At 42.3% G+C, this 57,671-nt stretch carries 53 protein-coding genes and 1 pseudogene (1 of these 54 cut by a window edge); 21 read left to right on the top strand and 33 right to left on the bottom strand.

Annotated features, from left to right (window positions below; translation table 11 throughout):
• Positions 1-71: 71 nt before the first annotated feature.
• The 6 genes from HUN01_RS19765 to HUN01_RS36175 all read right to left on the bottom strand — a co-directional run bounded on the left by HUN01_RS19765 (position 72) and on the right by HUN01_RS36175 (position 6,618).
• Positions 72-929, bottom strand: a complete 858-nt coding sequence (locus tag HUN01_RS19765) for a nitrate ABC transporter ATP-binding protein (RefSeq protein ID WP_181927627.1) — start codon at positions 927-929, stop codon at positions 72-74.
• A 211-nt stretch (positions 930-1,140) separates the two neighbouring features.
• On the bottom strand, positions 1,141-1,386 hold the full coding sequence (locus tag HUN01_RS19760) for a hypothetical protein (protein WP_181927626.1): 246 nt from the start codon (positions 1,384-1,386) through the stop codon (positions 1,141-1,143).
• 84 nt (positions 1,387-1,470) lie between these two features.
• Positions 1,471-3,477, bottom strand: a complete 2,007-nt coding sequence (locus HUN01_RS19755) for an ABC transporter ATP-binding/substrate-binding protein (RefSeq protein ID WP_181932745.1) — start codon at positions 3,475-3,477, stop codon at positions 1,471-1,473.
• A 217-nt stretch (positions 3,478-3,694) separates the two neighbouring features.
• Positions 3,695-4,534 carry a nitrate ABC transporter permease gene (gene ntrB, locus HUN01_RS19750; RefSeq protein ID WP_181927625.1) on the bottom strand — a complete coding sequence of 280 codons (840 nt, stop codon included), beginning with the start codon at positions 4,532-4,534 and terminating at the stop codon, positions 3,695-3,697.
• Positions 4,535-4,623: 89 nt separating this feature from the next.
• Positions 4,624-6,006, bottom strand: a complete 1,383-nt coding sequence (locus HUN01_RS19745; RefSeq protein WP_181927624.1) for a CmpA/NrtA family ABC transporter substrate-binding protein — start codon at positions 6,004-6,006, stop codon at positions 4,624-4,626.
• A 477-nt stretch (positions 6,007-6,483) separates the two neighbouring features.
• Positions 6,484-6,618: a hypothetical protein gene (locus HUN01_RS36175; RefSeq protein WP_257797985.1), complete on the bottom strand. Its 135-nt coding sequence runs from the start codon at positions 6,616-6,618 to the stop codon at positions 6,484-6,486.
• A 209-nt stretch (positions 6,619-6,827) separates the two neighbouring features.
• On the opposite strand from HUN01_RS36175, the gene HUN01_RS19740 reads away from it, so the two are divergent.
• Positions 6,828-7,622 (top strand): methyltransferase domain-containing protein, encoded by a 795-nt coding sequence (locus HUN01_RS19740; protein WP_181927623.1) that lies wholly within the window; start codon positions 6,828-6,830, stop codon positions 7,620-7,622.
• Positions 7,623-7,954: 332 nt separating this feature from the next.
• Here HUN01_RS19740 and argJ read toward each other — a convergent pair whose 3' ends face one another.
• Together argJ and gatB are read right to left on the bottom strand one after the other, a co-directional pair.
• On the bottom strand, positions 7,955-9,196 hold the full coding sequence (gene argJ / locus HUN01_RS19735; protein WP_181927622.1) for a bifunctional ornithine acetyltransferase/N-acetylglutamate synthase: 1,242 nt from the start codon (positions 9,194-9,196) through the stop codon (positions 7,955-7,957).
• 1,046 nt (positions 9,197-10,242) lie between these two features.
• Entirely contained in the window at positions 10,243-11,718 is a 1,476-nt protein-coding gene (gene gatB / locus HUN01_RS19730) for an Asp-tRNA(Asn)/Glu-tRNA(Gln) amidotransferase subunit GatB (RefSeq protein WP_181927621.1), read from the bottom strand.
• Between the two features lie 129 nt (positions 11,719-11,847).
• Here gatB and HUN01_RS19725 point away from each other — a divergent pair, with 129 nt between their 5' ends.
• The 3 genes from HUN01_RS19725 to HUN01_RS19715 all read left to right on the top strand — a co-directional run bounded on the left by HUN01_RS19725 (position 11,848) and on the right by HUN01_RS19715 (position 12,788).
• Positions 11,848-12,069: a P-loop NTPase family protein gene (locus HUN01_RS19725; RefSeq protein ID WP_181927620.1), complete on the top strand. Its 222-nt coding sequence runs from the start codon at positions 11,848-11,850 to the stop codon at positions 12,067-12,069.
• A 99-nt stretch (positions 12,070-12,168) separates the two neighbouring features.
• On the top strand, positions 12,169-12,441 hold the full coding sequence (locus tag HUN01_RS19720) for a hypothetical protein (protein WP_181927619.1): 273 nt from the start codon (positions 12,169-12,171) through the stop codon (positions 12,439-12,441).
• Positions 12,438-12,788: a PIN domain-containing protein gene (locus HUN01_RS19715; RefSeq protein WP_238845486.1), complete on the top strand. Its 351-nt coding sequence runs from the start codon at positions 12,438-12,440 to the stop codon at positions 12,786-12,788. Before HUN01_RS19720 ends, HUN01_RS19715 begins: the two co-directional genes overlap by 4 nt.
• A gap of 675 nt (positions 12,789-13,463) precedes the next feature.
• Here HUN01_RS19715 and purH read toward each other — a convergent pair.
• From purH to HUN01_RS19700, 3 genes are all read right to left on the bottom strand, one after another.
• The gene (gene purH, locus HUN01_RS19710; protein WP_181927618.1) at positions 13,464-14,984 is read right to left on the bottom strand and encodes a bifunctional phosphoribosylaminoimidazolecarboxamide formyltransferase/IMP cyclohydrolase; all 1,521 of its coding nucleotides are present in this window, start codon (positions 14,982-14,984) and stop codon (positions 13,464-13,466) included.
• Positions 14,985-15,252: 268 nt separating this feature from the next.
• On the bottom strand, positions 15,253-16,092 hold the full coding sequence (locus HUN01_RS19705) for a cyanophycinase (protein ID WP_181927617.1): 840 nt from the start codon (positions 16,090-16,092) through the stop codon (positions 15,253-15,255).
• A gap of 294 nt (positions 16,093-16,386) precedes the next feature.
• Positions 16,387-16,590, bottom strand: coding sequence for a hypothetical protein (locus HUN01_RS19700; RefSeq protein ID WP_069074004.1), 204 nt, complete (start codon positions 16,588-16,590; stop codon positions 16,387-16,389).
• A gap of 467 nt (positions 16,591-17,057) precedes the next feature.
• Here HUN01_RS19700 and HUN01_RS19695 point away from each other — a divergent pair, with 467 nt between their 5' ends.
• From HUN01_RS19695 to HUN01_RS19685, 3 genes are all read left to right on the top strand, one after another.
• Positions 17,058-18,968, top strand: coding sequence for an ATP-binding protein (locus HUN01_RS19695; protein WP_181927616.1), 1,911 nt, complete (start codon positions 17,058-17,060; stop codon positions 18,966-18,968).
• Positions 18,969-19,302: 334 nt separating this feature from the next.
• Positions 19,303-19,770, top strand: coding sequence for a VOC family protein (locus HUN01_RS19690; RefSeq protein ID WP_181927615.1), 468 nt, complete (start codon positions 19,303-19,305; stop codon positions 19,768-19,770).
• A gap of 28 nt (positions 19,771-19,798) precedes the next feature.
• Positions 19,799-20,095: a hypothetical protein gene (locus tag HUN01_RS19685; RefSeq protein WP_181932744.1), complete on the top strand. Its 297-nt coding sequence runs from the start codon at positions 19,799-19,801 to the stop codon at positions 20,093-20,095.
• A 48-nt stretch (positions 20,096-20,143) separates the two neighbouring features.
• Here the strand turns inward: HUN01_RS19685 and HUN01_RS19680 are convergent, their stop codons facing one another.
• The 8 genes from HUN01_RS19680 to HUN01_RS19645 form a co-directional block, all read right to left on the bottom strand.
• Positions 20,144-20,833 (bottom strand): Uma2 family endonuclease, encoded by a 690-nt coding sequence (locus HUN01_RS19680; RefSeq protein WP_181927614.1) that lies wholly within the window; start codon positions 20,831-20,833, stop codon positions 20,144-20,146.
• Positions 20,834-20,891: 58 nt separating this feature from the next.
• Positions 20,892-21,656, bottom strand: a complete 765-nt coding sequence (locus HUN01_RS19675; RefSeq protein WP_181927613.1) for a class I SAM-dependent methyltransferase — start codon at positions 21,654-21,656, stop codon at positions 20,892-20,894.
• A gap of 133 nt (positions 21,657-21,789) precedes the next feature.
• Positions 21,790-23,202 (bottom strand): TolC family protein, encoded by a 1,413-nt coding sequence (locus HUN01_RS19670; RefSeq protein WP_181927612.1) that lies wholly within the window; start codon positions 23,200-23,202, stop codon positions 21,790-21,792.
• Between the two features lie 116 nt (positions 23,203-23,318).
• A complete protein-coding gene (locus tag HUN01_RS19665; protein ID WP_275944576.1) occupies positions 23,319-23,990 on the bottom strand; it encodes an ABC transporter ATP-binding protein in 672 nt (223 codons plus the stop codon).
• A gap of 165 nt (positions 23,991-24,155) precedes the next feature.
• A complete protein-coding gene (locus HUN01_RS19660; protein ID WP_181927611.1) occupies positions 24,156-24,563 on the bottom strand; it encodes a four helix bundle protein in 408 nt (135 codons plus the stop codon).
• 106 nt (positions 24,564-24,669) lie between these two features.
• Positions 24,670-25,950, bottom strand: a complete 1,281-nt coding sequence (locus HUN01_RS19655; protein ID WP_181927610.1) for an ABC transporter permease — start codon at positions 25,948-25,950, stop codon at positions 24,670-24,672.
• Between the two features lie 22 nt (positions 25,951-25,972).
• A complete protein-coding gene (locus HUN01_RS19650; protein ID WP_181927609.1) occupies positions 25,973-27,562 on the bottom strand; it encodes an efflux RND transporter periplasmic adaptor subunit in 1,590 nt (529 codons plus the stop codon).
• Between the two features lie 101 nt (positions 27,563-27,663).
• Complete coding sequence (locus HUN01_RS19645) at positions 27,664-28,215, bottom strand: hypothetical protein (RefSeq protein WP_181927608.1); 552 nt, start codon at positions 28,213-28,215, stop codon at positions 27,664-27,666.
• Positions 28,216-28,646: 431 nt separating this feature from the next.
• Here HUN01_RS19645 and HUN01_RS19640 point away from each other — a divergent pair, with 431 nt between their 5' ends.
• On the top strand, positions 28,647-29,534 hold the full coding sequence (locus HUN01_RS19640; protein WP_181927607.1) for a tetratricopeptide repeat protein: 888 nt from the start codon (positions 28,647-28,649) through the stop codon (positions 29,532-29,534).
• Between the two features lie 207 nt (positions 29,535-29,741).
• Here HUN01_RS19640 and HUN01_RS19635 read toward each other — a convergent pair whose 3' ends face one another.
• Positions 29,742-30,140, bottom strand: coding sequence for a response regulator (locus HUN01_RS19635; RefSeq protein ID WP_069073372.1), 399 nt, complete (start codon positions 30,138-30,140; stop codon positions 29,742-29,744).
• A gap of 491 nt (positions 30,141-30,631) precedes the next feature.
• Here HUN01_RS19635 and gyrA point away from each other — a divergent pair, with 491 nt between their 5' ends.
• The 3 genes from gyrA to HUN01_RS19620 all read left to right on the top strand — a co-directional run bounded on the left by gyrA (position 30,632) and on the right by HUN01_RS19620 (position 34,052).
• The gene (gene gyrA, locus HUN01_RS19630) at positions 30,632-33,118 is read left to right on the top strand and encodes a DNA gyrase subunit A (protein ID WP_181927606.1); all 2,487 of its coding nucleotides are present in this window, start codon (positions 30,632-30,634) and stop codon (positions 33,116-33,118) included.
• Positions 33,119-33,367: 249 nt separating this feature from the next.
• A complete protein-coding gene (locus tag HUN01_RS36620; RefSeq protein ID WP_420832814.1) occupies positions 33,368-33,445 on the top strand; it encodes a GNAT family N-acetyltransferase in 78 nt (25 codons plus the stop codon).
• Between the two features lie 421 nt (positions 33,446-33,866).
• The gene (locus tag HUN01_RS19620) at positions 33,867-34,052 is read left to right on the top strand and encodes a chlorophyll a/b-binding protein (protein WP_181927604.1); all 186 of its coding nucleotides are present in this window, start codon (positions 33,867-33,869) and stop codon (positions 34,050-34,052) included.
• Positions 34,053-34,198: 146 nt separating this feature from the next.
• On the opposite strand, the gene rpoD is transcribed toward HUN01_RS19620, so the two are convergent.
• The 3 genes from rpoD to gyrB all read right to left on the bottom strand — a co-directional run bounded on the left by rpoD (position 34,199) and on the right by gyrB (position 39,788).
• Complete coding sequence (rpoD, locus tag HUN01_RS19615) at positions 34,199-35,368, bottom strand: RNA polymerase sigma factor RpoD (protein ID WP_069073375.1); 1,170 nt, start codon at positions 35,366-35,368, stop codon at positions 34,199-34,201.
• 1,538 nt (positions 35,369-36,906) lie between these two features.
• Positions 36,907-37,554, bottom strand: a complete 648-nt coding sequence (locus HUN01_RS19610) for a fasciclin domain-containing protein (RefSeq protein ID WP_181927603.1) — start codon at positions 37,552-37,554, stop codon at positions 36,907-36,909.
• A 296-nt stretch (positions 37,555-37,850) separates the two neighbouring features.
• Positions 37,851-39,788 (bottom strand): DNA topoisomerase (ATP-hydrolyzing) subunit B, encoded by a 1,938-nt coding sequence (gene gyrB / locus HUN01_RS19605; protein ID WP_181927602.1) that lies wholly within the window; start codon positions 39,786-39,788, stop codon positions 37,851-37,853.
• Between the two features lie 243 nt (positions 39,789-40,031).
• Between gyrB and miaA the strand changes: the two genes are divergently transcribed.
• A complete protein-coding gene (gene miaA, locus HUN01_RS19600) occupies positions 40,032-40,937 on the top strand; it encodes a tRNA (adenosine(37)-N6)-dimethylallyltransferase MiaA (protein ID WP_181927601.1) in 906 nt (301 codons plus the stop codon).
• Between the two features lie 220 nt (positions 40,938-41,157).
• Here miaA and HUN01_RS34930 read toward each other — a convergent pair whose 3' ends face one another.
• Both HUN01_RS34930 and HUN01_RS34925 read right to left on the bottom strand, forming a co-directional pair.
• Positions 41,158-41,703, bottom strand: a complete 546-nt coding sequence (locus HUN01_RS34930; RefSeq protein ID WP_203219489.1) for an IS630 family transposase — start codon at positions 41,701-41,703, stop codon at positions 41,158-41,160.
• 20 nt (positions 41,704-41,723) lie between these two features.
• Positions 41,724-42,230, bottom strand: coding sequence for a helix-turn-helix domain-containing protein (locus HUN01_RS34925; RefSeq protein WP_203219488.1), 507 nt, complete (start codon positions 42,228-42,230; stop codon positions 41,724-41,726).
• Positions 42,231-42,545: 315 nt separating this feature from the next.
• Between HUN01_RS34925 and HUN01_RS19590 the strand changes: the two genes are divergently transcribed.
• From HUN01_RS19590 to HUN01_RS19575, 4 genes are all read left to right on the top strand, one after another.
• Positions 42,546-43,850 carry a Tudor-knot domain-containing protein gene (locus tag HUN01_RS19590; RefSeq protein ID WP_181927600.1) on the top strand — a complete coding sequence of 435 codons (1,305 nt, stop codon included), beginning with the start codon at positions 42,546-42,548 and terminating at the stop codon, positions 43,848-43,850.
• Between the two features lie 270 nt (positions 43,851-44,120).
• On the top strand, positions 44,121-45,239 hold the full coding sequence (locus HUN01_RS19585; RefSeq protein WP_181927599.1) for a phosphotransferase enzyme family protein: 1,119 nt from the start codon (positions 44,121-44,123) through the stop codon (positions 45,237-45,239).
• Positions 45,236-45,808: a DOMON-like domain-containing protein gene (locus HUN01_RS19580; protein WP_181927598.1), complete on the top strand. Its 573-nt coding sequence runs from the start codon at positions 45,236-45,238 to the stop codon at positions 45,806-45,808. The genes HUN01_RS19585 and HUN01_RS19580 overlap by 4 nt, the downstream gene beginning before the upstream one ends.
• 66 nt (positions 45,809-45,874) lie before the next feature.
• On the top strand, positions 45,875-46,639 hold the full coding sequence (locus HUN01_RS19575; RefSeq protein ID WP_275944575.1) for an ABC transporter ATP-binding protein: 765 nt from the start codon (positions 45,875-45,877) through the stop codon (positions 46,637-46,639).
• A 167-nt stretch (positions 46,640-46,806) separates the two neighbouring features.
• Here HUN01_RS19575 and HUN01_RS19570 read toward each other — a convergent pair whose 3' ends face one another.
• Positions 46,807-47,337 carry an orange carotenoid protein N-terminal domain-containing protein gene (locus HUN01_RS19570; RefSeq protein ID WP_181927597.1) on the bottom strand — a complete coding sequence of 177 codons (531 nt, stop codon included), beginning with the start codon at positions 47,335-47,337 and terminating at the stop codon, positions 46,807-46,809.
• A gap of 224 nt (positions 47,338-47,561) precedes the next feature.
• Between HUN01_RS19570 and HUN01_RS19565 the strand changes: the two genes are divergently transcribed.
• Positions 47,562-47,936, top strand: coding sequence for a hypothetical protein (locus HUN01_RS19565; protein WP_181927596.1), 375 nt, complete (start codon positions 47,562-47,564; stop codon positions 47,934-47,936).
• A gap of 155 nt (positions 47,937-48,091) precedes the next feature.
• Here HUN01_RS19565 and HUN01_RS35500 read toward each other — a convergent pair whose 3' ends face one another.
• A complete protein-coding gene (locus HUN01_RS35500; protein ID WP_238846399.1) occupies positions 48,092-48,727 on the bottom strand; it encodes an HAD-IA family hydrolase in 636 nt (211 codons plus the stop codon).
• Positions 48,702-49,675, bottom strand: a pseudogene (gene queG, locus HUN01_RS35495) (tRNA epoxyqueuosine(34) reductase QueG). Before queG ends, HUN01_RS35500 begins: the two are co-directional and overlap by 26 nt.
• 238 nt (positions 49,676-49,913) lie before the next feature.
• On the opposite strand from queG, the gene HUN01_RS19555 reads away from it, so the two are divergent.
• A complete protein-coding gene (locus tag HUN01_RS19555) occupies positions 49,914-50,345 on the top strand; it encodes a ketosteroid isomerase family protein (protein ID WP_181927594.1) in 432 nt (143 codons plus the stop codon).
• Between the two features lie 44 nt (positions 50,346-50,389).
• Here the strand turns inward: HUN01_RS19555 and HUN01_RS19550 are convergent, their stop codons facing one another.
• The 3 genes from HUN01_RS19550 to HUN01_RS19540 all read right to left on the bottom strand — a co-directional run bounded on the left by HUN01_RS19550 (position 50,390) and on the right by HUN01_RS19540 (position 53,375).
• Positions 50,390-50,815 carry an ATP-binding protein gene (locus HUN01_RS19550; RefSeq protein ID WP_181927593.1) on the bottom strand — a complete coding sequence of 142 codons (426 nt, stop codon included), beginning with the start codon at positions 50,813-50,815 and terminating at the stop codon, positions 50,390-50,392.
• A 3-nt stretch (positions 50,816-50,818) separates the two neighbouring features.
• The gene (locus HUN01_RS19545; RefSeq protein ID WP_181927592.1) at positions 50,819-52,492 is read right to left on the bottom strand and encodes a SpoIIE family protein phosphatase; all 1,674 of its coding nucleotides are present in this window, start codon (positions 52,490-52,492) and stop codon (positions 50,819-50,821) included.
• 163 nt (positions 52,493-52,655) lie between these two features.
• The gene (locus tag HUN01_RS19540; protein ID WP_181927591.1) at positions 52,656-53,375 is read right to left on the bottom strand and encodes a response regulator transcription factor; all 720 of its coding nucleotides are present in this window, start codon (positions 53,373-53,375) and stop codon (positions 52,656-52,658) included.
• Positions 53,376-53,702: 327 nt separating this feature from the next.
• On the opposite strand from HUN01_RS19540, the gene HUN01_RS19535 reads away from it, so the two are divergent.
• Both HUN01_RS19535 and ftsE read left to right on the top strand, forming a co-directional pair.
• Positions 53,703-54,458: a WecB/TagA/CpsF family glycosyltransferase gene (locus HUN01_RS19535; protein ID WP_181927590.1), complete on the top strand. Its 756-nt coding sequence runs from the start codon at positions 53,703-53,705 to the stop codon at positions 54,456-54,458.
• A gap of 203 nt (positions 54,459-54,661) precedes the next feature.
• Entirely contained in the window at positions 54,662-55,408 is a 747-nt protein-coding gene (gene ftsE / locus HUN01_RS19530) for a cell division ATP-binding protein FtsE (protein WP_181927589.1), read from the top strand.
• Between the two features lie 96 nt (positions 55,409-55,504).
• On the opposite strand, the gene HUN01_RS19525 is transcribed toward ftsE, so the two are convergent.
• Together HUN01_RS19525 and HUN01_RS19520 are read right to left on the bottom strand one after the other, a co-directional pair.
• Positions 55,505-56,278, bottom strand: a complete 774-nt coding sequence (locus tag HUN01_RS19525) for an armadillo-type fold-containing protein (RefSeq protein ID WP_181927588.1) — start codon at positions 56,276-56,278, stop codon at positions 55,505-55,507.
• Positions 56,279-56,465: 187 nt separating this feature from the next.
• Entirely contained in the window at positions 56,466-57,050 is a 585-nt protein-coding gene (locus HUN01_RS19520) for a hypothetical protein (RefSeq protein WP_181927587.1), read from the bottom strand.
• 530 nt (positions 57,051-57,580) lie between these two features.
• Between HUN01_RS19520 and HUN01_RS19515 the strand changes: the two genes are divergently transcribed.
• On the top strand, positions 57,581-57,671 hold the 5' portion of the coding sequence (locus tag HUN01_RS19515; protein WP_181927586.1) for an alpha/beta fold hydrolase. Its footprint extends 806 nt past the window's final position; only the first 91 of its 897 coding nucleotides appear in the window; its start codon is at positions 57,581-57,583; its stop codon lies off the right edge, out of view.

Here is a 57,671-nt window from a genome sequence, read left to right as displayed (position 1 = left end):
CTGATTGCTCCCGCCACCATCTGGTATGGTGGCGGGAGGAACAAAGAATTATTCTGGAAAAATGAAGGTGATTACCCTACGTCATCATGGGCAAAGCGGTTAAAGAGGAAGTCTAAGGCATAGTTACGCAGTTGGTAGTATTGTGGATCTTCCATGATGCGGCTGCGATCGCGCGGACGAGAAAAAGGAATTTCCATAACTTCACCAATTTTCGCATGAGGGCCATTGGTCATCATTACCAATTTGTCCGCTAAAAATAGTGCCTCGTCGATGTCGTGGGTAATCATCAGCACTGTACAACGGTTATCGCCCCAAATTTTCAGCAATTCTTCCTGTAATTCTTCTTTGGTAATGGCATCCAGCGCCCCAAAAGGTTCATCTAGAATTAAAACTTTGGGACGAATCGCCAAAGCACGGGCGATAGAAACCCGTTGTCTCATCCCGCCGGACATTTGCATTGGTTTCTTTTCCATTGCGTCAGCCAGTCCCACCATTGCCAAATGATCGCGGACGATCGCTCTTTTTTCAGCTTGTGGTTTGTTGGGATAAACGGCGTTGACAGCTAAGTAGATGTTTTCAAAAGCAGTTCGCCAAGGTAGCAAGGCGTAGTTTTGGAAGACAACCATCCTGTCTGGGCCTGGTTTGGTGATTGGTTCTCCTTCGAGTAACACTTGTCCGGAGGTGGGAAAGTTAAAACCGGATACCATATTTAATAGTGTTGATTTGCCACAGCCGGAGTGGCCGATGACGCAAATAAACTCGCCTTGTTCAACGTTGAGGTTAACGCCGTCAAGTACAGTGAAGGGGCCTTTCTTTGTCGGGTAGACTTTGGTAACGTCTTTAATTTCTAGGAAAGGTCTGCGGCTGGTGCTTGCAGGGGCTAGTGGTTTTCCTAGTATGTTTGTAGCTGTTGAGTTGCGGTTTTGCATGGTATTTGGTATTTGGGGATTAAAAAGCTAAATGTACGCGATGAAAAAATGAATATTCTGACCTCTCTCCAAACCTCTCCCCTAGAAGGGGAGAGGCTTTGAATTTTCCAGGGTCTACACACAAGTTATCGAATCACTATCAGTCCTCGAATTACCCCACCCTAACCCTCCCCTTATAAAGGGGAGGGAACTAGATTTCTTTTTCCCCCCTTTACAAGGGGGGATTAAGGGGGGTAATTCGATTTGTGTGTAAAAGGGAGACGTTGACGGAGATAAAAGGTGGATTCATCCGGTTCAAATACTCGTTAACGGAGATAAAAGGTGGATTCATCCGGTTCAAATACTCGTTGACGGAGATAAAAGGTGGATTCATCCGGTTCAAATACTCGTTGACGGAGATAAAAGGTGGATTCATCCGGTTCAAATACTCGTTGACGGAGATAAAAGGTGGATTCATCCAGTTCAGATACTCGTTAACGGAGATAAAAGGTTCGCGTGTGATGTGCTACTTCTCCCACTCCCTCTTTCTCTCACAACTTTTTTATGATGCAAGTCTTCTTCTCGGTGCATCAAGAACAACTTCCGCGACTGAAAAATCACGTTTAATTTTTAAGTTGTTGAGATAAGCGATCGGATCATCGGCATTAAAGGGAGTACCGTCGAACAGTTGAATCGGTTGGCGAATATAGCTAATATCCAAACCTAATTCTCGTGCGGCGGTGCTGAAAACACGCACGCGACACACCCGTTCAACAACTTCTACCCAATTTCTGGGGAAGGGAGTGTCACCCCAACGCGCCAATTGACTCATAATCCAAATTTGTTCGGTGCGACTGGGACGGTTGATCGCAGAATCGGAATAAAATTGGAGATGGGCATAGTCTCGCAATGGATGGTCTAAGTCACAGGTGAGACTATCTGGATCTTCGAGTTGAATGTATTCTAAATCAGTGCTGACATAATCTCGCCCTGCTAAAATTTGCCGAATCTCTTGGGTATTTTCGGGATTTGCACAATATACGCAAGCTTCTAACAAAGCTTTGGTTAAGGCAATATGCGTATTTGGATAATTTTCTGCCCAATCTTCCCGCACACCAAGAACTTTACCGGGATGTCCCAACCAAACTTCTAAGTCGGTAGCGATGGTAAAGCCGACATTTTCCACAGCCGCGCGGTAGTTCCAAGGTTCGCCTACGCAGTAACCATCAATGCTTCCAGCTTTGAGGTCGGCTACCATCTGCGCTGGGGGAATGGTTTTCATATCCACATCGCTATCGGGGTCAATTCCACCAGCCGCTAGCCAGTAACGCAGCAGTAAGTTGTGCATCGATGCGGCATGTACTACTCCCATTGTGTGCCGTTGTTCGCGGGTGCGAAGCAGGTATCTTTTGAAATCTGATAAGGTTTGTACACCTTGTTCATAAAAGTGTTTTGCCAAGGTGATGGCGTTACCGTTGCGAGTCATCGTGAGGGCGGTGACAACGGGTAGGGGTTGGTTATTATGTCCTCCCAAAGTTAGCCACATCGGCATCCCTGAAGGCATTTGCGCCGCATCTAAATAACCGCCACTGATGCCATCTTCTATACCCCGCCAGCTACTTTCGCGCACAAGGTTAACTTCATCTAAACCATGCTTGACAAAAAAGCCTTTTTCTTTAGCAACTGCTAAGGGGGCGCAAGCGGTAAGAGGTAAAAAGCCAATTTCTAGGTTAACTTTTTCTAATCCATGACGGTTAATATCGGCAGTTTTCCGCGCCCGAATTTTCTTAATCCGTTTTTGCTGATTGAGGAAGTAAATCATCTCACTCCGCAAGCTGTAGTAGCTGGGATGTTCTACTACTTCCATCCGCTTGCGGGGTCTGGGAATATCTACTTCTAGAATGTCACCAATTTTAGATTCGGGGCCGTTGGTTAGCATCACGATTCTGTCAGATAACAGCACCGCTTCATCGACATCATGTGTCACCATCACGGCGGTAACTTGATTTTCTTCGCAGATTTGCATGAGTTGTTCTTGCAAATTGCCGCGTGTGAGTGCATCCAACGCACCAAAGGGTTCATCTAGCAGCAGTAATTTGGGACGAATCGCTAAGGCGCGGGCGATCGCAACTCGCTGCTTTTGTCCACCTGATAACATTCCCGGCTGTTTGTCAGCATGGGGACGCAAACCTACCATATCAATATGTTTTTCGATAATGGCGTTGCGATCGCTTGCGGGTAAACCCTTCATTACCGAGTCCACCGCGAGGGCAATATTTTCTCTTACTGTCCGCCAGGGTAATAACGAATAATTTTGGAACACCACCATTCTGTCTGGGCCGGGTTTGGTGATTTTTTGTCCTTCGAGAGTGACAATACCCTCAGTTGGCAAATCCAAACCCGCAATCATATTTAATAGAGTGGATTTACCGCAACCGGAGTGACCAATAAGAGAGACAAATTCTCCTTTTCTAATTTGAAGATCGATTCCTTTGAGGGCAATATATTTGCCACCACCAGTTAATTCAAAAACTTTTTCAATTTGATCAACAGCTACAAACATACTTATTTGTCCTTTGTTATTTGTCCTTGGTAAGTGGTCATTAGGTTGTGTTTTCAAACCTTGCTTTAAGCACCCTAGTCTTTGAAGATCCCCCCAACCCCCCTTAAAAAGGGGGGCTTTTAGAATTTCTTTCCCCCCCTTTTTAAGGGGGGTTAGGGGGGATCTCCGAGTTTGAAAACAGTCCCTAGTCCTTAGTTTTTTACAAATGACTAATGACCAATGACTATTTTTGCTCTGCTGGTAAAATCTTGTTTTGAAGCCAACCCATTGCTTTATCTAGGAGCAACCCAACAACACCGATATAAACTAGAGCTAAAATCACTTCGCTGACGTTGTTATTTTGATAGGCATCCCAGATGAAAAAGCCGATGCCGACAATACCGGACATGACGATTTCGGCAGCGATAATCGCTAACCAAGCTAAACCGATTGCAATTCTCAAACCGGTAAAGATGTAGGGTAATGCCGCAGGAATCAAAATGTTAGTGAAATATTCTTTGCGGCTAAGTTGGAGAACTTTGGCGACGTTGTTGTAATCTTGGGGAATTTGGGTAACACCGACAGCAGTGTTAATTAAGATGGGCCAAATTGCCGTAATGAAAATTACGAATAATGCTGCGGGTTCGTTTTGTCGTAAAGCTGCTAAAGAAATTGGAACCCAAGCTAGAGGTGGTACAGTCCGCAGTAGTTGAAAGATGGGGTCTAATGCTTTGGACATGGTTCTATTAACCCCAATCAAAATGCCCAAGCCAATACCAACGATCGCAGCTAGGGTATAACTGATAGCAACCCGTTGCAGACTAGCGAGAATCTGCCAAAATAGACCTTTATCAATGCCACCTCGGTCATAAAATGGCCAGAGAATGAGTACCCAAGTGTCTTGGATAACCTGTATTGGCCCTGGTAATGTGGCGCCGGGAGTCCAGGCGAAGAGTTGCCAGAGAATGAGGAAGATGGCGATCGCGATCGCAGGTGGTATCAGGTCAGGAAATTGCTTTTTCAGACTAGATATAAAGCTATTACTCAATCTAGGGCTTGCAGGGCGTTTTTGGGCAAGTGTCATGATGCTGTGTTCTCCTCAAATTTTATTTTTTATTTGTTATTTGTCCTAGACGCGATTCATCGCGTCTCTACAAGAGATGAATCGCGTATCTAAACACTGACCTTTTTGATTTTCAAACTCTTGAGATATTCTTCTGGCTTTTCGGGGTCAAATTTGATGCCATCAAAAAACTCTTCTACACCACGGGATGTATTTGTAGGAATATCAGCAGTAGTAATTCCAGCTTCTTTGGCAGCTTCTTTCCAAATATCTTCGCGGTTGACTTTGTTGATAAGTTCTTTAGCTTTAGCAGCATTATTATCTAGGTAATCTTTTGGCAGAAATCCCCAACGAACATTTTCAACTATGAACCACAAATCATGACTCTTATAGGGATAGGAAACACTACCTTTTTCATCTTTCCAGTAGTAAGCAGCCATTGATTTATCATCAATCTTGCGACCATCACCCATGTCATATTTACCTTGGTATGGATCTGCTAATATTTCCGGTGAAGAAAGATTGAAATAATTTCGTCCAGCCAGAATTTGAGCCGCTTCTTTGCGATTATCAAAATTATCTAGCCATTGTTGGGCTTCCATAATTCCTTTTAAAATTGCTTTGGTAGCCTTGGGATTTTTATCAACCCAATCGCCTCTCATGGCTAGATATTCTTCAGGATGATTTTTCCAAATTTCTGCGGTTAATGCTGCTACGTAGCCAATTTTGTCTTGCACCAGACGATATGGCCAGGGGTCGCCTGTACTAAAGGCATCCATTGTTCCTGTTTGCATGTTGGCCACAGTTTGCGCGGCTGGTACTGTGAGCAATTTGACATCTGCATCCGGATCTAAGCCGCCTGCTGCTAACCAGTAGCGAATCCACAAATCTTGGTTTACGTGGGGAAAGGTGAATGCGGCAGTGAAGGGGGTTGAAGATTTTAATTCCGTGAATAGGGACTTAGCGCTAGCGAGTTGTAAACTAATACCTTTGCCTTGGTGCTTGCTTGCGATCGCAATTCCATTTCCATGCGTAATCAATTGACATAATACATACATGGGAATTTTTTGATTGCCCTTGGTAATTAAACCTTCTGTAATTAAATGTGGCATTGGCATCTGCCATTGACCGCCATCTATCCCACCACCCGCAGAACCAATTTCTACGTTGTCTCTGGCTGCACCCCAAGAAGCTTGTTTGGAAAGGTCAACATTAGTCATCCCATACTTTGCAAAAAAGCCTTTTTCTTTAGCAATAATTAAAGGAGCCGCTTCTACAATGGGAATATATCCTAACTTGACTGTAGTAGTTTCTGGTGTTTGTTCGGGACTAATATTAGCAACCGTTTGAGCAGTTGGCTGTACTTGGTTGCTTCCACCAGTAAGGTTTTCAGGAGGATTACCCAAACAGCCTTTGAGGAATACAGCACCCGCAGATGCTCCGGCTGTGAAGATGAATTTGCGGCGAGAAATTTGATTAAAAAATTCTGTCATAAATATCTCCTGAAAATGTAAATGTTATTTTTTATAGCTATGACAATTTAGGCAAAAAACCTTATGTTTCTTGCATTATTAATGATTAATCAAGCTATATTTTTCCAAGCGATCGCAGCCATTTCCTTAATGAAATAGCTAGCTATATAAAAACTCGGTTAATTTATTGACTCTGCTTTTCTATTGTGATGCAGAGGTGTGATTCACCTTGTTGAAATCAGTTTACAGCCTTTGAAGCCGAATTAGTTAACTCGGAGTCTCGATTTATTAAACAAATATTAGATTGGATGTATAAGGAAAAATTTATCTATTTTCCTTAACTATAGGAATAATTTTTAATATATCAACTTTTATTTATGAAGACTATTATGTTTACTTTATGATTGACTCTTTTCACTTCTTTTGTAACTTACATTTAGTAGTAATTTGTCATCTATAAGTTTTTATTTATCACAACTATTATATTATCCCTGTAATTTAGAGGCGCATTGCGGTGAGATGATAATGTCCGACTAAATACTTGTCATTACGTTCGCTCTTAGCGTTCCCGCAGGGAACGCAGCGATAGCGGAGTGAAGTAATCGCAATGATTCTGTGATTGCTTCGTTTCACTCCGTTCCACTCGCAATGATATATCATAAATGATTAAGTGGACATGATATGAGATAGTAAGACTGGGAAAGTTGGAGACCTAACTTGGAGCGCTTACTACCCAACTGAACAGGCTATATAAGGTAGATTCTTTCATCAGTAAGCATCATCTCCAGCGTTCTAAAAAGGAGTATAGGATAAAACAAAACACACCTAAAAGAGATACTGCTATGTCATCGCAAAACTATGTTTTTCAGGACAATCAGCATGATACAGAACATATCCGGCTATCTGCAATCCAGGATGAGTTTGACCCTGATTCGCGTCGCAGGCTTTCTCAAATTGGTATTGCAGCAGGATGGTCAGCCCTTGAGGTTGGTGCCGGTATGGGATCGATAATGAGTTGGATGGCGGAACAGGTGAGTGCTCAAGGAAAAGTGGTAGCAGTAGATATTGACACACGTTTTATCGAAAACACAAATCTACCTAACGTTGAAGTACGGTGTCTAGACATTGCAAAAAAAAAGCTAGATACCTCGTGCTTCGACGTATGCCATGCTCGTTACGTATTACTGCACATCCGCGATTGGAAAAAGGCTATTGAAAACATTTGGCAATCTCTTAAGCCAGGCGGTTGGCTAGTTATTGAGGAGCCAGATTTCGAGACATCTAAGGCAGTCGCTCACCCTGACAAAGAGTCAGTTAATCGGGTCAATAAAGCAATCTTGGCGATGTATGAGTCAATGGGTATTGATCCTTGCTTTGGGAGCTGCTTACCTCAAATTTTCCAGCAGCTTGGGTCTGAAAAAATCATGGTTGAAACCTATGTGCCTTTTGCAAATGGTGGGTCACGCATCTCCCAAATTATGAAGATGTCGGCACAGCATTTGGCAGAACGCTACATTGCAACTGGTGTGTGCTTGCAAGCCGATGTAGAGCGATATATCACTGTGGCAGATGACCCGTCAGTATGGGCGTACTACTACACAACAGTAGCTACAATTGGGCGAAAACCCTTGGGTTGATCCGGCTTTAAGAACCGAGCCTTCTATATCAAGCCGCAAGCGTCCAAAATATCTGTCGCGCTTGGTAGCCACGACCGGGTATAGCCAATAGTGAAAATTCTTTGAGTTGCATTCAATCTCAGTACACTTGGGTGATAATCCTCAGTCTATCTGGTTTTTGGCTTAACCGAACCGTATTGAGTTCTATATGCTTCTTAGGCATTTTCACCCGTCCAGCTACAGTATGAGAAACTGTCAGACTATTCTGATATCAATTCAATTAATGATTGCAACATATCCTTGGCTCAAGACGCGATGAATCGCGTCTCTACAAGGCAAACAATGGGAGTAGGTTACGTAGTATATTCGGCGTTAATCTTCACGTAGTCGTAACTCAAATCACAACCCCAAGCTTTACCCACGCCATAACCATTGCCAACGTTAACGGAGATTAACACCGTATCCTGTTGCAGATAAGCACCTGTGGCTGCTTTTTTCAAATAAGCACTCGCTGCTGCACGATCAAATTGCAGAGGTTGCCCGTTTTCTAACATTAAGAAATCCCCTAGCTTAATTTGCAAGTTTTCTTGCTCAAATGGTACACCTGCACGTCCGGCGGCGGCGGCGATGCGTCCCCAATTTGGATCGCGTCCAAAAATTGCAGATTTAACTAAGGATGAACCGGCGATGGTTTTGGCTATTTGTCGGGCTGAGAGTTCGTCATGAGCGCCAGTCACTTCCACTTCAATGAGACAAGTTGCACCTTCACCATCACGAGCGATCGCTTTGGCTAAATGCTGGCAAACTGCTGTTAACATCGCCTCTAATTTCTCTGCTTCTGCGCCCCATTCTATAATTGCTGGGGTGCGGGATTGACCGTTTGCCAAGGCGATTAAGCTGTCGTTGGTGCTGGTATCACCATCCACAGTAATGGAATTAAAGCTTCTATCAGCGGCCCTTGTTAACATCTGTTGCCAAAGGTGAGGCGAAACTACAGCATCACAAGTAACAAATGCCAGCATGGTTGCCATGTTGGGGTGAATCATACCGGAACCTTTGGCAATCCCACCAATTCGTACCGGGCGATCGCCTATAGTTGTCTCTAAAGCAATAGATTTTGTCACCAAGTCTGTAGTAACAATCGCTCCGGCGGCGGCATCTGAGCCTGTATCTGATAGTGCTGCTACTACTTTGGGAATCCCGCTTCGCAAAGCATCCATCTTAATTCTTTGACCAATCACGCCAGTGGAAGCCAATAACACAGATTCAGATGGAATGTTTAGGGCTTGACCTACTGCCAGAGCAGATTCTATGGTATCAAGGTTGCCTTGAGTCCCTGTAGCGGCGTTTGCTTGTCCAGCGTTGCAGAGGATGGCACGAGCGCTTTGTTTGGCTTGCAAGCGTTGGCGACAATATTCTACACAAGCAGCTTTCACTTGGCTGGTGGTGAATACACCAGCTGCGATCGCTTCTGCTTCTGAGAATATCAAAGCTAAATCTGGTAACCCCGAAGGTTTCAACCCTGCGGTAATTCCCGCCGCTTGATACCCCCTTGGTGCTGTGATGCCACCTGTTATTTCTTGCCAATCTGCCATTATTTTTCCTTATAACTATTAGGTTAAATATGTCAATTTGTGCTTAGAAAAGTTCTGAGGGCTGAGTTAGGAGTCAGGAGTTATTAGTTTTTCTATACTTCCCCTGCTTCCCAGTTTCCAATCCCCAATCTCTTTTATTTGCTGATGGCAATAATAATGCACCAGTTGGCGATTGGCATAATTGTTTTTATCTTTCGTCATAAGAAAGGTCAAAGCAAAAAAGGAGAGCTACTTAGGCCGCTCTCTAGATCATCAAGGTGCATATAATTACTGCACTCTCTCATTTATCTTCTAAGGTTTAATACTTATTAATTGAGATTATAGGACTAGTATTTGATTTATGAAAAAATCTAAGTATATGTAGGGTGTGTTACGGCTTCCGTAACGCACCAAAATCTTCGGATGGTGCGTTAGCCTACGGCATAACACACCCTACTCAAATATTTTCAGAAATCAAATATGATTCCTATATCCCTCTTCTGTCACTCTCCGAAAACATTTGCCTTTTCTAAAATCTAGAGCTTTTGTATAACAAGCGATTGCGCGATTATTTTCTAATAACAAATACAAGTCCTATTTTTTTCTAATAGTATAGCTTGTATTGATTGCCTCATGAGGCTTCTAGCGATCACTTTCCCGGAAAGTGACAGAAGAGGGATATTTCTAATAATCTTATGAGATTATCCCTAAATACTACAAACATAAAATAAAAAAGAGAGCCACTTAGGCAGCTCTCCAGATCATCAGGGTGCATCTACTTACCACAGCATATCATTTTACGTATGCGGGTTGTCACCAGCTTTTGTATGAAGATTTTGTAAAGAAGCACCGGGAAAATACTTAATTGGGGCATTGAGCATTGGGCATTGGGCATTGGGCATTGGTTAGAGGGGAAAGACTCACTACAACTCCACTCTGCACTCCTTACCCAGCGCATTTGACTTGACACAGTACTGGTCTGTCTTATTAATTACGAAGAGTGAATAAGTTTGTAGTAATCACTTCAGTGATTACTACAAACTCATAAAAAGGAATTAAACAAACTGCTAGGCGTTCAGTTTCTTCTCGACCAATTCGTTAGTCAGCTTAGGATCGGCACGTTTGTCTGTCTTTTTCAGAACTTGTCCAACAAAGAAGCCTTTGAGGTTGGTATTACCGTTGCGATACTTTTCTAGTTCTTTGGAATTGGCGGCTATAACTTCATCAACGATGGGTTCTAGTACACTAGGATCGGTGATTAACTCAAGACCTGCAAAGGCTTTCTCAGGAGAAACACCACTGAGCAAATCTGGCAACTTTTGTTTAGCTTGAGCATTGCTAATTTTGCCCGTTTCAATGCGAGTGATGATATCTGCTAAATTGATGGGAGTCAGGGCGATTTCAGTAATATTAAGTTTTTGCTTATTGAGGTGGGCTGCAATATCTTGGGTAATCCAGTTAGCAGCAGCTTTGGGATTTGCTCCAGATGCGATCGCAGTTTCAAAATATTCGGTTACTGGACGATCTTCTGTCAACACTCGCGCATCGTAAGCCGAAAGCCCCAACTCACTTTCATAATGATGGCGTTTTTGGGCTGGTAATTCTGGTAATTCGCTGCGCCATTGCTCTAATTGGGCATTTGTCACCTCAATTGGTGATAAATCTGGTTCGGGGAAGTAGCGATAATCGCTAGAACCTTCCTTCACCCGCATACTACTTGTGCGTTGAGCGCCTTCTTCCCACAGCCGAGTTTCTTGGATAATGCGATCGCCTGCTTCGATGGCGGCGATTTGGCGCTCAATTTCGTAATCAATCGCCCGTTGGATGGCGCTGAAGGAGTTCATGTTTTTAATTTCTACCTTGGTGCCAAATTCCTTTCGTCCCACTGGACGCACAGAAATGTTGACATCGCAACGCAGAGATCCTTCTTGCATATTGCCGTCACTGACGCCGAGATACCGCACAATCCGGCGTAACTCTTCGGCATATTCAGCAGCTTCTAATCCAGAACGCAAATCCGGTTCCGAGACAATTTCTACTAATGGGATACCTGCGCGATTGTAGTCTACCAGAGAATAGGAAGAACCGGAGAGGCGATCGCTACCTGCGTGTACCAATTTCCCAGCATCTTCTTCCATGTGCAGACGCGTGATTCCAATGCGTTTGCGAGTTGGATTCCCCTCAGCATCTACCAACTCAATTTCTAACCAACCGTGTTCTGCGATCGGTAAATCGTATTGAGAAATTTGGTAATTTTTGGGTAAATCTGGATAAAAATACTGTTTCCGGTCAAACTTGCTGTATTTAGCGATTTGACAATTAAGTGCCAAACCAGCTTTGACGGCGTATTCTAATACTTTTTCATTGAGTACAGGTAAAACCCCAGGCAAACCCATACAAACCGGGTCAATGTTAGTATTGGGGTCAGCACCGAATGCCGTAGAGCTATTAGAAAAAATCTTGGTGTTAGTACTTAGCTGACAATGGGTTTCTAGACCAATAATCGCTTCATACTCAGTTTTTACAGTTGTAGCAGTCGTCATAATATCACTATTTCGGCATAATCCTTCTTAGGGTACTATTGTAGCGGCGTATTGAGTTGCGCTGATGACGGTTATTTGGGTGAGTAATGCTTACCCTGTTGAGCTTGAAAAAGAAGGTGCAAACCTAAAGTGAAGAAAATCTTGATTATTGGTTCTGGGGGTGCTGGTAAATCTACCCTAGCCCGCGAATTGGGAACCATTTTAGGCTTAGAAGTCATTCACTTGGATGCTTGGTTCTGGAATCCTGGTTGGGTTGAGACTCCAAAAACTAAATGGCAAAGTATTATCCAAGACCTAACCTTGCGAGAATCTTGGATTATGGATGGTAACTATGGCGGTACTCTATATTGAGAATATTGGTAATTACGTGCTAGCCAATTACCACTACCAACGTTCAGCTACTATATATTAAAAATAATTGAAAAATTAGATAACAGAGCAAGTCAAATTATGATTGATGTAAAAACAGCAGTGAATGCTGCCTATGAATACCTAAAATCCCTACAAGATATAATGGGATCTTCATTACCAGATTTAAGACTTGAAGAAGTAGAAATTTCTGAAGACCAAAGCTTCTGGCTGATTACATTAGGTTTTGATAAACCTGAAAAAAGTCTAAGCAATATTTTTACTACTTCTCGAACATCTGAACGAGTTTATAAATTATTCAAAGTAAATTCTCAAACTGGTGAAGTAGAGGCAATGAAAATTAGAGAAGTATGAAAGATTTGATTGCTTCCCTTATTCGTCGTTATTGCCAAAAAGGGGTTTTAATTGATACAAATATCCTGCTTCTCTTTTTAGTTGGGAGTGTTAATCAAGAACGAATAACTAGATTTAATCGAACCCAGCAATTTATACCAGAAGACTATGAGCTTCTACTAGCATTTATTGCACGCTTTCAAAAGCTTGTAACAACTCCGAATATTCTGACAGAAGTTAATAGCCTTGCAAATCAACTTGGTGAACAGGAACGTTCTCAGTGCTTTGCAATATTTGCTCAATTTGTTAAAAATGTTGCTCTTTTGGATGAATACTACGCAAGTATAGGAATCATATTTGATTTCTGAAAATATTTGAGTAGGGTGTGTTATGCCGTAGGCTAACGCACCATCCGAAGATTTTGGTGCGTTACGGAAGCCGTAACACACCCTACATATACTTAGATTTTTTCATAAATCAAATACTAGTCCTATAGTTTAGATGCTGTTAATACTGAAAAATTTATCAAATTCGGACTTACTGACTGTGGAATCCTGACTTTATCTAAAGGGAAGTATCTTGTACTAACTGATGACCTCAAATTAGCAAGTTATGTTCAGAGTATAAAAATTGACGTGATTAACTTTAACAATATTCGTGTCTTTAACTGGAAGTAAAAATATGAAATTATTTTGGAAGTGTTAATTTCTATAATTTATATACACAAATTAAAAAATGCCTGGGAGTGTTGCCGTGTTTCCACCCCAGGCATTTTTTATTCTTAACTTGCTCCTCACACACAAATAGAGGATATCACTACTTCTATCAAATAGCAAGTATATTGAGTGACACATCTAAAATCGTACAAACAATCCAATTTCTGACAAATTAAAAAGCGCTTGGGAGTGTTGCCGTGTTTCCACCCCAGGCGCTTTTTATTTTTAACTTGCTCCTCACACACGACTAAAATATATCACCACTCCTATGAAAGAGCAAGTATATTGTGTGACACTTTCAAAACCGCACACTTGAGGGTCAATGATTTAGTGTAAAAAGTGACGTACACCAGTTAAAACCATCAGTAAACCTAGTTCGTTAGCAGCTTTGATTGAATCTTTATCGCGCAAACTTCCTCCTGGTTGGACGATGGCTGTAATTCCTGCGGCTGCGGCTGTTTTCACAGAATCATCGAAGGGGAAGAATCCATCACTGGCTAGAGTTGCACCTTTGGCTTTTTCTTGAGCTTGTTCTAGGGCAATTTTAACTGAGCCGACACGGTTCATTTGACCAGCACCTACTCCTAGTGTAGTGCGATCGCTTGTCACAACAATGGCATTGGATTTAACGTGTTTACAAACTTTCCACGCAAACAGCAATTCGGCTAATTCGTCGGCTGTTGGTTGACGTTCAGTTACAACTTGCCATTGACTGGCGTCAGCAATTACGTCATCGCTAGCTTGGACAAGGAAACCACCTGCGATCGCTTTTACTGTATCCTTGGGGCCACTGCTCAAATCAGCTAGAGTCAAAACTCGCACATTAGATTTCTTAGCCAGGATTTCTTCAGCTTCGGCTTCACAACTTGGTGCAACCACACATTCCAAAAATGTTTTGGTTAATTCGCTGGCTGTCGCCGCATCAATGGGACGGTTGAGTGCCACAATCCCACCAAAGGCAGAAGTAGAATCAGCATTGAAAGCTTTTTGATAGGCTTCAAAAATACTGCTTCCTAGTGCCGTACCACAAGGATTTGTATGTTTGATAATCGTTGCGGCTGGGATATCAGTGAATTCAGCAATAATTCGGCGTGCGGCTTCTAAATCAACTAAGTTATTGTAACTAAGTTCTTTGCCTTGGAGTTTTGTTGCAGCTGCCCATCCTGTTGAAGTAGTACCAGTTTGATACCAGGTGGCGGGTTGATGGGGATTCTCACCATAACGCAGAGATTGTAATTGTGTACCGCTGAGGGTGTATTGCTGTGCTTCTGCGAGATAAGATGCGATCGCTTGATCATAACTAGCAGTGTGCGAAAATCCTTTTAAAGCTGCCTTTTGGCGAAACTCTAGGGATGCTTCGCCGTTATTTTGGCGCAATTCCTGTAAATACTCGTCATACTGTGCTGGATCGCATAATACAGCGAGATGGGCAAAGTTTTTCGATGATGCCCGTAGCATTGCTGGCCCACCGATATCAATTTGTTCAACAGCTTCTAATAATGTTACCCCTGGTTTAGCGATCGTTTCCTCAAAAGGATATAGATTCACTACCACTAAATCAATCGGGCGAATTTGGTTATTTTCTAAATCTGTAATATCTTCGGGAAAATCGCGCCGTGCCAAAATCCCACCATGAATTCTGGGATGCAGCGTTTTGACTCGACCACCTAAAATTTCTGGAGAACCTGTGTAATCTGCAACTTTGGTGACAGGGAGTCCCGCATCTTTGAGGGCTTGGGCTGTTCCCCCACTGCTGATTAAATCAAAGTCGAATTCTTCAACCAAGCTACGGGCTAGGTCAATTATACCAGTTTTATTAGATACACTCAGCAGGGCTAGACGCGCCATTAATCAATTCCTTAAAAGTAGGCTAGAAGCGAAGGATCTCAAGTTTTGCATAAGCCTTGCTTCACTTCAAGACCATGAGGATTGAAGGAGACAGGAGGAAAACTGCCTCCTGCCCTCTGCCTTCCTTGATAATATTGACTCCTGTAATTTATATGCTTATACCAATTTGAAAAAAGAATGCGACAAATAGACCATTTGTAGAGACGCGATTCATCGCGTCTTTACCCAAGGATGTGTTGCTGTCGAAAATACTGGAAATAGCTAAAAATTAGGCGTTGATTGAAGCAACTGGTACAGCAACATTATTTAGGATAGGCTGACGGGTTTTGAGGTCAAATTTGAATCCATGTGGCAAGATATGAAGCTTTGCTCCACAAATTGCCAAAGACTCATCCTTCAAAATTTCGCCCATATTGTTATATGTAGCTTCTGATTCATCAACAATCGTAACCGCACCTTCACCAATCACTTCAATTTGGTTATCTGTCACCACCATAGCGGTATTTTCGTCAATACCAAATCCCAAAACAGCAGGTTCTAGTATTAAAGCTGAAATTAAGCGTCCCAAGCGTCCCCGCTGAGAGAAATGCTGGTCAATTACTACCCCTGGTAAAAATCCCATACCTGGGCCCATTTCAACAGTTTCTATCCGAGGATGTGTCTGCGAATCACCTTCCACGATCATTTTATCTGGCATCACAGCAGCACCCGCACTTGTGCCTGCGATAACTATACCTTCAGAGAAACGTTTGTGAATCGCCACATCGATTTCGGTGTCCTTGAGGATACTGGTAATTCGAGCTTGATCTCCCCCTGTAAAAAATATCCCAGTTGCTTTACTAATTGCTTCCAATGCGGTGGATGAAGATGCATCTTCGCGGGTTTCTGTATCAATAATGCGAGTATTCTCGGCTCCCAGGCGCTCAAACACTCTGATATAATTTTCTCCCACTTCTCTTGGTAGTTCCGTTGCTGCTGTCAGAATTACAATGTGCGCCTTTGTACCCCCAGCGCGTCGTACAAAATCCCGCAAAATTACGGAATCGCCATCTTTATCTTCGGCTCCGCCAATAATTACCAACTGCCGTTTAATATGACTTTCCATCATGATGCTTCCTGATTTGAGTTAGTAAATTTCACTAAACCATGACAATTAAAACTATCAAACCATCCTTATGGTAGATTACTTGATAAAAGTAGGATTAACATTTGCGATCGCAATTAGACCAAAAGATTTTTCCGAAAAATTACCTAAATTTTCACTCACTAAATAAAATCTACAACGTCAACTGCCTCTAGAGTTATTTTCTAGAGGCATTGTTGGCTATATTGCTACTTGTCGATTGGAGATTTATCGTGCAAACGTGAGTAATTTGGTATTAACTCTAGCCAATGGCAATTCCTAATGAATCCGACTTCTGTAAAGTAAGTTAGTTAAGAAAAAACGCGCTTGTTCTAGTGGTAGATGTCTGGGTTTGCCTTGGTAGACAATTTGATACTCATTCATATCTGCCCCATCTCCATGTCCAGAGATCAGCTTTTGGTGAAAAGCTTCCTCAGCAAGTTCTCGAATTTCATCTCTTAGAGCAGCTTGTGTGCTATTCATACCTTTGCTGTCTTTTTGATACCTCACTATTTATACAAATTCTTGGGTAAGCTTGCACCCTTCAAAAGTTATACCTTTGATTACTCATCAGGATGAATTGACCGTTGTTGATTCCTCTGACTTTTCACGTTATGTGGAAAAGTCCACCAAAAACCTAACCCCCTAACCCCCTTCCCGACGCGGGAAGGGGGAAAATTCAAAGTCTCTCCTTTTAGGAGAGAGATTTAGAGAGAGGTTTTCCAGATGCCGTGAAAAGTCAGGTTGATTCCTGGCTGAGGAATGGAGATTGAATTATGCCTTAAGATAGTTAAAAATACTTAACAATAGAGTTAGGGTGGGTTCTGATTAGCTTAATTGCAAAGCCATCACTCTCCAAAATAAATTTGAATCAATCTACAATCAATAAGTCTGAGAAACCAGAACTCAGAATTGAAATTTCAGGGTGTTTAGCCAAAGGTTCGTAATCAATGGTTCTACAAAAAAGCAGTGATTTAGTCCGCATTAATGCTAGAAGAACGGATGTATTCGATATTTTCAACTTCAAGCATTATATAGGGCCTAACCCTTACTTAAATATAGGGTCGCTAGTATTTGATTTTGCTCTAGTTGACTCTAGAAAGCCTTTGCCCATTGAAGATTATATTGCCAGCGTTGGCGATCGCTATCCAAATCTGCGCGATCAAACTTACGAATCCCATGCCCATCTATTTGCCCAAGTTGTATCCGAAGTCGGAAAACTGGACATGGATTTACACCTTAAGCACTGGAGTGTTAAGCCATATCCAGATTTCACACGGATTAGTGTCCAATCACTACATGAACGCACAACCAGAGAGGTCATTTACTTTGTTTGGGATTGGTTTGAAGCCATTACCCAAGACGAAGACTTCGCCTTTGATGGAGAACTAGTAAGGCTACAAGATAGATTTCGCGCATCTGTCTACGGTGGCCCTACAGTTTACGCCCTATTGCGAACAGCCTACGAGAAAGGTATTCCTGCCTTTTATTTGTGGGAAGAAGGATTAATGCAGTATGGCTTGGGAAAAAAACACGTCCGGGGGGTAGCAACAACATTTAACTGTGATAGCCATCTAGATTCGGAGTTCACTACCCGTAAAGATGACTGTAAGGCATTTTTAAATACCTTGGGTTTCCCAGTGCCTAAAGGCGATATTGTCTTTTCCGAAAAGGAAGCCTTGGCAGCAGCAAGAGAAATTGGCTACCCAGTGGCAGTTAAGCCAGTGGTAGGCCACAAAGGAATTGGCGTCACGGCTGATGTACAAGACTCAAAAGAACTGGTATCTGCTTATAATAGAGCACTAGCAGCGATTCCTGAAGATCAGCTAACCCGAATAATTGTTGAGAAAAGCATCTCAGGATCGGATTTTCGCTTATTGTGTGTCAATGGTCGATTCGTCGCCGCCACAGAACGCCGGCCAGCATCGGTTGTCGGTGATGGGTACTTAACGCTTGCAGAGTTAATTCGCCAAGAGAACCGCAAACCTGCACGTTTAGATACGCCAACCTCACCAATGAGCAAAATTCAGATTGATGAAGCGATGGAACTCTATCTAGACGAACAGCGCTTATCATTAGACAGCGTGATTGAGAAAGGACGGACTGTTTACCTGCGTAAAGTCGCCAATCTTTCAGCCGGAGGTATAAGCATCGATGCAACCCCGACAGTTCATGACGATAATATTATCTTGGCGCAAGATATTGCCCAACATTTCCAACTGACTTGTCTGGGGATTGATGTCATTACCAAAAGTCTCGCAGAATCTTGGAAATCCAGTAACTTTGCCATCCTGGAAATCAATGCTGCACCGGGAATTTTAATGCATCTGAAACCTTCTGATGGTGAAAGCGTTGATGTGCCTTCTCATATTTTAGAAACATTTTTTGAGTCAGGTACAGATGCGAGAATACCGATTATTAGCTTCAATAAAATCTCTGTTGAAGAACTGCAAACGACAATTGACCATATCCTTTTGCAACATCCCGATTGGACAATAGGCGCTGTTTGTCGTGATGCCGTTTTTGTGAATCGCTCAAAAAAAGTATTAAGCAAAGATTACAACACCAATGTCCAAACTTTGCTGCGCCATCCCAAACTTGATTTGCTGATTGCCGAGTACGCAGAAAATATCTTAGAAGAAGAGGGGATGTTTTACCAGAATAGTAATATGGTAGTTTTGGATAATCCCACCGAAACTGAAATGATTCTGGTGCGGGATGTTTTCGATGGTTCAACTGTGGTGATTAGAAAAGGCAATGATATTTCTATTCGTCGCAAAGGGTTGATTGAAGATTATACTTTGGGTGAAGATGAACCATTTACACGGGTTTATTTGAAAGAAACCGGGACGATTTTGTGAGTTAAGTAAATAGGTGATTGGGGAACTCGGCCCCCCTCTGGGGATTAGGGGCAATGGGGACTGGGTAACTAGGACTAGTTGTGCGATTCGTTGAGTGAGGAATCACGGTATCAGTCCGTAAATAGCCACTCCAGCTAGTAATAGCTGAACTCTTAGAATGATGTAGGTGAAAGCCCTACCCGCCAGATTCAGGCGTGGCTATTTACCTGGTGCGGGGCATAATAGCCCCCATTGACTCTACCCACAGTCTAAAGAATAATCAAAAGCCATGATAGATTTTTAGTAGGAATAGTAAACTTTAAAAAAAGTTCAACTTTTATCCTAGTGTTTGATTATGCTATCTAGCACCCAATCCCTGAAAAGTATCCTTGCGCCAGGAAATCTGCGAAGAGTACATCACATTGCCCTCAACGTCCAGGATATGCAAGCCTCGCGCTACTTTTATGGCACGATCCTGGGTTTGCACGAACTTACAGGCGACGAAGTACCCGCAACTCTGGTGGAACTTGTCGCATCGGGGAAAGTAGCCAACTTCATCACTCCCGATGGTACAATTTTGGATTTATTTGGGGAACCAGAATTATCACCACCAGATCCCAATCCAGAAAAGACGTTCACCAGAGCGTATCATCTAGCTTTTGACATCGATCCGCAGTTATTCGATCGCGCGGTGACAGTGATCAGAGAAAATAAAATAGCGATCGCACACGGCCCAGTCACTCGTCCTACTGGTAGAGGAGTGTATTTTTACGATCCAGATGGCTTTATGATTGAAATTCGTTGCGATCCAGAAGCCATTTAACTTAAGGGTAATAACACAAGTATCTATGATGACCGCGAAACTCACGCAATTATTTAAAGTAATTGAAGATACAATCACAAATCCGCCAATTCCACATGAACCATACAAGCAATCATTGAAAGCTTGGGCGATGTATTGTTTGCGAGACAAAGGTTTTATAGTCGCTTATGCTCAAAATGCCGACTTTGCCATTGAAAGAAAACGTGAAGAAAAGCTATATTTTAAAGTTTCAAATAGCCCTGATGATTTAGATGATTCTCTTAGCTGGATTGTTTGGGATAGTGCAACCAAAAGCGCCAATCTCATTCCCCAAAAAATAGACTGATGCCAAATATCCCTGATTCCTGAATTCTGACTCCTGAATTCTGACTAACTATCTTTCTTCCCCAGACAATTGCTGCACAAACATTTGATGTTCTGGCGAATCTAATCCCAACTGCAAGACAGCCAATACTTGCGGCATATTGCCAGCAAGTAAATCTGACATTGACAACCACAAACCAGGAAAAACTTTACTTTTGATAATTCCATCTGCGTCCAGTTCTAAGGACACATATTCTCCTTGTTGCAGGCAAAACCAATCTAATTTATTTTCAAATATTTGCCAAATAATGTATTCTTTTACCCCGTTACGACCATAGACTTTTTTCTTGTCATGTAAATCAATAGCAACACTGCTAGCTGCAATCTCTATTACGAGTTCTGGCGCACCTTCGATGTAATCATCATCACTTAAACGAGATTGTCCCTGAGATGTTGGTGTTATTAATAGCACTCCATCTGGTTGTGGCTCATTGTCTCGATCTAAGCGGACTGTTGGTTCAATTCCCAATCTCACCCCAGGAGTGGCAATTTGGTAAGTCCATAACCAACCTATTAGATGACCATGTGGTTCAGCATGACTTTCAAAGCGTAATGGGGATGCCAAGTATACAACTCCTTCAATTAATTCTGCCTTTTGATGACGGGGCATTGCTTGATAGCGTCGCTCAAATTCGTAGCGAGTGAGGCGATCGCCATTTTCTAAAGGAGGAATTCGCCGCTTGAGTGATAAGTTGACCATGATTTTCTGCTCTGGCAAGGAGTCTTACTTTATTATGGCTTGACACCTTAATTACGAATTACGAATTAGTATTGGGTTTCTCAAACACCATTAAATGCTGTTGAGGTAACAAGTTTTTGGTTTCCCGCCAAACCAAACCAACTGATTGCATTTCTTTGCGGACTTGCTTTTGAGTCATTTTGTGCAGACCTTTAATCATAATAAAAGGATTTTCACTCCTGTACTCAACCAACACTACCCGACCACCTGGTTTAAGTGCTTTCACAATTCCTTGCATCACTTCTTGGGGATACTCAAGTTCATGATAAGCATCTACCATCAAGGCTAAATCGATACTTTCAGATGGTAAGTTGGGGTTACTAAGAGTTGCCAAAACAGGCTCAACATTGGTGATATTTTTCTCTTTTTTGAATAACTCAATGATTTCTAACATTTCTGGCTGAACATCTACAGCCAATACCTTCCCATCTGTTAATAACGGTGCAATGCGAAAGCTTAAGTAACCTGTACCAGCACCAATATCTGCTACTACATTGTTAGGTTTAAGGTTAAGGAGACTGACTATTTTACTTGGCTGTTCCTCTCCCTCTCGGCTGGGACGTTCTAGCCAGCCAGCGCCAGTGTATCCCATAACTTGGGCAATTTCTCGCCCCATGTAGTATTTGCCGATACCATCTGGACTGTGGATAAGCCGTTGTTCGTAAACCGTGGTCGATGGAGAATCTGCTCTTGCTATGGCATTTGGGTTAACCAGCAAGCATTCAAGTATTAACAAAAAAATTACTATAAAAGGTAGGATTTTAAGCTTGTGGTTATAACTCATCCTTTTTTGGAGATTAATAAAATCTAAGTTTTACCCATTGATCTTAATCTTGAAGTGGATCAAATTACGGTGGATGCCAACTCGCTTCTACCTAAAAACGACAAACAGCTTGAATTTATTTAGTGATTTGACCTTAACGCGAAGCCCTGGAAGTGACTGATCTTTGCAAACTAGCTAGAGCGCGATTGTAATCCAAAATAGCTGTGATTCGATTACCTTCTGCTCTTGTCAGGTCATTTTCAGCTGCAATTACCTCTGTTTGAGTGCCCACACCAGCTTGGAACCTGAGCCTTGCTAAATTCAAAGCTTCTCTGGCTTGATTTAAAGCCACACTAGAAGTTTGCACATTCTCTAAATTGGCTTGCAATTGAGAGTAAAACTGTTCGACATTAAAGCGGATGATGTCACGCTGGCTACCAAATTGACTCTCTGCGATCGCAATATTAGCTTTCGACTGAGCCGCTCTTGCTCTTGCTGCTCCCCCATCATACAAATTTAAATTTCCTTGAATTCCCACTGAATAGCCATCAGTAACGCCGACGCCATCATCAAACCGATCTATCAAGTTATAGTTACCTGTCAAACTAAGTTGCGGCCCTAACTGTGAAAGTGCTTGTCGTCGCTGTTGCTCACTAATGTTACGTTGTGCTAATTGCTGTTGCAGTTCTGGACGATTTTGAAAGGCTCTGACAATAGTTTCTTCAAGTGTTGGCTGCCAAAGGCCCGCTAATTGTACTGGATCTGCCGCAGCGATATTAACTGATTGTGCCAAACTTAACCGAGTTGCTAACTGACGACGAGCAACTTGCTGGTCTGAGATAGCATTAGTCAGTAGTTGTTGGGCGTTTGCTAAATTCACTTGAGCTTGCAGCACATCGAACCGCGTACCTACTCCAGCCTGTTCTCTCGCTTGGGTATCTCGTAAACTAGCCTGGGCATTTTCCACAGCAGACCGATTAATTCGTACTTGTTCATCTGCTTCTTGCAAATCGTAATATTCGGTCGTGACATTCAACTCGATTTCCAGAGATGTACTCTCAACATCTAACTCATCTACCCTTAGCTGTTCCTCTGCGGCTCGGATAGCACCTTGTCGGTTTCCAGAAGTATAGAGGTCATAATTCAGTTGTGCTGAACCATTGAAAGAGGTGCTAGCTTCTGATGAATTGCTAGTAAAACCATTACCACTGTTAGTTAAACTACTATTGAGTCCAACAGTAGGAAGCAAGGCAGCTTGAGACTCGCGTAAGGATGAGCGACTGCGTTCTAGCTCTAATATGGCTACTTGTAAATCTCGATTGTTGCGTTTTGCTAGTTCCAAAGCTTGTGCCAAACTGATTGGCACAGTTCCCTGAATTTGTACTTCCTGCGGTTTGGTAGGAAATTGGAGAGGATTAGGATTGGGGTTGAGGTTATCGGGAACCTGTACAGGTCTTGAGGAATTCTGCGGTTTTGGGGGAGTTGCTGCACTTGCTAAAGTTGGAAAAAGAATAGCAATCGCTACGGGAATCCAGGTAGAATGCGCGAAGAATAAGCTGAAATTCATAATCTAGATGTAGTCATTAATTAGGCTTTTTTGAGGATAAATCAAAAGTTTTGATCCTGATTGACCTACAGAGATTTAAATCTTAAATTCCCCCTCCAAGGTGTAATCTTAACAAATTAGCCTACAATCAAGCCATCCTGAACTCGAATAATTCTTTTGGTTTGAGCGGCGATATCTGGCTCATGAGTGACGATAACAATTGTGATTCCTTGGTTATTAAGCTCTGTTAGCAAACTCATCACCTCATGGGAAGTTTCGGTATCTAAAGCCCCCGTTGGCTCGTCTGCCAAAACTAATGCAGGTCGGTTGACCAAAGCACGAGCGATCGCTACTCGTTGTTGTTGTCCCCCAGATAGTTGACTAGGACGGTTAGATGTGCGTCCTTCTAATCCTACTTTTTCCAGGGCTTCTAATGCTCTTTCACGGCGTTTTGGTTTGGGTAAATTAGCATAAACCATTGGTAACATGACGTTTTCCAGCGCTGTTGCCCGCGCCAATAGGTTAAATTGTTGAAAAACAAAACCTATTCTTTGGTTACGAATATAAGCTAATTCATCATCATCAAAAGTCGTCAGGTTTCTCCCTTCAAAAATATAGTCCCCAGTTGTGGGACGATCCAGACATCCCAAAATATTCATGAGCGTAGATTTTCCCGAACCTGATGCACCCATAATCGAGACATATTCCCCCTCCTCAATAGAGAGTTCAATTCCCTTAAGTATTGGAACACTAACTTCTCCCAAGTAGTAAGTTTTAGTAATAGATTCCATCCAGATCATTGTTGGCATAATTGAGTGCTGAGTAGTGAGGGCTGAGTGCTGAGTAGTGAGAAATGAATAGTAAAGTGAGTAGTGAGAGTTCATTTATAGCCGTAGTCACATAGATTAGGACAGTGCTGATTGCTCAAAGGCATGAAAAAACTGGGTTTTTACTCAGCACTCAGCCCTCACTACTCAGCACTTTTCTTTAGTGATGGGGGCTGAGTTTTTTTGATGTTTTTGCTTACTAACTGAGATGCGAAGACCGCCAATAATTTTGCCCACTTCTTCTGCTTGATTTAAAAGTTGGTTGAATTTGACTTGATCGAGGTAGCCAACATCTAGAGCTACATAAAGTTGAGAACGCAATTCTGCACAAGATGACTTCGCTATTGAAAGAAACTGATGAAATTCTCCTAAATAACTTCTTTCAAATCCCTCTGCAATGTTAGACATGATAGATACTGCTGCCCTTTGTATTTGTCCCGATAATCCAAAGTCTCTAGCAAACGCCCCCTGCTGAGTAACCTGATAAATATCTCTAGTAAGAATTCTTGCTTTTTGCCAAGCAATCAAATCTTCAAATCGCTCAACTTTACTCATTTTACTGACTACTCAAATTTTGAAAATTAACAACTAAGTAACTTACAACTGGGCACTCATTACTCACTACTCACTACTCAGCACTCAGCACTCAGCACTCTTAAACTTAGTCGCTTCTTAAAGCAGTGATTGGATCTAATTTAGATGCGTTCCGTGCTGGAATCACCCCAGCAACTAAGCCAACGCTCAATGAAAGTGCAAACCCAGCAATGATGGACAAGAAAGAAATGACAAAGGGAAATTTGAAAATATTTGCAGCAGTAAAGGCTAATACAATCCCAGTGGCCATACCAATAGTTCCACCAGCAATGGAAATCACGATCGCTTCGGCTAAAAATTGATTCAGGATTGCAGAATTAGTTGCCCCTACGGCTTTACGAATGCCGATTTCTCGCGTCCGCTCAACTACGGAAACCAGCATAATGTTGGCAATACCAATTCCCCCAACTACCAACGAAATTCCCGCGATCGCTACTACCATGACTGTAAATAAACCCACCACATTAGTGAAGGTGCTAACAATATCAGCTTGATTGGTCAGCCGAAAATCATCAGCTTGTGGTGGATAAATGTTGTGACGCAACCGTAAGAGATTGGTGACTTGAAACTGAGCAGCTTCTAATTCTTCCTGATTAGCACCTTTGACTAAAATTCCATTTACAGAAACGCCTACCAAGGCATTATTCCCAACTAGTCTCTTCGACATACTAGTTAGAGGAATGAAAACCTGGTCATCTCGATCCATCGGCCCTTGAGAACCTTTAGGTTCCATCACTCCAATCACTTCGTAAGCCTCTCCCTGAATCCGAATTCGCTCACCGATAGGATTTACACCCTGTCCAAAGAGTGTGTTTTGGACTGTGGGGCCAAGAATAGCTACCTGTGCGGCAATATCTAATTCTTCCTGAGTGAAATATCTCCCTTGCTGGGGGTTGGTATTTCTGACTTCTGGGTAGTTCAAATCCGTGCCATAAATGGTTGTTGAAGTATTCTGTCCTGCATATACAACTTGGGCAGTCCGTTGGAGATAAGCAGAAACCATCTGTGCTGATGGCGCTTGTGTAGCGATCGCCTGTGCATCTTCCCAAGTCAAGGTGCTGCTAGAACCGACTCCTTGACGGACATTCCCGCTTCTTGCAGCACCCGCTAAGATTTGGATCACATCTGTACCCAATGCTTGTATCTGTTGTTCAACCCCCTTTTGCACTCCCTGACCAACAGAAGTAATCGCAATGACTGATGAAATTCCAATAATCACGCCCAACATCGTTAGACCTGTGCGTAATTTATTACTCCACAGAGTCTCTGCCGCCATTGTCAAAATTTCTAACAACGGTACTGTGCGGGTCTTCTTAGCTTTCTTAGAGCCGCTAAATATCTTAAACATAAGGTTTTATTTACAACTAACTTTAAGAACCACCGCCACCGCCTCCTCTTCCGCCGCCACCACCTCCTCTTCCACCACCACCACCGCCACCCCCGCCTCCTCCTAGACCGGGAAAAACTCCGCCTCGTGGTGTTGATTGCGGACGTGATCCTGGTGGGAAACTGAGCAATACTCTTTCGTCTCCTGTCAATCCAGACTTAACTTCAGTAAAGTTATTTGCGGTGACACCAGTCTCGATGCGAGTGAACACAGGTTTGTTATCTGCTCCAGCCACAAACACACCTGTGGCATTTTGTTGGCGCACGACTGAGGCCGTTGGCACTACTAAAGCATTTTCAACTTGACCGACTTGAAAATCTACTTCGACATTCATCCCAGACCGCAGTAGCCTTTCCGGGTCTGAAAGCGATACTCTGACTTCAAAACTGGTGACGTTTTGCGCGACTATTGCTTGGGCAGCAATTTGGCTGACTTTACCTTCAAAGGTTTTTCCTGGATAGGCATCTGCTTGAATCGAGACTTTTTGACCAAGGCTGATTTTAGAAATATTTGTTTCTGCTAAACTGGCGACAATCTCATTTGTTGAAGCGAGAGACAAGATTGAAGAAGAAGAAGAAGAAGCTACTTCACTACTAGCAGTTGTAGGTGTCACGAAGGCGCCGGGATCAGCAAACTTCTTTGTCACCACACCATCAAAAGGGGCGCGAATGATCGTGTCATTGATTTGAGCTTGGATGTTTTGCAGCGAACCACGAGCAGATGTTACCTGGGCGCGGGCTGCGTCAATATCTTCTTGGCGCGTTCCGGCTTTCACAAGTGCCAAAGCTTGCTGTCTCTGCTTCACCACGGCTCGGGCTTGCTCGATGTCTTCTGGACGTGACCCGGCTTTTTGCAACCCCAGTGCTTGCTGTGCTTCATTAACTTGAGCTTGAGCGCTGTCGCGGTTGGAACGGTTTTGGTTAAGAGTCTGAAGGGAAATACCGCCTGCATTGTAAAGTTGTTGATTACGAACCAAATCATCTTCTGCTTGGCGAAGGGAGGCTTGAGCGCTTTGCAAGCGTGCCTGTGCTTGGGCTATATCTTGAGAGCGATTACCTGCTTGTACCTTTTGCAGATTGGCCTGGGCTTCGTCTAATACTCCTTGGGCTTGAGCAATATCTTGAGGGCGATTACCTGCGATCGCTTTTTGCAAATTCGCCTCGGCTTGTGCCAACTGTCCTTGAGCAGAGGTGAGTTGCCCCCGGAGGTTAGAATCATCCATGTAAGCGACAATCTGTCCTTGCTTGACGAGATCCCCTTCCTTCGCCAACAGTGTTTTCAAGATGCCGGAATTTTTCGGGCTGAGGTTAATTGACCGTTCAGGCTTCACCGTTCCGTTAGCTGAAACTGTCATTGTTAAACTCTGCCTTTGTACAGGTCTTGTCAGCACCCGACGACTGGCTTCTTGGCGGGAAACAACGGCTACTTGGTAATAAACTGCATAGCCAATTCCCCCCAAAAGGCAAAGAGCAATTAGCCAAGAGAGCCAATTACGTCTGACCTTTTTTTTCTTTACCTCTGGAACCAAAGCTGGTGATGATGAATCTACGGTGTTTGATGTATCAATTTTCATATCCACTTTTTCTATAAAGAACGGCTACCGAGCTAGTTATTCACGGCTAAAACTATAGCCTGGTAGCCCTATACTGACAATGATTTTGAGTTTTTAGTGTTTTAAAGGTTTATTTGCAGTACCAATCCACTAGGAAGTCTGAAGAAATTATCACGGACTCTCACTAATCTTCTAGATGGAACAACTTCCTGATTAGGAAGAAGAATATCTCCGTTAGGAAGTCTGTAATAACCTTGATTACGCAGTCTGACTATGGATCTAGCAGGAATAATTTGCCCATTGGGATATCTGATATCACCATTACCAAGTCTGACTACTCTGCTATAGGGTTGGTTGTTACGGTTCCAATTGTCCCTGTCTCTAGAGTTTCTGATTTCTCCAGGATAGGGTCTGCCATCACGGTTCCAATTGTCCCTGTCTCTAGAGTTTCTGACTTCTACAGGATAGGGTCTGCCGTTACGGTTCCAATTACCCCTGTCTCTAGAGTTTCTGACTTCTCTAGAGTTGCTTCTGCCGTCGCGATCCCAATTTTGATTGCGATCGCTAACAACATAGACTTCCGTCTGGGCATTTGCAGGCGCAGTCAACAGAGTGGGAACAATGATCAAAGCAGCAGCAGCTAAAACTATCGATACACGGTTTGGTTTCAACATGGAATTAACTCCTAATTGGCATTAAACTTCTATTTTGCTGATGTTTAAATTCAGCAATCTTAGACAGTTGCTTTTGTTTGGACATCAAAGTGTTTAATATTTACCTCATCGTATAAATTCATACATTATAATTATCGATCAAAAAGTCCAAACCTATGTATGACGAAAGTCACTAGTAATTCCAGGCTGAGGTATGACGAAAGTCATCAGTTTTTTTAATGGGGACTGGGAATTGGGTATAAATTGTTTTTGTTATAGAAATGTCAAGAACTAATAACTTCAGGAAGAGGAGGTTTAAGTCAACTAAAGTTTCTGTTAATACTTCTGCCTCCTCCCTCATGCCTTTGTTTGTAAGATTTTGCTGCCGTCAACAGCGGAGATCGTTTAAGCTAGCTGAAAGATTCTTTGATTAGTGGCTTAAAGGCGGTAATGTGCCTAAACATGTTCGTTTGATTTCTTTTCTAATGGTTTGTAGTTTGTGGAGTATGCCAAAAGCCGCTAACGCGCAGGCATTAATACCCCATACACTGCAATTAGATCCGACAAAGTTAGAGAAGCAGGGGTTGAGCTTGGCGCAAGAGGCGGCTCAACTAGCTCAGTTTCAACAGGTTGAACTAGCTTTGCCACGAGCGCGGCTGGCTAGTCAGCTGGCTCCTGGGAATGACAAGGTATGGTTGCTGTTAGGTGGATTGCAACTGCAAACTAAAGAGTTTGACGCAGCGATCGCTAGCCTGAAAAAAGCGCAATCTATCAACCCCAAAAATGGTGATATTTTGTTTGCTTTGGGTTCAGCTAATTTTCAGCAGAAAAATTACCAAGCAGCTCTTGTCAATTACCAAGAGGGTTTGAAGTTAAAACCCAATGATCCAGAGGGTTTGTTTAATTTGGGTAATGCTTACTTTATGCTGGGTCGATTGCCTGATGCGATCGCGCAGTACAATACAGCAGTCTCTAAAGATAAAAAATTCTGGCCAGCGCTCAACAATATTGGCTTAATCAACTACGAACAGGGTGATATCCCCGGAGCGATTAAGCAATGGCAATCTGCTGTCACCATTGACAAACAAGCCGCAGAACCTTTATTGGCCTTAGCAGTGGCACTCTATACTAAAGGCGATCGTCAACAAGGACTAACCTTGGGAGAAACTGCGCTCCGGATCGATTCGCGCTATGCTAATTTGGATTTCCTCAAAGAAAATCTCTGGGGCGATCGCTTATTGTCTGATACGAAAAAATTCCTAGAATTACCCCGTATTCAAGCAGCCCTACAGCAACCAGCAAACTCATCATCAGCCCCTAGGCAACAGCCTACTCAATAAGAGTGGGGAGCAGGGGGAGCAGGGGGAGCAGTGGAAGAAGAATTATTGATTAATTCCCAATGCCCAGTTCCCAATGCCCATTCCCCATTCCCCACTTGCCTAACAGTACCTTTTCGTAGTACATATATACTAAACAAATACGGGAAATAGTTGCCCAAAAATATTGGCGGGCAAGTATTCCTAAAATTAAGTCGTTAATTCCCAGTGTTAGTCTGTCGGTAGAAGTGCGATGATTTGGTCAACAAACTGTTGATGGTCAACAACTGGCTTAGAAATGTAGCCGTCAGCACCGCTTTGCTTAAGAAAGTTCTCGCGATCGCCTTCCATAGCATGTGCCGTAACCAAAATTACAGGCAAGTTTGCTGTTTTCGGATCAGATTTCAACATTTGTGTAATCTTGATTCCATCAACAGACTTGCCTTGGTAAACACTTCTGGACAGAGAAACATCCATCAAAATCAGGTCGGCTTCTCCTGATTGGGCAATTTTTATAACTTCTTCGACATTTTCAGTATGTTTTACACCCAAGCCGCCACGCTTGGACAAAATTTTGGAAAAAACACGAGCATTAATTAGATCGTCTTCGACAATTAAAACAGTTTTCATGAGAATTTTAGTTATAGAGGTGAGGAGATTAAAGAATTCCAGAATTCAAAATTAAGAAATGCAATCATGATCAAAAGGAGTCAGAAAACAGAATGGGCTACGCCCCGCTGCGCTAACAGAATTCAGAATAACCCAGCAATCAAGTCAGGCGTAACAGTCATGGAAAAAATTTTTTCTTCACGCGCGTTTAAAATCACTTGCTTTAAACCTCGATTCTCTATCCAGTCCCACAAAATCCATTCTGGATTCTGTCTCCTGAATTCTGAATTCTTCTTCGGTAAGTATGATGGCTACTAAGTTTATGTAGATTATACTCGTGTGCATCCTTTTTAATAGTCAATTGCATCCTCGTCATCAAGGATGATACTACTGCTTTTTCTTCTGCGACTATCAAAATTTTGTTATGAATCCTATTTGATCCGTTATGCTGTGGTTGCCGCAGTGTTGAGTTCCATCGGCTTTTGTGTAGTTAAATTTCAGGGAAAAAACTCATGGCAAAACAGTTAAACCTTCTCTCAACGGGACAGGTAATTCCAACAGCCCTGCACACCGAGATGCAACGGTCTTATCTAGAATATGCCATGAGCGTGATTGTCGGGCGAGCGCTACCAGACGTGCGTGATGGCTTAAAACCAGTGCATCGCCGCATTTTGTATGCAATGCACGAACTTGGTTTAGTACCAGATAGACCCTATCGAAAATGTGCCCGTGTAGTGGGTGATGTGTTGGGTAAATACCATCCCCACGGCGACCAATCAGTTTACGATGCCTTAGTCAGGCTGGTACAGGATTTTTCTAGCCGCTATCCTTTGCTGGCAGGGCACGGTAACTTTGGCAGTGTCGATAATGACCCGCCAGCGGCGATGCGCTACACAGAAACGCGCCTCGCACCGATCAGTCATGAGGGAATGCTGACAGAAATTGGCGAAGAAACTGTGGAATTTGTCGGGAACTTTGATAATTCCCAGCAAGAACCAACGGTGTTACCTGCTCAGTTGCCGTTTCTATTGCTCAATGGCTGTTCTGGTATTGCCGTAGGAATGGCAACGAATGTACCACCCCACAATTTGGGGGAAGTTGTCGATGGGTTAATTGCCTTAATCGACAATCCAGAATTGCCAGATGAAAAATTATTCGAGTTAATTCCAGGGCCAGATTTTCCCACTGGTGGAGAAATAATTGGTGAAACGGGAATTAGGGAAGCATACACCACAGGTAAAGGTGGAATTTTGCTACGGGGAGTCGCGACTCTGGAGGAAATTCCAGCCAGTCGGGGAAGCAAGCGACGGACGGCAATTATCATTACAGAATTGCCTTATCAAGTGAATAAGGCTGCCTGGATTGAGAAGGTAGCGGACTTAGTAAATCAAGGACGTTTGCAAGGAATTTCCGATCTTCGGGATGAGAGCGATCGCGAAGGGATGCGGGTAGTAATTGAACTCAAACGCGATACCAATCCCCAAGAAGTTCTCCAACATTTGTATCACCAAACTGCTTTACAAATGACTTTTGGGGCTATTCTCCTAGCAATAGTAGATGGACAACCCCGCCAATTAAGTTTGCGTCAACTTTTGCAGGAGTTTTTGAGTTTCCGAGAAGAGACGCTGAACCGCCGCTATAATTACGAGTTGGGTAAGGCCCAAAGTCGTGTGCATTTGGTGGAAGGTTTGCTGAAAGCGCTGTCTAATTTGGATGAGGTAATTCAAATTTTGCGCCAAGCTCCTGATGGCACTACGGCAAAAATTAATCTTTGTAGCCAACTGGATTTGAGTGAGGTACAAGGAGATGCAATTCTGGCTATGCCGTTGCGCCGCCTCACTAGTTTAGAACAGCAAAATTTGCAGCAGGAATTTGAGCAAATCAGCGAACAAATTAGTTTATTGGAGCAATTGCTGAACGATCGCCGCGAATTATTAAAGGCGCTGAAAAAAGAATTGCGATCGCTCAAGCGCAAGTACAACGATCCCCGGCGGACAAAAATCGGAGAGGAGCAGAAGTCTAAGGCAGAGGAGCAGAAGGGCACAGGGGCAGAGGAGGAGGAACTTAAATCTTCTGAACCAGTAGAAGAAGCGGTTTTAGAATTTACCCAACGCGGTTATGTCCGCCGCACTCAGCCATCTGGGAGAAAGTCAAAAGCTGAAAATGGTCTGCACGATAATGACTTCATTATCCAAACTGTGTTGACCGACACGGGGAAAGACTTGCTGATACTAACTGGTAGCGGCAAAGTCTACCCGGTGAATGTGGGAGAAATTCCCCCAACCACTGGACGTTCTCCACGGGGAAAACCTTTGATTACTATGCTCAGTAGTACTGCTCAAAGCGCTCAAGAAGATGTGGTCAGCCGCTTTTTGCTGCCGGAAAATCTTGAAACTAGGCAGATGATTCTCCTCACAAAACAGGGAAGAATTAAACGTCTGTCTCTGGGAGAATTTACTAACTTAACTCGGCGCGGAATCACGATTTTGAAGCTCAAAGACGATGATGAATTGTCATTTACCCAGTTCACCGCTCCAGGGGCGCATCTAATTTTAGCTAGTTCAGGTGGGCGAATGTTGCGCTTTGCAGCCAATGATGAACAATTACCAGTCATGGGTCGCACAGCGATGGGTTTACAAGCATTTCGGTTATTGAAAAATCAGCAAATGGTTGGCTGTGTCACTGTCGGTAAAGATGATCAACTGCTGCTAGTTACTCAAGAAGGATATGCCAAGCGGATGGCTGCGAGTCAGTTGAGAGCGGCTAATCGCGGCGATTTAGGCACGCAAGCGCTGAAATTTGCTAGCAAAACTGACAACTTAGCTGGTATGGTCATAGCGATCGCATCTGGTGAGGTAGCCTTAGTGACGAATAAGGAACGGGTAGTGCGGATACCTGTGGAAACAGTGCCGCTCTTAGGTAGAGATGTCAAAGGTGAAAGTATCCTCCAACTCAACCGCGATGAAAAAATTATCACTGTGGCTGAAGTGCGATCGTAAATTAGGGTGATGTTCAACTTGCGACAAGCCAACTTGCAGGATTTAGAGGCGCTAATCCAACTGCGTCTCGAACTCCTGCGGGAGGCTGGCGATATTAAAGGTGACTCGCGTAAATAATTAAAGGTTTGTAGTGGGGACTTTAGTCCTTTCTTAAGGGCTAAAGCCCTTACTACGAGCTAATTCAAGTGAATTTTAGATTACTTAATGTAGTTTGATTTATTCTTGCCCACTTACTTAGAAGCCTACATTATGAAGGTTTATACAATTCCGATGTGGCGAGGACAGGGAATTGCAACAGCCTTGTTAAAGGAAATTACAGCTTTGTGAGAGCAACTGAGGCAAGACGCCTCTGGCTTCTCTCCACTGAGGATGGTAAAAGTCTCTATAAAAAGCTTGGTTTTGTCTCGACTTCAAAAGAAATGGAAATTGTCTGGTAATGACTTAAACTATCAATATTTTCTTATCTTAAAATAACAAACTCTATTGGAAATAAAGCAATTTAAATAAAATATTTGAGAATTGATTTCAATAAGAGTATATTGTTTATAACGCTAAAATTCTAAATAACATTTATTTCACTTCAGTAAATCTTACTGAAGACAGATGCTTGAATCTGTATAAATAGCTATTCCTATTTATGTCAAGGTATGGAGATAAAAGTATAAAAAATGTTGCCTTTCTCAAAATATTTGTTATATTAGTTTACATAAGGCAATAAACCTTAAAAATTAAGTTTGGAGTTCAGACCATGACAAATGTAACCACCACAAAAGTAACTACTCCTGTAATTGAAGATCGGAACGCTTGGCGTTGGGGCTTTACCCCACAAGCAGAAATTTGGAACGGTCGTTTGGCAATGATTGGTTTTTCAGCAGCCATTTTGGTTGAAGTTTTTTCTGGTCAAGGCTTCCTACACTTTTGGGGCATCCTGTAAGTTTTAATATCTAAGATGACCTATAAATAAAAAAACCTGGAGTGCCAATTCACTACCAGGTTTTTTATTTTTTTTGTTATTAGTCAGTTGTCATTTGTCATTCGTTTATTTACTAATGACCAATGACCAATGACTAATGATACTAACTACCGAATATATTCCTTGAGAACGCTGTTGCGATTTGGATGGCGTAATTTGCGGAGTGCCTTTGCCTCAATTTGACGAATCCGTTCGCGGGTAACGTTGAAAATCTGTCCGATTTCCTCAAGGGTTTTCATCCGACCATCATCCAAGCCGTAACGTAGTCTGAGAACATCACGTTCACGTGGGCTGAGACTGTCGAGGACTTTTTCAAGGTCTTCGCGGAGAAGATTTTTGGAAACTTGGTCTTCTGGCGTTTCACCGTCGGATTCAATAAAATCGCCCAATCGAGAATCTTCTTCTTTACCAATAGGCGTTTCTAGTGAGATAGGTAACTGGGCAGATTTAGCAATGAACCGCAACTTCTCAATGGTCATTTCCATGCGAGTGGCGATTTCTTCTTCAGTGGGCTTACGACCCATCTCTTGAGATAGCAACTTGGTAGTTTTCTTAATCCGAGAGATGGTTTCGTAAAGGTGAACTGGAAGACGAATTGTGCGAGATTGATCTGCGATCGCACGGGTAATTGCTTGACGAATCCACCATGTAGCATAGGTGGAGAACTTATAACCTTTTTCGTGGTCAAACTTTTCAGCGGCACGAATCAAACCGAGACTGCCTTCCTGAATTAAGTCCTGGAACGACAAACCACGATTCATGTACTTCTTAGCAATTGAAACTACAAGACGGAGGTTAGATTGCACCATCTTGTCTTTCGCCCGACGACCAACATGGAGGCGATAACGAAAGGCTGGTAGTGGCAGTTGTACTGCTTCTGCCCATTCACTATCTCGAGGATCGCGATCTAATTGCTCACAGAGTCTTTCGCGGACTCTCTCTAATTCCAGCAAATCGGCTATTTTCCGCGCCAATTCAATTTCTTCGTCTGCCCGCAACAGACGAATTCTACCAATTTCTTGCAAGTAAAGCCGAATTGAATCTTCGGTATAGTGCTTTTTCTTGCTTTGTGTCCGACGACGCGATTTAGCGGCTTTTCCAGACTTTGCGTCGTCCTCATCAGACTGAGGCTCTAAAAATTCCTCGTCACCTTCATCGATGATCAGCAAGTCCTCTTCATCGTCTATTAAGAGTTCTTCTAACTCGAGCTCAGGCTGATTTATTATTTCTAGGTCAGGCTGATATATGCTTTCGAGTACGTTGTTAGCCTGGTTCATGCCGCGTTCCTCATGCTCCTTGCAGAATCAATTACTCAAGATGTGTTTACTGCTCTTTATAAACGAGCTAGTTATCAACCGAAAATAAGCTTTTTGGCAGATTTGCCAGAGATATTTTCGGACATTTTACACCTCCGTTAGGAGGGGCTTTTACTTTAGTTTAAGCAACTACTAAAGGTGATTTGCTCACTTTAGTAAATGTTATATGTGTTGCTATCACATACTGCTTTCAACTAACTGGTTAAAAAAAATACTCGCCCTTGTCAAAAAATTTGCCACTCTATACAAATGAGTTCATACTGTTGGCAGATTTTCCTATAAAGACTCTTCCGATTGTAGCCTGTTTCACAGAAATTGCACTCTTTTTGTGTATTAATCATGAATTCATTAAGCAACTGTTAGCCACGTTCACCAAAAAGACATTAAAAATGGGATTTATACCCTGAAATTTTTTCTCCACTTTTCGGAATTACAGTGACGCTCTTATTACATTACAAAGTAAGTACGCTTGCTTCTGCCGAATTTCATGTATTTTACACAACATTAATTACTGAGGAAGAGTGCATTTTATGTTAACTCAGACTATTCGTCTTAACCTACCCATTTTTACATTTCCTTCATAAATTACGCATTCCTTAGACTAAAGGGGGTCTTGTCGTTGGGTAAATACAACAAGTGTGGTGGTGCTTGCCTTAAACCAGTTAACCTTCTACTTACTCATTACCTTAACTGAGGAGTTGAGGTAGTGGCAGAATCGACCGATAGGAGATCAATTTAGGTTTAACTAATTCGGTCTTATTCACACGTTAGCGCACTGTGGCGATTTCAGCCCTATGAAACTTGACAAACTCTTCTTATTGTATACAAGGATATTTTAATCAATTCAAAAACAATTTGTCCTGTGAATTAGCCAATATAGTCCTAATCTTAGGCAAAAGTACATTAGATACATACGATACAATAGCAATCGCCACAGCACCACATGAAGATATTAACAAGTTTTCAGCTTTATGGTGTGTGCTTTCACTAGCCATCAACTTGAACACAGAGAACCCAGAAGATTGCCTGATAATTTAGTTACAATATTGTTTTACGTAACTTAATTGTAAATTTAAATACTTTTATTTCAGTGAGTTTCTGTCATCTTATGGTGATAAATCCTTAAAATACTTATTAATTGCTGTTTGACAGATGATATTCAGTTATTTTCTTAGAGGATAACAAATGTGTTTCTAGCTGGTGGGCGAAATTAATCAGCTAGTCAGAGCAAAGAGTATTATCTTGGCCAAATTTCCAATAAAATTGGTAGTTTTGCTCACACTCGAACATTGATTGTTTAGAAAATATTGACAAGAAGCAAATTATATGGTTTTAGACTAAGTGAGAAATTTAGAATTTTTGTTATTATGTAGTGCTGACTTACCACTTGTGTGACAAGTCAACCTAAATTTTTAATTGATTATTAGCGTCTAGTTGAAAATCAGGATGGCTTTCAAACCTACTCTTAACGAAAACTGGAAATTATAAGCTTTGCTAAACTATCGTGGTGTTGGGGTTGTGTTTAGACTTGCAGCAAAATTAGGTGGGAGAAGTACCTGATCAACTACATGAACAATGCCGTTGTTAGCTGGGATATCTGGCTGAGTCACTTTAGCGTTGTTGACTGTAATTGAGTTGCTAGCACGATCAACCGTTACTTTCACGGTACTACCCTCAACTGTTTTAACTTCTCCAGATGTCAATTGCTGGGAGGTAGTTCCCCCAGGGACGACATGGTAGGCCAGAAGCCTGACTAATTGTTGTTTGTTGGCTGGCTGCAAGAGTTGGTCTAGAGTAGCTTTCGGTAAAGCAGAGAAAGCGGCGTCAGTCGGTGCAAATACTGTGTAAGGGCCTGGTGTAGACAATTGTTCAGTTAAGCCAGCAGCTTGCACTGCTTGGATGAGGGTTTTAAACTGTCCTTGACTAGCTGCGGATGTTGCCAGTTCTGCTAAATTTTGGTTGGCAGTGGCGGCAGTAGGAGTTGGTGTAACGGGAGGAACAGTTGTTATGGGGGTTTCGGCAACGGGAGGGACAGTTGCAGTGGGAGTTTCTGTGACAGGTTGAGCGCAGGCAGACAGAGCAACCAAGCTACCTATGCCAATAATATTGAACAATGCTTTTTCTACTATGCCTTTGCTCGCTTTCATAGCTTTGTGTAGAATCCTGTTAAATAGGGGATCATTAACAATAGTTAATGAATTTATGGATATAGTCACTCCTCTAACGACATAGTTTGTAGTATGAAAAATTATTAATATAAAAGATTTATATATTTCATGGTTTGTCATCAGCCAAAAGAGGTAGTCTTTATAGTATTTTGGATATAAAATCTTTAGCAAAGGTTTGTTCTGGGAATGTCAATCAAGACTTCAAAGCCAAAGATCCCCGATTTCTCCAGAAATCGGGGATCTTGTTTTTTACGAATGATTTAGGACTGCTGATATTAGATATCTAGATCGGTGAAGTTGAGTTTAGAACCATAGGTTTCGATGAATTCTCTTCTGGGTGCGACCCGATCGCCCATTAAAATTGTGAAGATGCGATCAGCTTCAGCGGCATCCTCAATTTCGACTTGCTTCATTTTACGAGTTTCTGGGTTCATGGTGGTGTCCCAGAGTTGTTGTGGCATCATTTCACCCAAACCTTTGAAGCGTTGGATGGTATAGTTGGCGTTAGCCGGAAATTTGGCGATCGCTTGATTTTTTTCGCGATCGCTATAGCAATACTCATGATTACGTCCCCGTTCTACTTTAAACAGTGGGGGACAAGCAATATAAATAAAGCCTTGTTCGATGAGTGCCCGTTGATATCGATAGAAGAATGTTAACAACAAAGTCCGAATGTGCGCTCCATCTACGTCAGCGTCCGTCATAATGACTATGCGGTGATAACGCAGTTGAGTGGAATCGAATTCATCACCTTTAACACCTAAACCAAGTGCTGTAATTAACGATTGAACTTCGTTATTTTTATAGATTTTAGCGTCGTCGGTTTTTTCAATGTTGAGAATTTTACCACGTAGAGGCAAGATTGCTTGAGTGCGGCGATCGCGTCCTTGTTTTGCACTCCCACCTGCTGAGTCCCCTTCCACGATGAATATCTCAGATTCGCTAGGGTCACGAGAACTGCAATCTGCCAACTTACCAGGTAATGGCGAAGATTCTAGTACGGATTTGCGTCGAACTAATTCCCGTGCATGACGCGCTGCTTCTGCGGCTTTGAAAGCTTGGATCGCTTTATCTAAAATTGAGTCGGCTATAGCAGGATGAAACTCTAGATACTCAGTGAGGACTTCTCCCACTAAAGAATCGACAATTCCCCGGACTTCGGTATTACCAAGTTTAGTTTTGGTTTGTCCTTCAAATTCTGGGTCGGGGACTTTAACGGAAATTACGGCTGTCAGACCTTCGCGGACGTGTTCGCCACTGAGGTTTGGTTCATTATCTTTAATTTTATTCCGCTTGCGAGCGATCGCATTTAATGTCCGAGTCAGAACCGCTTTTAACCCTTCTAAGTGCGTACCACCATCTACCGTGCGAATATTGTTAGCAAAACCTAGCACATTATCTGTGTAAGCATCAGTACACCATTGCAGTGAAACTTCCACTTGTACATTGTTGCGTTCCCCCTGCACATAGATAATTTCTTCATGCAACGGCTGCTTCTCACGGTTCATGTAAGCGATATATTCTTTAATACCACCCTTGTAATTGTAGGATTCTACTTTCGGTGTATCGCTTTTTAGTAGTTCTAGACGGTTGTCAGTAAAGGTAATTTTGACACCCGCATTCAGATACGCCAATTCCCGTAGGCGACCTGATAAAGTGATGTAATCAAACTCAATGCTAGTAGTAAAGATTTGGGTATCTGGCTTAAAGGTGACAGAAGTTCCAGTTCTAGCTTCCTTGTAAGGCTTTGCTTGCAGTTCAGTAACTGGGATACCGCGTTCATAGCGTTGGAGATGAACTTTTTTATCTCGCCAAACAGTAACTTCTACAACCTCAGATAGGGCATTAACAACAGAAATACCAACCCCGTGTAATCCTCCAGAAACTTTGTAGCCACCGCCGCCAAACTTACCACCGGCGTGCAGTACCGTCATAACGGTTTCCAAAGCCGATTTTCCGGTGCGCGAGTGAGTATCGACGGGAATACCGCGACCATCATCTGTTACAGTCACTGAACCATCAGCGTTGATATCCACCTCTATATGAGTGCAATGACCCGCCAAAGCCTCATCGATTGAATTGTCCACCACCTCGTAAACTAAATGGTGGAGTCCTCGCGGCCCAGTGGTACCGATGTACATTCCTGGTCTTTTGCGGACGGCTTCCAGACCTTCCAGAACTTGAATCTGATCGGCACTGTAACTGCTCGTCATGTAAACTCTCCTGATGCGTGGGGTTGAACTCGCCAAAAGGCAAATAAAAGTAAAAACACTCCAAAATTGTAACACAAAAGCCTTGCTGGCGTCTGTAGGGCATTTTCAAGAGAAGTTTATACTGGGGTTGCACTACCGTGGAAGAGGGGCAAGGAGAGTAGAGGGAGCAGAGGGGGCAGAGGAGGCAGGGGAAGCAGGGGAAGAATTTCTAAATCTTGACCAATGACAAATGACAAATGACTAATGACTAAATTAATTGTGATTTGTGGGGCGACGGCAACAGGTAAGTCTGGTTTGGCTTTGGCTTTGGCGATGCGGTTGGGTTCTGTAATTCTCAGTGCTGATTCTCGTCAAGTTTATCGTGAGTTTGATATTGGGACGGCAAAACCGACTGTGGCTGAACAAAAATTGGTGCCACATTATTTAATAGATATCTGCGATCCAACAGACATGATGACAGTAGCAGACTACCAGGAGCAAACACAAGCCTTAATTGCTTCTGTTGATGTTACACCACTTTTGTTAGTTGGTGGCACTGGTTTATATATCCGTTCTATTGTCCAAGGAATGAAAATTCCGAGAGTTGCACCACAAACAGAATTGCGATCGCAACTGGAATCTCTCGGTCAACCACAACTCTACGCAATGTTACAACAAGTTGATCCAGTTGCCGCACAAAAAATTCATGGCAATGATTCAGTCCGGACTTTACGAGCATTGGAGGTATTTTATGTAACTGGACATCCAATTTCAGAACAGCAAGGGGAGAATCCACCAAATTATCCGATTTTGCAAATTGGTTTAGATTGCGATGTTGAAAGATTGGGTGTTCGTATTCAACAGCGTACTGAGCAAATGATAGCAAATGGTTTAGTTGCTGAGGTGGAGTATCTTTGTCAAAAATATGGCGCTGATTTGTCTTTATTGAATACTTTGGGGTATCAAGAAATCAAGCAATATTTGTCTGGCAATATTTCTTTGGATGAAGCGAAAGAATTAACAATTTTGCATACAAGGCAATTTGCCAAGCGACAACGTACTTGGTTCCGGGCATATCCAAAAATTGAATGGTTTGATGCGGATAATCTTGATTTATTAGAGAAGGTTTGGCATCGTATAAATGAGTTTTTAAGTTGCACAAGCTTGTGAGATTTTTTTGCTCATGCAAAGACACAAAAAACTTTCCGCCTTTACAGCTAGTACTGCAAGGCGGAATTAAAAATTAAAAATTAAAAATTAAAAATGAATACAGCATAAGGGTTTCGTTGATTTGGAATGATTGGTTTATTTCCGCCGTGTTGTACTACTCTCTTATAGAGTGTCAGTATTTACACTCATAGCCCGTAGCCTATCTGGTAATAATACCAATTCAAAAAATGTTTGCGACAGATAAGGCATTTAGGATGAAGTCATAACCAGTCAAAGAAGCAGCAATTTTAGGAGTCAGTTCAGTAAGAAGTTGAGCAACTTTGGTTCGCAGATGCTCCAGGTTATCAAATAACTCCCATTTCAGGTCTTGCTTGAGATGTTCCCAGACGCGCTCTATCGGGTTAAGTTCAGGAGAATGGGCTGGCTGGAACAACAGAACGATATTCTCTGGAATTTGTAAACGTTTAGCTTTATGAAACAAGCCGTTATCGACTTGTAGAATGTTGAGTGAGTTGGGATAACAGGCAGCGAACTCGTTTAAAAATTGCTGATAGCATTCAGTATCGACATGAGAAAACTGCCAAAATAAACTTTCACCCGTGAGCGGTTCAACTGCTCCGTATAGCCAAAACGCTTTAAACTGCCATTGCCACTCACCAATAGGCTTAACTCCAGGAAGAGTAATCTTGCGCCCTTCAATGGTTTTAAGTCCAAATCGACTTTCATCTTGTACGAAATAACGGATATTCTCGTACTGGGGTAACATGATGGCGCTGTATTGAGCAATTAATTGCAAGTCGTCACCGAGGTTTTTTTAAAAGCCTCTAATTTTTCCAAATCCTGCTTTTGGCTACGCGGACGCGGAACTTTGAGCTTGGCTTTGAGCCTGTAACGCGTCAAGTAATGTACAGTTGCATATTCTGCTTGCACCCCTAACACAGTATCTAACCAATGCTGAATCTGGGTGTAACGTTGAAATCCACCTTCAGGCTGTTCGAGTTGCTTTTTCAAGCTCGACACTGCCCAATTTGGTATTATACGTGTTCGACCTGGACTTGTTCCAAACTCAACAACCGCCTCAATTCCTCTATTTCGATAATCTGCCAACCACCTTTGAACCGTGCCCCGATGCCTTCCCAGAGTTTTTGCGATCGCACATACATTCAACTGTTGGGCTTTAATCAAATATAGTGCTTGTACACGTTCTTTGAGTCGAGCATTTTTCTCCTGGCGTACTAACGCCTCCAGTTCCTCCACACTTTCTTTGATTTCAATATGTGTTATGCCTGCCATCACATACCCTGAATTGCTACCTTTCTTACATTTACCATCTGTCGCATTCTTTTTTCAAATTGGTATAATTGGGTGCGTTGTTCTGCTTGTTCAGCACGTTGTCGTTATTATTTAGTCAAGATGAGTGCGATCGCCTATGTAATATCTCTTAGTTGTAGAACCTGTTGGTAACATCGTTATTTTTTAGTCAGGTTCGGGAACTCTATGAATACGGTTCAGTAATTCGCCCATCGCCGACGAGAGAAAGGCTTTCTGTAGGGTGTGGGCTGATCTGAATCGTGTTGCAACGATATTTGGAGTTTTGAGGATCGGCTGATGGATAAATCAATTATTCAGTTGGTTGACGAGTTACCGACTGACAATATCACTGTCAAAGTTTTAAAGGCTCTTGATTATGTAGCACCAGGTGAGTGGAGCAATTTGACGGGGTTTGACAATAATATTCGCAGCATCACTGGAGAAACCGATGCTAAGGTAATTCAGAAAATCCGCGATCGCGCCGTCACTTTATACCAAGATCCTCAACTAGGCTACCAGTTCGCAATCAAACTTTATCAAACAATTGATAAGGCAGACACAGCTATGGCGGCGGCGGCTTTAGCGAATAAAGTCAGTGAGAAAATCGGCTTTCTGTCTTTTTTAGGCAATATTACTCCCAAAGCTGATGTCACTCAATCCATTGACTTAGTACTAAAAATTGCTGTCGAAATCATTGCCTTTTGTAAACTAAATGGCATTCCTCAACCTAATCCCCAAGAGTTTGCTAATTCTCTCGCTAACAACTATCAAAATGCATCCCTAATGCGAATGGCCGCTCTAGTCTGTCTAGATGGAATTCTCCCATTAGGCCCCGATTTCCTCAGCAAAATTCAGGGAGTTATTAGTGGTACTGATACTAACGCAATAACTCAAAATCCGGTTTTCTTAGCCGTTAATAACTTTCTCCCAGGTAGTAACCCCTCTGATAAAGTTGGTTTTATCAGTCAGGGTTTCAACTCTGTGCAAGGCTGGATGAATAACTTAGTATCCAAGACAGGCATAACTCCGCAATCAATTTCTAGCCATTTGGGTAATTTTATTCAGATTGCTGATGATAATTTAGATTTTGTTGCAGCATTCCTAGATCAAACTACCAATTATTATGAGCATACGGGAATTCAAACTGTTGCTCGCAGTTTAATTTTGCAAGCATACACTTTAGTAAAAGAAGAAATTCAACAAGAGTCACAAAAGCCGATCCAAGATGTCTCATCTGCTGTTAAGTCAGATAAGAATCAGTATGAATTAAGCAAAACAGTAGAAGTTTGGGATAGTGAGGACGAGGATTGGTATCAGGGTACAATTGAAAAAATCCAAGATGACCAATTCTTTATTCATTACCTTGGTTACGGTTCATCTTATGACGAGTGGGTAGGCGAAGATGACATTCGGACTCGCGATCTTCGCTCCGCTGATGAGAATGGATATGCAGTAGGTCAAAAGGTCAAATGTTGGGATGATGAGCAAGAAGCTTGGTATTCCGCAACGATTGAGCAAATCCAAGGTCAGCAATATTATCTTCACTACGTTGGTTATGATTCATCTTATGACGAGTGGGTTGATAATGATGAGATTTCCTAACTATTAAATTGCAACCCACAGATCCCCGACTTCTTTGAGAAGTCGGGGATCTTGTTTTTCACAAATGATTCAAGATTGCTATAGTACTTTTAAAGATTCATAATTGACATTTGAATAATCAATTACGAATTACGTTAGCGCAGCGTTAGCGAGTATTCGTTCGCGCAGCGTCTCGTAGAGAGCGTCATTACGAATTATCTTGACACTTGCGCTACGATATCCCCTATTGCTTGCGTGCAATGTAGGTGAGGAGTAGTACAGGTTAAACACATGACAGAAGAAATCAATACACAGAATACCCAAAATCTAATGGCGATCGCAGACCAATTCGCCCAACTAGGTAAGGTTACAGGCGTGAAATCATTTGGAAGTGGTAATATTAATGACACCTTTTTGGTAACTCTAAATTCTTCAGAAGAACAGCATTTTGTCCTGCAACGCATCAACACGCAGGTATTCCGCCAGCCACAACTGATTATGCAGAATATGCGTACCTTCACTGAGCATGTTCGCAAACGGTTGCAGCATACACCCCTGAATCGTCGCTGGGAAGTGCCACGCGTACTATTGACCAAAAACGCTCAAGACCACTGGAGGGACGTAGATGGCTCATTTTGGCGGGCGATTAGCTTTATTGAAGGCTCCCAGTCCTTTGATACTATGAGCGATCGCTCCCATGCCAAAGAAATCGGTTATGCCTTGGGGATGTTCCACAATTTAATCAGCGATTTACCACCAGAAAAACTTGCTGATACCCTTGAAGGATTCCATATTACACCGCTTTATCTCCAGCATTACGAGGAAGTTTTGGCGAAAACTAGTGCGTTTCAATCTGCTGAAGTTAATTATTGCTTGCAGTTTGTTAGCGATCGCCAAACCTTTGCACATATCCTAGAAAATGCCAAAACTGAAGGCAAACTACCTCTGCGTCTGATGCACGGCGATCCAAAAATCAATAACGTGATGTTTGACACTGCTACCCAGCAAGCTGTCAGCGTCATAGACCTGGACACTGTTAAACCCGGTCTGGTACATTACGATATTGGCGATTGCTTGCGATCGGGCTGCAATCCGGCTGGAGAAGAAACTGAGAATTGGGAAAGTGTTTGTTTCGATACTGACCTGTGTCAGGAAATCCTACAGGGTTATCTTGCTGTGGCCAAGGCATTTCTTACCGAGAATGATTATGCCTATATATATGATGCCATCCGTCTCATCGCCTTTGAACTAGGATTGAGATTCTTTGCTGATTATTTAGCAGGGAATGTTTACTTCAAAGTCAAACATCCAGAACATAACTTGGCAAGAGCGATCGTCCAGTTTAAGCTTACCGAAAGTATTGAATCTCAAAAAACGCAAATTTGCAACATTATTCAAGACATGAAATGACCGAACAGACATTTTCCCTGCAACCCTTCCCCTCTACCGAGTTCTTTCCTAATTTAAAAATTGCAGGCAATATCGCTCGAAATTCTAATCAACTTACTATCTGCTACACTCTTGGAGGCAATTTAAAAGAAATTGTGTTGGCAAAGTCTGTAGCGGATCGCAGAGAAGATATCGCCCCACCAGCAAACACGCCATCACGCAAGCATGAATTGTGGAAAGAAACCTGCTTTGAGTTTTTTCTTGGCATCAAAGATGCTCAACGATATTGGGAATTTAACCTTTCCCCCGCCGGACACTGGAATGTCTATCGCTTTGATGGCTACCGTCAACGGATGCAAGAGGAAACAGCTTTTGAAAATCTACCGTTTAATGTTGACAATCAAGCTGATAGTTTAGTACTGACCTTAAATGTCGATTTGGATAAAATCATCTCTGTGGAGCAAGCCATTGAAGTTGGTATTACGACTGTCATCAAACATAAAGATGGTGAGGTGACTTACTGGGCGTTAACTCATCGAGGCGCGGAGGCTGACTTTCATATTCGAGAGAGTTTTATTGTTAAGTTGTAAAGACTGGTATTCAAAACGAGAAGCGCTATAATCGCGTCTTTAGCAACTAATAACTAAATCCTTATTATGGCAAACACTATTTCAATTACCGATTCTGCGGTTCCCAATCCTATCCCTAAACCAACAATTATCCGTTTGGAGAATATCTTTAAAATATATGGCAGTGGCGAAACTGAAGTCAAAGCACTCAACGATGTGAATTTGACTATCCACGAGGGCGAATATTGTTCAATTATGGGCCCTTCTGGTTCTGGGAAATCCACAGCCATGAATATTATCGGTTGTCTAGACAGACCCACAGGCGGACATTATTACTTAGATAATATTGATGTGGCGCAAATGGACGATCGCTCCCTAGCACACATCCGCAATAAAAAACTGGGGTTTGTCTTCCAACAATTCCATCTATTACCCCAACTAACAGCATTAGAAAATGTGATGCTGCCAATGGTGTATGCTAGCGTGAGTCCAAAAGAAAGAAGCGATCGCGCTACAGTTGCACTGACGCGAGTCGGTTTAGCAAATCGCCTCAACAACAAACCAACTCAACTATCTGGTGGACAACAACAAAGAGTAGCGATCGCCCGAGCCATTGTCAATCGTCCCGTAGTACTCCTAGCCGATGAACCCACAGGCGCACTTGATTCGCGCACAACCCAAGAAGTCTTAGATATTTTTGGCGAACTAAATAGCAGTGGGATCACCGTTGTCATGGTGACACATGAACCAGAAGTTGCTCGTCAAACCCAGCGCATCGTTTGGTTCCGTGATGGTGAAGTCGTACACTCCAACCTCACTCCAGCAGATTTAAGTCAGTTGGCTGTCTCGTAGGTTCTTAGAGGTTGTTTGAAAAGTCTAAATTATTACTTGCCTCTGCGACTAGAAGTCGCGGCTACACATACAAAACCCGCCTACGCGGGTTATAAAACTCGATTTTCTGCTAGTCCACATAGGTGGACTTAGCCTGTGTAGTAGCGAATTATATTCGCCAAGGCTGATTACAAACTTGACGTTTTGCCAGTTTCTGCTTGCGTTTCGATCGGCTTGACATCGGTGTAACCCAATTCACCAGCTATTGTCCGAAACACCGAGATTTGCTCCTCAAAATCTAGTCCTTCAATTTGGGAAACCAGATCATTTATTGCCTTACTTGATTGGTAGCTAGCTGGTAAGTCCACCACCGTATCCCCCATAGCTACCGCCCAAGCATACCAAACTAACAGCTGGTTGTTTTCTTTGATCGCCCCGTATGCACGAGAATATTCTGTGTCTTTGCAGTTAACAATATCCCGCATAATATCTAGTTGCTGCTCATCGGATAATTCAAAATAATCTCCTAGCAGAAGTGGTGCTAACTCTGGTTCGGCCGCAGCAGGAGCAGCTGGCGTGATGGAATCACCCATTTTTTCATAAACAAAATAGAACCAAGCTAATTTGGCATCGGTATCTAAGGCGTTAAAGGCATCTACCAAATTTTGAGTTTCATTGCTCTGAGCTTGAGAAATAGTTTTGTCGTAACTTGCAGTCATTATTATTTGTCTCCAACATTATTTAACACGCCACACTAAGTGTTACCAGAGTTTGAGAAGCAGATTCTAGTACCAATAGAAATAGTTAAATTAATTGGAAATTGCTACTTTAATCTACCTTTTAATAGAGGTAAAAATCTCTCTCAAGGAAGCAATAAAGCAGCGAATTGCTTTGCTATGATTACTCAAGTAAGCAATTAAACATTTACCTTAAGGTTTTAATTATGCCTGATGAAATAAAGCCCAATTTAAATGAATCTACCACCCATGACTCAGAATTAGCTGCTGAAAGCATAGCTAGTGGTGAAGAAAAAGCACCAACAGTAGATTTTGATGCGGATTATGCAGCTGCTCAACAATTCAGCGTAAGTGAAGTTGATCGCACAGCTAAAGGTGGAGCAGCAGCCGAAGCAGCCACAGCACCTAAATATAAAACCTCTAAGCCACAAGAGACAAAAACTGAAGCGCAGTCAACTGGTAATCCTAACGATTATGCAGAGTTAGCAAAAGAAGTTGGGAATTCTAAAACTGAGGGTGTAACTAATGTCAGTGATGATTTAGTAAAACAAGCTTTAGAAAAGGGTGAACGGAAAAATTAAGTTTTCCTAATATCTTGCTATTTTGTAGGATGGGCAATGTCACAAATATTAAATAAAATTGAAGTTTTCGTCATTGACAGACATTGCCCACTCGACTGTTTTAGCCATTTGTCAACAGTTGAGATTTTTCTGATAGACTTTTGACTATTTATTAATTAACGACCATTCATCACTTCTAGTAGTTCGCTAGGTAGCTGAATTAAATAATCTGGATTTTGCTTGGCGAGTGCTTCCGGTGAGTTAAAGCCCCAAGTAACTGCAATCACTTGAATATTCGCTTTTTTTGATGCTTCTATATCTCTGGTTTCATCTCCGACATAAATCACTTCTTGAGGTTTGAGTTGCTTTTGCCTCAATACATTATTAATTATCGTTGTTTTACCAAAAATTGTAATTCCTGAATATATGAAATCAAATAGGTGATTTAAATCATTAATTGTCAGAAATTGTGTAACATTTTCTTTAGAATTAGAAGTAATAATACCAAGTTTATATCCATGATTTTGGAGTTCTATTAATGCTTCTTTAATCCCCGGAATTGGCTTTAATTCTGGGATTTTGTTTTTTAATTCTCCTTTAACTTTTTTAACTAGAAAAGGTATTTTAAATAGAGAAACTCCTGAATACTTAATGATCTCCCTAGATGTTAAGTTCTTGAGGAGGGCTAATTGCTCTGGGCTTATTTGTCTATAACCAAAGTCTACAGCTAGACGATTAGCAATGCTTACAAGGGCGTCTACTGTATCAGCAATTGTGCCATCAAAATCAAAAATAATTACTTTCGGGGTCATTCTTTGCCTGGATGCGTCAAGATTAGCTAGGGCGTTGCGTCGTAACATTTCTGGCTTAATCCGCCGCAGGGCAGATGCTGGAAATCGTTTATCCCACTCCTGATCTGAGATTTGGGCTAATTCTAGCAGGTGGGGAGCAATATTCCCAGGATAAGGCTGAAACTCTGCAATATCAGTTGTGTTGGCAAAACGTTGATTCCAAGGACAAACATCTTGGCAAATATCGCAACCAGCAACCCAGCCTTGCAAATGAGGTGTGACTGTCTTTGGCAATTCCTCTGCCCGATTTTCAATGGTATGATAAGCAATGCAGCGATTAGCATCCACGACAAAAGGCTGAGTAATTGCACCTGTGGGACAAGCCTGAAGACAACGAGTACAGCTACCGCAGTGTTCTGTATGCGGGTGATCGCTCTCTAATTCTAAATTGGTCAACACTTCTCCCAAAAATACCCAAGAGCCATATTCCCTTGTAATCACATTACCATTCTTGGCAATCCAACCAATTCCAGCAAGTTGAGCCAATATTTTATCTTGCACCGGGCCAGTGTCTGCATAATAACGAGCTATCACACCTGTATCAAGTGATTCTAACCATGTAGCTAGCTGTTTGAGTTTTTTATGCATCACCTTGTGATAATCCCTTCCCCAGCCATAACGGGAAATTTTGGCGTATTCCTCGCCGTCGGGACGTTGATGTGGTGTGTAATAATTCAGCGCCACACATACTAGCGATCGCACTTCTGGCATCACTAAGCGGATATCCTGACGTTTCGGGTTAGCCATCCATTCCATATCCGCGTGATAACCCAGTTCAATCCATGCTTGCAACCTCTGCGCTTCTGTGGCATCTACCCCATCTGCGGCAGCAATTCCAACTTTGTGAAAGCCCAACTCGCTGGCTTTTTCTTTGACTACACTGCTGCTTGTTATGGAATACTGATTCATTTTTTTATTTGGATTTTGCCTAACTAAAGGCGCTACAATTTTACATTACGTAGTTTGTAACTTTAATTAAGATTTATTAAATCTCTTACATGCACAAGTTTTAAGCTGCGTAGCAGCTCAAAACTTCCATCGTGAGGAAGATTTACCAATATGTAGCAATCTATCTCAACAGCGGCTTTCTTTTTACATATTTTTGTACTGAAATTAATATTCAGATAGCATAATACAGGTAATTCCTATGACCTCTCGTGAATTGATATCCCTAACCCAGTTGAAAGAAGAATTCCAGATAGATGGAATTACAGAAACAAGCATACTGAGTTATTTTGAAACCTTAAATGCAGGAAAATTTGAGGCAACTGCTGCCTTATTTGCGTTAGATGGTGTGATGCGCCCACCATTTGAATCTGATATTGTGGGAACAGCTGCGATCGCAGCCTACTTAAAACAAGAAGGCCAAAATATCAAAGCTTACCCCAACACAGGAATAGCTGAGACTTTAGAAAACGGTGATATTCAAATCCAGATAACAGGCAAAGCCCAAACTTCATGGTGTAGTGTGAATGTTTTGTGGTTATTTATCCTCAACCAACAACGGCAAATTTTCTATACTAGAATCAAACTTTTAGCTTCTCCCCAAGAGTTACTTTCTTTACGTCGTGAAAAATAGCAAATAAGTATAAATCACATTACCTGCAAAATAGTCACTTTTTTCTATTGGACTAATTCGGGTAAAGTAGCTTGTAACTTTAGACAGTTAGCGCCATCAACTTGCAACTGGTAATCTACTTTATCCATGAGACGATTCATAATCAGCCAACCATAACCACCTTCTTGTTTTTCCAATGGGTTTGGAGCGTAGTAGTTAGACATATCAAAGCCTTCGCCGTAGTCCCAAACTTCTAAGGCAAGATCCCGGTCTTTCACTTCCAAACGCAGTAAAATCGGTAAATTTGGTTTGTCTTTGTGGGCATGACGCACTGCATTTGAGTAGGCTTCTACTAAAGCTAGTCTTAAACGACTTGATTGCCGCGACCAATCCACAGATTCTCCTAGCTGAATTTTCAAACATCCCAGCAACCAGTTTTCGACAATATTCAGAAAACTCAAGTCACTCGGTACATGAAGCTCACTTTTCATGACTTACAAAATCTCCAGCGAAAGTATAGTTTGATCGTCTTCTTGAATGTGATTATCTGCCTGGATGCGAGCTAGCAAATGGTTAAGAGAAAGTGGTTGTTGCTCCTGTTGTAAAAGTTGCCAAAGACCATCTTGGTTCAGCATAGAACGGTTAACGACCTCAACACCAGACCCGTTTTTTACTGTTAAATCACAATCATTTGATATCATTGCCTCTGTAATTCCATCACTGGCTAGTAACAATGTGTCTCCAGCAGCGAGAACCAAACGACCAGATTGTGCCTGCCACTTGGGCAAGATTCCCAAAGGAACGCTGCGGACTTTGAGGTAATTAGGATTGTCAGCTAAAACGTCTTGGCGTGACCATAATAGTGGATAGATATGACCGGCATTAGTGTAGACGAGTTCCTTAGTGCTAGGGGTATAACAGGCTAACACAAGGGTGATGAAATAATTGTTGCTAATTAAATCTTCACTCAGAGCGTGGTTGAGGTTCTGCATGACCACATTCGGCTCGGCTGGCGTTTCTTGAGATAATTCTCGGCGCAACACTGAAATAATACTAGCCATGAATAAAGCAGCTGGGACGCCCTTGCCAGAAACATCACCCACTGCTAACCATAAGTCGCCTTTGGGATGGACAAACACTTCAAAGAAATCGCCTCCTACTTCCCGCGCGGGATAGCAGCAAGCTTGTACTTTTACACCTTTGATGTCAGGTAAACTTTGGCGTAGCAAGTTGTATTGAATTTGACGAGCCACCTCCAACTCATTGTGAATCTGCTGTTGCTTTTCTTGGAGGCGCTGGTAGAGTTTTGCTTGAGAGAGAGCTAAGGCTGCTTGTTCAGCAACACCTGCAATCAGTTGGATGTCTTCGTCTTGCCAGGGGCGATCGCTTCCCCATTGGTGGAGGGCCAGCACAGCCAATAGATGCTGCTGATAGCTCAGTGGCACAACTAGATGATGACAAGGAATACCGTCATATATATCTTGAGCAAGTTGATAATGACGGGTTTCCAGCACTTTTTCAATTAAAAGACTGGGATCGAAGAAGCAATCTGATACAGAAGATTGAGGATCGCGGTACAAAAACTGGTCTCGTATCAGGCGATCGCCCTCTACTGGTCTTAGCAAGCAACTGGTAGCTTCAAATGTTTGTCCAATAGTTGCCACAATTTTTTGCAGCATACTGTCGTAGTCTAAAGACTCCCGAATTGCCGTTGTTACCGCATTAAACAAAGATTCTCGCCGTAGGGCCCGACGCAACTCTTGGGTGCGCTTCTTAACTAGGCGATATGTATCAGTGGCTTGCTCAACTAACGCTCTCAGCCGATCCGGATTCCAGGGTTTGGTAATGTACTTGAATACCTGACCGGAGTTAATCGCATCTACCAAATCTTCGACATCAGTAAAACCAGTTAACAAAATCCGAATCGTGTCTGGAAAGCGTTCTACGGTGCGACTAAAAAATTCAGTGCCATTCATTTCTGGCATTCTTTGGTCAGAAATAATCACCGCCATTTCGCCAAATTGATCCAAGATTTCCATAGCACCAAAGGCATGATTGGCTTTATATACTTGAAAATCTCGCCTAAAAGTGCGGTAGAGTAAATCTAAGTTATCTGGCTCATCATCTACCACCATGAGCTTAAGTTTGTCCACCCCGTTCTCAGCCATATTTGACTTTATTTTTCACATATTTGAATGGCGAGATAGTGTGATATTTATCTCACCTGATAAGTAACAAAAAATCAGAGAAGCCATTCACTTTGAAAATATGACTTTCTCAAAGTTGTGAGTTCTCCTTGATCATCCTCAATTGTCCACTGCAAAATTAACTTTATCCAACTAACCCAGAACGCAATGCGCGGACTGCTGCTTGGGTACGGTCATCTGCACATAGTTTATTCAAAATATTGCGAACGTGAGTTTTAACAGTCCCAACAGTGATATAAAGTCTTTCTGCAATTACTGCATTACTACAACCTTCGACAATCAACTGTAACACTTCTAATTCCCTTTCTGTCAGGGTGTAAGGCTGAATTCCCTCCGAATTCTCAAAAGAATCAGGGTTAGGAGCAATAGTCTTAGTATCGACAAAAGCCGATTCCAACTTTTGGGGATTTTGTTGCGCTTGTTGTAATACAATCCGAGCGATCGCGGGATCGATCCAAGCGTTGCCATTGTAAGTTACTCGCACTGCTTCCAGCAAATTATCAAATTTGATATCTTTCATACAGTAAGAGTCTGCGCCAGCGGCAAAAGCTGCCAACACAGCTTCTTTGTTATCCCGCAACGTCAAAATTAACACTTTTGTTAGTAGCTGCTGTCCATTAGTAGTAGATTTTACCTCCCGTGTTAATTCAATGCCATCCTTATCTGGTAAACCAATATCTACAATGGCAATATCTGGCCGTACCATTTTTAACATTTTTAGCCCCTCAACAGCATTGGCAGCTTCACCTACAACTTCAATTTCATCCTTTTGCTGTAATGCTGTGCGAATACCTACACGAGTTAGGTCATGATCTTCAATTAGAGCAATGCGAATTTTACTCATAGCCAACTTCAGCCCGTTACACTACCTTAACCATAAAGTCGAGTTTCGTGACATACTCCCACACTAACTGCAAGCAGTATAGTGGGGCTTCTGTTCCCGGAACCAGAGTTGTGAGTTGAGCGTTTTATACTGAGTGAATATTACACTTTAACAATAAATTTGGACTGATTCAGTCCAAGTACAAGCGCCCAAGACTAATTAGTTTAATTATGCTTTCTATCGTTGCAGGGCAATGGAGAATCCCTCCTGCCTAAGTTCCAATATAAAAAATTTGATAAACTTAACATTCAAGCAAAATCTGGTGTGAGAGTTACTCAAGAATAGGCTATGTCTAACGGCAATCAAGCATTTTCAGTGTTGGGAATACCAGTTCATGTGATGGCTAACTATCCAGGCTGGTTGTTAGAATGCCTGCATGCAGGCAAGGGAACTCATGTAGTAACGCTCAATGCAGAAATGACTATGCAGGCAGAGCGAAATCAATTATTAGCTCAGGTCATTAAAAATGCTGAACTCGTTATTCCAGATGGAGCGGGGGTTGTTTTGTATTTGCGGTGGCTGCTATGGCAAAAAGTGCAGCGTTTTCCGGGGATTGAGTTAGCAGAAAAGCTTTTGCAAGAACTTGGGCAACAACAGACAAGAGCAAAGATATTTTTCTATGGAGCAGCGCCTGGAGTAGCTACAAATGCGGCAGATTTTTGGCAGCAGCAAATTCCAGACCTCAATATAGTAGGCACTCACTCAGGCTACCATTCTCCAGAAGAAGAAGCACAATTGCGAGAAACTCTTACTCAATTGCAGCCACAAGTGATTTTTGTCGGTTTAGGAGTGCCACGTCAAGAGTTATGGATTGCCGAAAACCGCCATTTGTGTCCTCAAGCAATTTGGATTGGCGTCGGTGGCAGTTTTGATATTTGGTCGGGAACTAAAACTCGTGCTCCCGCCTGGTTAGGAAATAATAATTTGGAATGGTTGTATCGGCTTTATCAAGAACCTTGGCGTTGGCGGCGGATGTTGGCTTTGCCAGAGTTTGCCGTGAAAGCGTTTATTTATCGTTTGACAGCAAAGGGTGCAATTAGTTAAGAGTGCTGAGTTCTGAGTTCTGAGTTCTGAATTCCGAAGTCTGGGTGCTATTACTTAGTTTGTATTAAAGTTTTCAAAAAATTTTAAATTTTCTTTGTTGAATTCTAAATTCCCAGGCGAAACCTGGGAATCCTTATTTTTGAGAGGAATGTCACATCTCAGTAGGCAAACTGTTTGGGTGTGGGTATGAGGAAAATTTAACAATGCCAGTATTAACCACTCAAGTTAAAACAGACAAATCCGTTCATAAAGAGGACTGTGAAAGCCAACAGCACGATCGCAATACGATTGCAAAGGTGCAATTGCAATCTGTAACCAAGACCTATACTAACGGCACTCACGCCTTGTTAAATGCGAACCTTGAGGTAAGAAAGGGAGAATTTCTGTTTATCACGGGGCCAAGTGGTTCTGGTAAATCAACGCTCTTGAAACTGCTGTATGGGCAAGAGTTAGCTACACAGGGAGAAGTAATTGTTGATGAATGTAATGTAGCGGATTTACGGGGCGATCGCTTGTCATTATTGCGGCGACGGATTGGCATTGTGTTTCAAGACTACAAACTGATTACCCAAAGAACCGTAGCGGAAAATGTGACTTTTGTGCTGCAAGCTCAAGGGTATACCCGTAAAGAAATTCAACGACGTTTAGAACCAACTTTAAAGCTGGTAGGCTTGCTGAGTAAAGCTGACTGCTTTCCAGACCAACTGTCAGGGGGAGAGCAACAGCGGGTGAGTATTGCCCGTGCGATCGTTGGTACACCACCCTTATTGTTGGCAGATGAGCCTACTGGAAATCTCGATCCAGATAATTCCTGGCAAGTGATCCAGATTCTCCAGAAGTTAAATTCTTTTGGGGCTACAGTAATTGTTACCACCCACGACGAACAATTAGTGCGGCGATGCAATCATCCGGTAGTCCAAGTTCGCAATGGACGACTATCTCGAAAATAAGTATTGGGGATTGGGGATTGGGGATTGGGGCATTGAAAATTAATTAGGACTCATCATTTAACCAATGACAAATGACAAATGACAAATGACAAATGACTAATAAACGTGGTGTTTTACTTTTGTTGAGACGGGTGTGAAAGTTGATGCTGTTTTGGGCGGTAGGACTTGTAAGCGATCGCAGGCTTGTAAACTCTTAAAAGCTGCCTCTCGAACTACAGCTTCTTCTTCTCGACTGAGTAGGAGTTGCAAGCATTGAACAACATCTTGCTGGACTGAAGAATCAACTCGCTGACGGGTGATAACTTTAGTTAGTTGACGTAGGGCAATCAACCGTTTCAATGGATCTTTTTCTGTTAAATTGACCAACAACTGATCGAGATGGTCTTCTTCTCGATTTTCATAAAAGTTGACAATTTGCCAAACCAATAAAATTAAAGTTAACAGAGTACCCACGCCTTGCGCGATCGCACCAGCGGCAATCCACGGACTGTGAGAGTCAACCCAAATTGCCGCCGCCATGTAAGTGCTGACAGTAGCAATACCACCACTAATGACTGCTAGGGCTAACCGACGATTTGAACTATTTAAGAAATTGCGTATTTTTGACCAGCGCAATTGCCAGTCCCACTCCTGCATTGAGTAAACCAATACCATTACTCCAACGCCGACTAAGAGAGCCAATAGCAGTTTCCAGTTCCACAATAACATAGCAACAACAACTGTCACGAACCCAAGAAATCCTCCAGGCCCAGAGAAGCGCTTAAATGTTTGCTGCTTTATGGCTCCCTTTGTCTTGAGTTTTGGAAGCGACCAGTTCCAGTTAGGGATCTGGTTGATCAATTGCTGCCAAGAAGACGAAGCCTGTGCCACAGTGTTTACCTACTTGATTACGAAATTACCTATTGTATAAGTTTTACTATGGATGAAGAAAGGATGAAGACCCAAACTACAAGATGCCCAGTTTTATGCTCGGATAGTAGACTAGTACAGCACAGCGGAAACAAACATACCATTTTAAATCCCTCAGAGCAAGGGCATTTTGTACGTAAGTCCTAAATTAAAGACAAAAACGAAACTGATCAAGGGTGAATTGACCATTAAAAGCACAGAAGGTAACGCTGTAGATGTTATTCGCACTTATAGATAATAAGGCATTGGGGGGAATTGCTGAGTCGGAATTGGCAAGATTAGAGCCTGGTAGTGCAGTTTGAGCAAGCAGTTGTCGATTGCGATCGTAGGCGGAAAGCACTAGCCGTTGCGAACTAGTGACAAAGGCGCTAACTGAGTTAACCGGACGCAAGAAAGTCGCTTCTAAAAATCCGCTTTTGGGCGCTCCCATTAAGACTGTTAGCCCTGAATAGGTTGGAAATGCTGGATTTGATGGCTGTATTGCTAGAGAATTGTGAAAAATTACTCCCCAGCGTTCATACTGATGCTCTACTGCTTCAAAACACTTCAAGTCTTCTAAGTCTAAACAAATACAAGTAGGTGCAGTTACTTGGGCAACGTCAATTACTGGGTCGATCTGACTCCGCCCAGCTGAAGCTTTAATTTCGTTTTGTATATTAAACTTGTCAAGCGCAAATTTAGCATCTTCAATCGTTGGTATTTTATTTGATTGAAGAGTAGCCTGCTTTACCATGACATTCCGCCTTACTATATACTTAGATAATAATGTATTTTTTATACGTTAAATGATAATTTCTGCGTATAAAAGTAGAATTAATAGCTTATTAAAATGAGCGTTTTAACTATTTTTCACGCTGAAAATTATTTATCAGTTTTTTGATACACTACCATAAAAACTTATGCTGGATTTACTCTGGAGTGATCCTCGCTACCATTAAAAAGCCTTATAAAACAGTAATTTCAACGTTAAGTTACTTTTTGTTATGAAAAAAAATCACCAAATCTTTACAAGTAATCCAGTAATTTTATATCTACTTAATCTGACGGTGGTGAGAAGCCTTAAAGTGATTGGTTAGTTGATAATAACAATGAGCGGGGAGCTTGAACTAAATACGTAAGCATCCAGAGTGACTAAAGAAGACGCGGCAAGGGTAAAACACGGGGACGTGGAAAAATTATCAAATCCTCTCTGCGTATCTCTGCGTTTCAGGTCTTTTATTTGACTTGTGCCAACTAATAACTACAGTCAACAAAAAAATACTTATGTTTCAACCAATAGGATTTGAACAACGCTCCATAAATACCTCACTAGGTAGAATGGTATATTATACTGCTGCTGGAGAACCTTGGCTGG

The organism is Nostoc edaphicum CCNP1411, from assembly GCF_014023275.1.
GTDB lineage: Bacteria > Cyanobacteriota > Cyanobacteriia > Cyanobacteriales > Nostocaceae > Nostoc > Nostoc edaphicum_A.
The sequence above is the reverse complement of the archived record's forward strand: the minus strand, read 5'-3'. Positions and strand labels throughout refer to the sequence as shown.

Coding starts and splice junctions, on each gene's coding strand:
- HUN01_RS19765 (WP_181927627.1), bottom strand. CDS start 929: ATGCAAAACCGCAACTCAACAGCTACAAACATACTAGGAAAACCACTA.
- HUN01_RS19760 (WP_181927626.1), bottom strand. CDS start 1,386: ATGAATCCACCTTTTATCTCCGTCAACGAGTATTTGAACCGGATGAAT.
- ntrB (WP_181927625.1), bottom strand. CDS start 4,534: ATGACACTTGCCCAAAAACGCCCTGCAAGCCCTAGATTGAGTAATAGC.
- HUN01_RS19745 (WP_181927624.1), bottom strand. CDS start 6,006: ATGACAGAATTTTTTAATCAAATTTCTCGCCGCAAATTCATCTTCACA.
- HUN01_RS19740 (WP_181927623.1), top strand. CDS start 6,828: ATGTCATCGCAAAACTATGTTTTTCAGGACAATCAGCATGATACAGAA.
- argJ (WP_181927622.1), bottom strand. CDS start 9,196: ATGGCAGATTGGCAAGAAATAACAGGTGGCATCACAGCACCAAGGGGG.
- gatB (WP_181927621.1), bottom strand. CDS start 11,718: ATGACGACTGCTACAACTGTAAAAACTGAGTATGAAGCGATTATTGGT.
- HUN01_RS19720 (WP_181927619.1), top strand. CDS start 12,169: ATGATTGATGTAAAAACAGCAGTGAATGCTGCCTATGAATACCTAAAA.
- HUN01_RS19715 (WP_238845486.1), top strand. CDS start 12,438: ATGAAAGATTTGATTGCTTCCCTTATTCGTCGTTATTGCCAAAAAGGG.
- purH (WP_181927618.1), bottom strand. CDS start 14,984: ATGGCGCGTCTAGCCCTGCTGAGTGTATCTAATAAAACTGGTATAATT.
- HUN01_RS19705 (WP_181927617.1), bottom strand. CDS start 16,092: ATGATGGAAAGTCATATTAAACGGCAGTTGGTAATTATTGGCGGAGCC.
- HUN01_RS19700 (WP_069074004.1), bottom strand. CDS start 16,590: ATGAATAGCACACAAGCTGCTCTAAGAGATGAAATTCGAGAACTTGCT.
- HUN01_RS19695 (WP_181927616.1), top strand. CDS start 17,058: ATGGTTCTACAAAAAAGCAGTGATTTAGTCCGCATTAATGCTAGAAGA.
- HUN01_RS19690 (WP_181927615.1), top strand. CDS start 19,303: ATGCTATCTAGCACCCAATCCCTGAAAAGTATCCTTGCGCCAGGAAAT.
- HUN01_RS19685 (WP_181932744.1), top strand. CDS start 19,799: ATGACCGCGAAACTCACGCAATTATTTAAAGTAATTGAAGATACAATC.
- HUN01_RS19680 (WP_181927614.1), bottom strand. CDS start 20,833: ATGGTCAACTTATCACTCAAGCGGCGAATTCCTCCTTTAGAAAATGGC.
- HUN01_RS19675 (WP_181927613.1), bottom strand. CDS start 21,656: ATGAGTTATAACCACAAGCTTAAAATCCTACCTTTTATAGTAATTTTT.
- HUN01_RS19670 (WP_181927612.1), bottom strand. CDS start 23,202: ATGAATTTCAGCTTATTCTTCGCGCATTCTACCTGGATTCCCGTAGCG.
- HUN01_RS19665 (WP_275944576.1), bottom strand. CDS start 23,990: ATGCCAACAATGATCTGGATGGAATCTATTACTAAAACTTACTACTTG.
- HUN01_RS19660 (WP_181927611.1), bottom strand. CDS start 24,563: ATGAGTAAAGTTGAGCGATTTGAAGATTTGATTGCTTGGCAAAAAGCA.
- HUN01_RS19655 (WP_181927610.1), bottom strand. CDS start 25,950: ATGTTTAAGATATTTAGCGGCTCTAAGAAAGCTAAGAAGACCCGCACA.
- HUN01_RS19650 (WP_181927609.1), bottom strand. CDS start 27,562: ATGAAAATTGATACATCAAACACCGTAGATTCATCATCACCAGCTTTG.
- HUN01_RS19645 (WP_181927608.1), bottom strand. CDS start 28,215: ATGTTGAAACCAAACCGTGTATCGATAGTTTTAGCTGCTGCTGCTTTG.
- HUN01_RS19635 (WP_069073372.1), bottom strand. CDS start 30,140: ATGAAAACTGTTTTAATTGTCGAAGACGATCTAATTAATGCTCGTGTT.
- gyrA (WP_181927606.1), top strand. CDS start 30,632: ATGGCAAAACAGTTAAACCTTCTCTCAACGGGACAGGTAATTCCAACA.
- HUN01_RS36620 (WP_420832814.1), top strand. CDS start 33,368: ATGAAGGTTTATACAATTCCGATGTGGCGAGGACAGGGAATTGCAACA.
- HUN01_RS19620 (WP_181927604.1), top strand. CDS start 33,867: ATGACAAATGTAACCACCACAAAAGTAACTACTCCTGTAATTGAAGAT.
- rpoD (WP_069073375.1), bottom strand. CDS start 35,368: ATGAACCAGGCTAACAACGTACTCGAAAGCATATATCAGCCTGACCTA.
- HUN01_RS19610 (WP_181927603.1), bottom strand. CDS start 37,554: ATGAAAGCGAGCAAAGGCATAGTAGAAAAAGCATTGTTCAATATTATT.
- gyrB (WP_181927602.1), bottom strand. CDS start 39,788: ATGACGAGCAGTTACAGTGCCGATCAGATTCAAGTTCTGGAAGGTCTG.
- miaA (WP_181927601.1), top strand. CDS start 40,032: ATGACTAAATTAATTGTGATTTGTGGGGCGACGGCAACAGGTAAGTCT.
- HUN01_RS34930 (WP_203219489.1), bottom strand. CDS start 41,703: ATGTTACCCCAGTACGAGAATATCCGTTATTTCGTACAAGATGAAAGT.
- HUN01_RS34925 (WP_203219488.1), bottom strand. CDS start 42,230: ATGGCAGGCATAACACATATTGAAATCAAAGAAAGTGTGGAGGAACTG.
- HUN01_RS19590 (WP_181927600.1), top strand. CDS start 42,546: ATGGATAAATCAATTATTCAGTTGGTTGACGAGTTACCGACTGACAAT.
- HUN01_RS19585 (WP_181927599.1), top strand. CDS start 44,121: ATGACAGAAGAAATCAATACACAGAATACCCAAAATCTAATGGCGATC.
- HUN01_RS19580 (WP_181927598.1), top strand. CDS start 45,236: ATGACCGAACAGACATTTTCCCTGCAACCCTTCCCCTCTACCGAGTTC.
- HUN01_RS19575 (WP_275944575.1), top strand. CDS start 45,875: ATGGCAAACACTATTTCAATTACCGATTCTGCGGTTCCCAATCCTATC.
- HUN01_RS19570 (WP_181927597.1), bottom strand. CDS start 47,337: ATGACTGCAAGTTACGACAAAACTATTTCTCAAGCTCAGAGCAATGAA.
- HUN01_RS19565 (WP_181927596.1), top strand. CDS start 47,562: ATGCCTGATGAAATAAAGCCCAATTTAAATGAATCTACCACCCATGAC.
- HUN01_RS35500 (WP_238846399.1), bottom strand. CDS start 48,727: ATGACCCCGAAAGTAATTATTTTTGATTTTGATGGCACAATTGCTGAT.
- HUN01_RS19555 (WP_181927594.1), top strand. CDS start 49,914: ATGACCTCTCGTGAATTGATATCCCTAACCCAGTTGAAAGAAGAATTC.
- HUN01_RS19550 (WP_181927593.1), bottom strand. CDS start 50,815: ATGAAAAGTGAGCTTCATGTACCGAGTGACTTGAGTTTTCTGAATATT.
- HUN01_RS19545 (WP_181927592.1), bottom strand. CDS start 52,492: ATGGCTGAGAACGGGGTGGACAAACTTAAGCTCATGGTGGTAGATGAT.
- HUN01_RS19540 (WP_181927591.1), bottom strand. CDS start 53,375: ATGAGTAAAATTCGCATTGCTCTAATTGAAGATCATGACCTAACTCGT.
- HUN01_RS19535 (WP_181927590.1), top strand. CDS start 53,703: ATGTCTAACGGCAATCAAGCATTTTCAGTGTTGGGAATACCAGTTCAT.
- ftsE (WP_181927589.1), top strand. CDS start 54,662: ATGCCAGTATTAACCACTCAAGTTAAAACAGACAAATCCGTTCATAAA.
- HUN01_RS19520 (WP_181927587.1), bottom strand. CDS start 57,050: ATGGTAAAGCAGGCTACTCTTCAATCAAATAAAATACCAACGATTGAA.